Here is a 57671-nt window from a genome sequence, read left to right as displayed (position 1 = left end):
TATTGATGATATAAAAAAAAATAAAGTTGTAATTATTAATTTAAGCAAACTAGATGTAGAAACAGCTGATAGATTATTGGATTTTGTATCAGGTGGTATTTATGCGCTAAATGCAAAATTAAAAACCATAGGTGAAGATATTTATTTATGTGTACCTAACGGTATTGATGTATCGGGAGATTTTTACGAAGGAGAGTATTAATATTGATAAGTTTAACAGAATATTTTTGGGTATATAGATTCGTTAATTATTTATTTAATTTTTATGAATACTGTATACTGGCATATATATTATCATCGTGGTTTCCACAATTTAGAAATAATGTTATAGTGGAATTTTTGGAAAAATTTTGTGAACCATTCTTGAAAATTTTTAGAAAACTTATTCCTCCATTTGGAATATTAGATATTTCTCCAATTATAGCTTTTATTGCATTGGATGTATTAAGACGATTACTTTTAGGATTTATATTTGCTTAGGAGAATTATGAAAAATTTGAATTTTTTATATTCAGCATCAAAAGAAGAAATAGAAACGGCGGAAAATCTATTACAAACAATTGATTTCTCCAACAATAGAAATAGGGTTACCTTTTTTCTAACTCAATTTGAGCAAATTATTTTAGAAAAAATAATAATTTATAATTATCCGGAATTAAAAGTAGAATTTTTTGGTGGAGTTACTAATTTAGAAAGAAAAAAAGCCAAGTTGGTAGCAAACGAATATTATAATGTTGATTTTGAGATAACTTGCTTAAAAGCAACATATAATAATAAATTTAACACAATTAGGCATAAAGATGTTTTAGGTGCTATCCACAATCTTGGGATAAATTTTAATAGATTTGGAGATATTGTTGTAGAAGAGAATACACTTTATATTTTTGTGGATAGTAATATTTCAGATTTTGTTATAATGAATTTAACAAAAATCGGAAAGATTAATATAACATTAAAGAAAGTGAGTGTGCTAGATGTTAAGTTTGAGAAAAAATTTGAAAATTTTGAAATAGTCAGTTCTTCATTCAGGCTTGATAGTATTGTAGCAAAAATAACCAATAAATCACGCAGTAAAGTAAAAGAATTTTTGATGCAAGATTTTATAAAATTAAATCATGTTGTAACAAAAAATGGAGAAAAATCTTGTAATATAGGCGATATAATTTCCATTAGAAAATATGGAAGGTTTATTATAAAGGAAAAAACTCAAAATAAAAAATCTTTAAAGTATAGAATTACAATAGGTAGAGTAATTTAGGAGTAACGAAGAGTTATTCCTTTTTATATTAGATAAATATATTATTAATAACTGATGTTGAAAATTCATGAAAAGTATTATATTTTTTGTTAGTGGTAATAATAGCGATGTTACTATAACAAATAGATGCTGAAAATTATTTAAGAAAGTGTTATAATTGTAACAAGAAATTTTATCTTAAATTTTAGTATGGTGAGAAGTAAATGAGGTGATTTATTGGTTAACGAAGAAATAAAAATAGAGAATTTATCATTTAGCTATGGAGAAAAGAAAGTTTTGGATAATTTGAATTTTTCTATAAACAAAGGAGATTTTGTTGCAATAGTTGGCAAAAGCGGTGCAGGTAAATCAACACTCCTTAGGTGTTTGAATCTCTTAAATGTACCTAGTGGAAAAATAATAATAAATAATAATGATATTACAAAATTTAATAAAAATGAATTAAAAAAATTTAGACAAAAGATTGCTTTTATATTTCAAGATTATAATACATTAGATAATTTATACACAATAGATAACGTTTTAACACCATATCTTGCTAAAAAATCTTTTATTCAATTAGTATCCGGCTATACTAAGAAGGAATATGAACAAGGAATAACATATTTAACGCAGGTTGGTCTAAATGAAGAAATATTTAAAAAATCAAAATATTTATCCGGTGGACAAAAACAACGTGTAGCCATAGCAAAGGCTTTAGCGCAAGAACCGAATATTTTATTGGCTGATGAACCGGTGAGCAGTCTTGATGAAAAAAATACTAGTGTAATAATGGATAATTTTCAAAAATTAAATAAAGAAAAAAACATAACAGTATTGATAAATCTACATGATATAACCCTTGCTAAAAAATATAGCAATAAAATTTTAGGATTAAAAGATGGTAAGATTTTATTTTACAATTATACAGAAAGTGTAACGAATGATGAACTTAAAGAATTATATCATTAAAAGAAAAATAAAAAGTATTATTTTGTACTCAATATTATTGACCGGTATAGTTATTTCTATACTAAATTATGATGCTAAAAGCTTCTCTTTAGGATTTTCCAGAGTTGGAAATTTATTGTCAAGAATGTATCCATTAGATTTAAGTATACTTAGTAGTCTTTATGAACCGATTTTAGAAACTTTGAATATTGCGATATTTTCATCAATTTTAGCACTGTTTACAGCTTTGCTTATTCTCCCGTTGTTAACAAACATTTTGTTTAATATAAAAATATTACCTAAAATATTAAGTGCAGTGTTCTCAATTTTTAGAACAATACCATTTTTGATAGTAGCAGCTATATTAGTAAGTCTTTTTAGCACCGGGAATTTTAGTGGATTTTTAAGTATCTATATTATCAGTTTTTTGACCGCAGCTAAGCTCTTAAAAGAATATGCGGAGGAAGTGGATATAAAACATATAGAGGCTATGAAAAGCCTTGGAGTTTCAAGATTTGCTATTTATAAAACAGCTTTGTTATCTAATATAAAACCGGCGATATTTTCAATTTATTTTCTAATATTGGAATCCGGTATTCGTGGGGCGAGTGTTTTAGGTTTAGTCGGGGCAGGCGGAATTGGTCAAAGACTATGGACTGAACTAAATCATTTGCGTTATGACAGGGTATCGTTGATAATTATAATTTTGGTACTTTTGATTTTTATTATAGATTTAATTAGTTATTACTTCAGGACTATGGAAGATAAAAATAATTTATCAAAAAAAGAGTATTTCTTACGAAAAAAAATAGAAAAAATATTAATACCGGTAGTAATAATTGGTTCATTAATTTATGTAATAAATTTCTTAACAATAACGAAAGAGAGATTTATATTAGGTATAGGTCAATTAAAAGTATTATTTAAGGAATTATTTAATCCGGATATTTCTTATTTTTCAAAAATGTTCTCTGCATTATTGACAAGTATAGAAATAGCATTTGTTGCGACTTTGCTTGCAAGTTTAACGGCAATATTTACTTCATATTTGGCATCAACTAATTTATTTGGAAAATATAAAGCGATAATTTTTAAAGTTGTTATTAATATTTTAAGGACATTTCCGCCTATTATTATAGCGTTAATATTTTTTAGGGGCTTTGGTCCCGGAACGGTTAGTTCATTTTTTGCTTTGTATATTTACACTGTAGGGGTAGTAACAAAAATGTATAGTGAAATATTAGAGGGAATAAATAGTAATATATTATTAGCAACAAAAAGTATAGGATTGGGTAATTTTACCGGTTATATAAAGATAATTTTTAGCGGTTATTTACCGGAATTTGTAACAATTAGTTTATATAGATTTGAAATGAATATAAAAAATTCAACAATACTTGGTATGGTTGGAGCAGGCGGAATAGGCCAGTTATTGGTTAATAATATAGAATATAGGAATTGGAACAGAATATCAACATTATTAATTGGACTTTGTACAGCGATAATTATAGTAGAAAATATATCATCTATTATAAGAGAGAAAATAAAAAAATAGTATTATGTTGTGGCAGCTATGTCATAGGTAGCTATTGTAAAAATATTATTTAACATTGATATAATAAATATTAAAGGAGATTTTAATGCGTTTAAAAGTAGGAAAAATAGTAAATACTCATTCACTTAAAGGAGAAGTTAAGGTTATTTCTTCTACTGATTTTGAAAAAAGACGTTTTTCAAAAGGAAGTGAGCTTCTCATCACCCAAGGTAATCGGGTGATTAGGGAGGTTTTAGTAGAAAACTATCGAAATCATAAAAATTCACTTTTAGTCAAATTTGAGGGAATTGACACAATAGAAGAAGCGGAAAAATTAAAAAATATGCAAATAAAAATTGATTCTGAAAATATTGATGAGTTAAAAGAAAATGAATTTTATTTTTATGAAATAATAGGTTGTGAGGTATATGATGAACAAGGAGAAAAACTAGGAGAAATATCCGAGATTTTAACTCCGGGAGCTAATGATGTTTGGATAGTAAAAGCAGAAAACGGAAAAGAATTTCTTATACCTTATATTGAAGACGTAGTAAAAAATATTGATGTAATAAATAAAAAAATTGAAATCGAATTAATGGAAGGATTAATTGATTAATGAAAATAGATATATTAACTTTATTTCCGGATATGTTTGATTCATTAAATCATTCAATTTTAGGAAAAGCAAGAGAAAAAAATTTAGTAAATATAAATACAGTTGATTATCGAAAATTTTCCGGTAATAAGCATAATCAGGTAGATGATTATCCATTTGGCGGAGGGCAAGGAATGGTATTAAAACCGGAACCGATATTTAATGCTGTAGAAAGTTTAAAAAAACATTCTAAAACTAGGATAATATTACTTTGTCCACAAGGAGAAAGATTTAATGAAAAAAAAGCTGAAGAATTATCAAAAGAAGATCACTTAATATTTATTTGCGGACATTACGAAGGATATGATGAAAGAATTAGGGAATATTTAGTAACTGACGAACTATCTATTGGCGATTTTATTTTGACAGGTGGAGAATTTGCAGCTATGGCTATGATTGACAGTATAGTTAGATTAGTACCGAATGTATTAGGTAAGGAGGAGTCGCATAAAGATGACTCATTTTCAACAGGTTTATTAGAATATCCGCAATATACCAGACCAAAAGATTATAAAGGTATGTCAGTGCCGGACATATTGACATCAGGACATCATAAAAATATAGAAATATATCGTAAAAAAGAAAGTCTAAAACGAACTTATTTAAGAAGGCCGGATTTGTTAGAAACCTATGAATTAGATGCTGAAGAAGAAATACTTCTTGAACAAATAAAAAAAGAATTAAAAAATTAACGTAAAAAGAATGACAATAGTTTAGTTTTGATGTATAATATAGGATAGTATGTATTGTAAGCACAGGAGGATTAGAAGTAATGACAACTTCATTTGAGGAATTATTAAACAGTTCAGAAATGTTAAAAAAAGGAGATAAAGTAACTGGTACAGTATCTAAAATTGATGAAGATAAAGTGTATGTAGATGTTGCAGGAGCACAGTATGACTGCGTTATTTTACGAAATCAGATCACTAGAAAACCGTTTGAAAATATTGAAGAAGTATTATCAGTTGGCGATGAAATAGAAGCACAGGTAACAGGTATTCGTGTCGATCGTGAAAAAAGAAAAGAAGATGTACCGGGAGTAATTTATTTATCTCATCGAATTTTAGAAAATGCTGAGTATAGAAAACTTATAGAGTTATCATGGAAACAAATATTAGAAAAATTCGAAAACGGGGAATATGTTACTGCAACTGTTTCTGCACAAACTAAAGGTGGTTTATTGGCTGAAGTAGATGGACTACGTGCGTTTATTCCGGGTTCTTATATTGATATTAGATTTAAAAGAGATTTATCAGATTTTGTTGGAAAAGAATTTACTTTTAAAATTGAAGAAGTGGATAAATCTAAAAATAAAATTATCTTAAACAGAAAAGCTATTTTAGAAGAGGAAGCAGCTAAAAAATTAGCAGAAGCATTTGAAAACTTAAAAGTGGGCGATGTGGTAGAAGGAACAGTGAGAAGACTTGCAAGTTTCGGTGCATTTGTTAATATTGGAGAAATTGACGGGTTACTACATATTTCAGAAGTATCGCACAAACGTTTTAATGAATTATCAGAGGTAGTAAGCGTTGGTGATGTTATAAAAGTAGCGATTATTTCACTTGATAAAGAAAAAGGTAAAGTTTCTCTATCAGCAAAAGCATTATTACCGACACAATGGGAAGTTGCGCGTGGTACAATAAAAGTAGGTGATGTACTGGAAGGTATTGTTCGTAATACAACTGATTTTGGTGCATTTGTTGAAGTGATGGAAGATGTGGAAGGTTTAGTACATATTTCACAAATTTCGCATGAAAGAGTAAATAATGTGACAGATGTATTGAAAGCCGGTGATAAAGTAAGTGTTAAAGTATTAGATGTAGACTTTGAAAATGAGAGATTATCTTTAACAATTAAAGATTTAATAGAAAAACCGGTTGCACCTAAAGAAGAAAAAGAGTCGGAATTCGACACTTCATATTTAAAAGATGAGGATACTTCATTCAGCGTTGCAGATAAATTTAAAGAAATTGAACTTTAATTTTAACAAGTATGATTAAAAATAATGGCAGTAGATTAAAAATTTGTCTATTGCTATTATTTTTTGAATGGAAGATATTTTGTAATAAAAAGTTAAGGAGGAATTGTGTAATGGCAAAACCAACAGTAGCCATTATTGGAAGACCGAATGTAGGAAAGTCTACTATTTTTAATAAAATAATAGGTGATCGTCTTTCGATAGTAGAGGACGTTGCGGGTGTAACTCGTGATAGAATATACTCAAAAGCAGAATGGTTAAATTATTCGTTTTTTATGATTGATACAGGTGGTATTGAATTGGAAAACACACCTTTTCAAAAACAAATTAGAGCACAGGCGGAACTAGCGATAGATGAGGCGGATGTTATTATTTTCTTAACTAATGGACGTGATGGCGTTACTGCCGACGACGAAGAAGTAGCCAAGTTATTATATAAAACCGACAAACCCGTAATACTTGCTGTTAATAAAATTGATAATTATGACATGAATCACATGATTTATGATTTTTATTCATTAGGATTTGGAGAACCTTTCCCGATTTCAGGTTCACACGGTTTGGGTATAGGAGATTTACTTGATGAAGTTTGTAAAAATTTCAAAGTAGTTGATGAAGAAATAGAGGACAAAAAAATCAGATTTTCATTAATAGGAAGACCAAATGTGGGAAAATCAAGTTTGATTAATGCTATTTTAGGGAAAGAACGTGTTATAGCTTCTGAAATAGCAGGAACTACACGTGACGCAATTGATACCGATTTTGTTCATGATGGTGATGAATATGTAGTAATTGATACAGCAGGAATAAGAAAACGTGGTAAAGTATATGAAAATTGTGAAAAATATTCAGTATTACGTTCTTTAAAAGCTATTGAGCGTTCTGATGTTGTCTTGGTAGTTTTAAATGCAGAAGAGGGAATAATTGAACAAGATAAAAGAGTAGCAGGATATGCTCATGAATCAGGTAAAGGTGTTATTATTGTTGTTAATAAATGGGATGCAATAATTAAAGATGATAAAACTATGAACGAATTTAATGAAAAAATCCGTGATAGCTTTGCATATTTAGATTATGCTAAAATCATTTATGTTTCAGCAAAAACTAAACAACGAGTGTTTAATATTTTTCCATTAATAAAAGAGTCTTATAAAAATAGACAACGCCGCATTCAGTCTTCAACACTTAATGAAGTTGTTGTAGATGCAGTATCTATGAATCCAACTCCAATGGATAAAGGAAAACGTCTAAATATTTTTTATGCTTCTCAAGTTGCTATTAACCCACCGACATTTGTATTTTTTGTTAATTATCCGGAATTAATGCACTTTTCTTATGAGAGATTTTTAGAAAATAGAATAAGAGATTCATTCAACTTCGAAGGGACACCAATTAAATTATTAACAAGAAAACGAAATTAATTGAATTTAGAAAGAATTTTCATAAAAATTGAATACTAAATGTCAATATTAAAATTAGACAGAAAAAATTTATAAAGCTATATTGTTAATTACTTGAATGAAGACAATTAACAATATAGCTTTACTGTATATATTTAATTAATTTTTAATTTCTAAATGTCCTGATTTAAGAGAAATATTATCTCCTTCTTTTACTTTATCATATTGTTCTTTTGTAACTGAGATGTATTTTGTTTCTCCTTCTTTTGTTTTTATTTCTAACATATAAACAGGAACTTTGCTATCTTTTACATTATCAACAAGTTCTTTTTGTTGATCGCTGGCATGAACTTTGGTGTGTGGAATTGTTGAATGGTGGAATAAAGTGTACCAAAGTAGCATATTTGTTATACTATTGCCGGAGAAAAATCCGCTAGAACGATAGTTATTGTTTAGATAATCTGTATATTGTTTTTTATAATTTTGATTATTATAACTGTTGTAATTATGGTTGTAACTTCCTTTAGAGCTTTTAGAAAAATTTCTTTTTGTGGAAGTGGTAGGTTTACTTGAAGTATTAGCTTTTGGCTTACTATTTTTAGAATCGCTGGAAGTACGTGGTTTACTACTGGATTTAATAGAAGATGATTTAACGGTGCTGCCTTTTGCTTCAATAATGTTAGTTGTAAAAGTGTTAACTGAAGAAAAGATAAGAACACCGGTTAATAATACTCCACATATTTTTTTAAAGTCAATTTTCATATTGTAAAACTCCTTTTAATTATTTTCTGTACTACGTTTAGCAACAACAGTACCCTCAACATCTTCTTGTGAATTTGTTTCGTTTTTTACCGTTGTTTCAATATTAGTTTTATCATCAACAGAATTATTATCTTTTGAGCTGTTATTTATGTAGTAGAAAATCCCTAAACCTATAGCAGTGATAATGGTTAGAGTCATAAAAATTTTTAAAAATCGAGTCATAATTATTATAATCCTCCTAAAACATATCCTTTTAAGTCTAAAGCACGTTTTATTCTATCATATTCAGAAGCGGGGATTTCTATATCATCTCCATTAACCTGTGATAATGTTGCGTATTCGGCATCATAATCTTTCCAAATATCAATTACATTGTTTAAATTTATCAATCCGCAATTTCCGTCTATTAAAATTATCTCAAACCATTTCATAATCTAACCTCCTAAAATATTTTCTTTCATTATAGCATATTTCATAAAAAAGATATATTAATAAAATAATTTATGCTAAATAGTAATGATTTCTATATTCAAAAATAAACTTGAATGTTCAAAAAAAATATGGTAGAATATATTCAAATAGAATTTTGAATGTAGAGGTGTATTATTTTGAATTTAGAAGAAAGAGACAAAGTATACAATTTTTTAAATCTAATAGCTGATAAAAGGAGAATTGATATTATTTATTTAATAATGAAAAAGAGGCTTTGTGTTCAAGATATAGCTGAAATTATAAATGAAACGGTGGCTAACACTTCGTATCATCTTCAGCAGTTAAAAAAGGGGAATATTGTAAAAGTTGAAAAAGAAGGAAAAGAAGTATTTTATTCACTCAGTGATAAACATGTTTATGAAATATTAGAAAATGTTTTAGAACATATTAGTCATAAATAAAAAATTAATAAGTGAGGTGGCTGTAATGAAAAAGGAAAGGAATATTATAAAATTTTTAATGTCCTATAATGTATTGAGATTCGTTGTGGGGATATTAATATTTATAACAGCGGAGTTATTTATTAATAATAATTACAATTTATTATTACTACTTTTATCATATTTTATTTTAGGATATGATGTTTTATACAAATCAATAAAAAATATTATTAAAGGTAATTTTTTTGATGAGAATTTTCTAATGGCGATAGCAACAATTAGTGGAATTTATATAGGAGTATATTCAGAAGCGGTAGCGGTTATGTTGTTCTATCAATTAGGTGAAATATTCGCCGATTATGCAAGTGAGCAATCTCGAAATTCAATTAAGAGTTTATTAAAATTAAGACCGGATATTACTAATTTAAAAACAGAAAATGGAGTAGTTTCGGTAAAACCGGAAGATATAAAAATAGGAGATGTTATAGTAATAAAAGCTGGAGAAAAAATTGCATTAGACGGTATTGTTGTTTCCGGCAGTTCAAATGTTGATACTTCTTTTTTAACAGGAGAATCAATGCCGTGCAATGTTAAAGAAAATGATAAAGTTTTAGCAGGATATGTTAACTACCACGGTGTTATTGAAGTAAAAGTAATAAATACTTTTCAAAATTCTTCTATTATGAAAATATTAAAATTGGTAGAGGAGGCAGCGAACAAAAAAGCTCCGGCGGAAAAATTTATTACAAAATTTTCAAAAATTTATACACCGCTTGTTGTTATTGGGGCATTGTTATTAATTGTGATACCTTTGTTAATTTTAGAGGATTTTAATATTGATACTTGGTTGTATAGAGCATGTATGTTTTTGGTTATTTCCTGCCCTTGTGCTTTGGTAGTATCTATCCCAACAACTTATTTCAGCGGATTAGGGTTATCTTCAAAAGAGGGAATTTTAGTAAAAGGAAGTAATTATTTAGATTTATTGACAAAAATAGAAACAGTTGTAATGGATAAAACGGGAACAATAACCGAAGGAGTTTTTAATGTAGTTGCAATTACTGTAAAAAATACAACAAAAGAAGAGTTGTTAAAATTGGCAGTAGCAGGAGAATATTATTCTAATCACCCAATAGCAGTATCAATAAAAAACTATGCTGCATTAAAAATTAATGAAGATTTAATAAAAGATTATACAGAGTTAAGTGGTTATGGCGTATCGTTATCGTATAATAGTGATAACATACTAGTTGGTAATGATAAGTTGATGATTAAAAATAAAATTGTCTTTGAAAAAAATAATTCATTAGGCACAATAGTATATATTGCTAAAAACAATGAATTTATCGGTAGTATAGTTATAGCTGACAAAATAAAAGCAGACACCAAAAAATTCATAGATTCTTTGAAGGCTAAAAAAATAAAAACAATAATGTTAACCGGAGATAATAAAATATTAGCTGAAAACGTGTCAGAAAAGTTGAATATAGATGAAGTTTATGCTGAATTATTGCCACAGGATAAGTTGGAAATATTTGAAAAAATAAAAATTAATAATGGAAAAAAAGTTATGTTTATTGGAGATGGTATCAATGATACACCAACTTTAGCACGAGCTGATATAGGTGTCTCAATGGGTAGTTTAGGGAGCGATGCTGCCGTTGAAACTTCAGATATAGTGTTAATGGAAGATAAACCGTCAAAAATTATTACAGCGATTAATATAGCGAAAAAAACACGTCATATAGCTTACCAAAATATTATAGCAATTATATTAGTAAAAGTTATATTTTTAACGCTTGGTGCATTTGGTATTGCAACGATGTGGGAAGCAATAATTTCTGATATAGGAATGACGGTAATAGCGTTATTAAATTCATTTAGATTATTAATAAGAAAATAAACTAAAAAGTGAAAAACTTTTTCCCTATTATATAATCATATTTAGTTAGTGATTAATTTCATTTTTTCTGATATAATAAATTTAATATAAAAGTTATTGAATAAAATTAGTGAGGAAAATAATATGAAAATATCAGTAATAGGTTCTGGAAGCTGGGGGACAGCATTATCACAAGCGATAGTTGATAACGGACATGAACTTCGACTGTATTCAAGAAATGAGAAAACAAAGGATGAAATAAATACTGAACACACTAATAAACGATATCTAAAAAATATAAAGTTACCTGAAAATGTTATTGCCACTAGTAATCTTGAAGAAGCGGTAAAGTTTGGTGAAGTATTAGTAATAGCAGTCCCAACAAAAGCAATGAGAGAAACAATGAAAAAAATAAATGTTTATTTAAATATTCCAAAGTATATTATTCATGTTTCAAAAGGTTTGGAGATGGATACTAATAAACGTATGTCGGAAGTAATAGAAGATGAAATAGACAGTAATTTGTTAAAAGGTGTCGGAGTTTTAAGCGGACCGTCACATGCGGAAGAATTAGTTTTAAGAAATCCTACCGTTGTGGCTATAGCTTCTAAAAATGATGAATTAAATAAATTAGCTCAAGAAATTTTTCATAACAAATATTTTAGAATTTATGTCAATAAAGATATTATCGGTGTAGAAGTGGGCGGAGCTTTAAAAAATATTATTGCAGTTGGTTGTGGAATAATAGACGGAATGAAATTAGGAGATAATGCTAAGGCTGCTTTACTTACACGTGGTTTAATAGAAATAACACGTCTTGGGACAAAACTAGGTGCAAAACAGATGACTTTCTTAGGACTTGGAGGTATCGGAGATTTAGTTGTAACGTGTACTTCAAAACATTCAAGAAATTATAATTGTGGGTATTTAATTGGCAAGGGATATACATTAGAAGAAGCAATTGCTAAATTAGATATGGTGGCAGAAGGAGTTAGAACTACAAAAGTTTGCTATCAACTCGCAAAAAAATATAATGTTTATATGCCTATAACGGAGAATATTTATAAAGTATTGTATGAAGATTTATCAATAAATGATTGTGCTAAAAATTTAATGAAAAATGTAGCTAGTGAAGAATTAAATAGATTTGAATAATTTTTTAGGTATAAGAAGTGGGATTTAATGAAAATTTATTAACAAATAAAATAAAAAATGATGTCGAATTGAATAAAATCATGCAAAAACATATTTTTCGCCATTTTTCTTTAATAAAAACTTGATTATTACTTGGTAATATGGTAATATTTAATAAGTGAAGCGGGAAACCGCTACTCAAAAACGGAGGTAAAGGATTAATGAATAAATCAGAATTAATTTCAAAAGTAGCTGAGAAATCAGGACTACAAAAAAAACAAGCAACTGCAGCTATCGAAGCATTCGTAGAAACAGTTGAAGAAACTCTAGCTAAAGGTGAAAAAATTCAAATTATTGGATTTGGTAACTTTGAAGTAAGAGAAAGAGCTGCTCGTAAAGGTCGTAACCCACAAACTAATGAAGTAATTGAAATTGCAGCTAGTAAAGTACCTGCATTCAAAGCTGGTAAAGCACTTAAAGATGCAGTAAAATAATAGGAAATAAATAAAAAGGTCTAAGATAGTTTGTATTTTAGGCTTTTTATTTTGTCAAATTAGCAACCTTACGGTTTATGAACAGAAAATATTTTTCTATAGAATTAGCCGTTTTTGTGGTAAAATAATGTTATCATAAAAAATTTGGAGGTTGGTTTTGAAGAATAAAGAACAGTCAATGGAACTTATAAAAACTTTGTTAGAAAATTTTGGAGAAGATCCTACAAGAAAAGGACTTATTGATACACCGAAACGTTGTGTAAAAATGTACGAAGAATTGTTGTCAAAGACGAATGTAGATCCCAAAGAAGAAATTAATACATTTTTTGAATCAGATAACGATGAACCGATATTAGTGAAAGATATTCAATTTTATTCACTATGTGAACATCACATGCTTCCGTTTTATGGAGTATGTCATATAGCATATGTTCCTAAAAATAAAAAAATAACAGGACTTAGCAAATTAGCACGTCTTGTTGAAAGTGCGAGTCGCCGCTTGCAAATTCAAGAGGATATGACCCTTATGATAGTAAATGCAATGGAAGAACAACTACAACCTAAAGGCGTCTACGTTGTTATAGAAGCGGAGCATATGTGTATGGCTATGAGAGGAATAAAAAAAATAGGTTCTAAGACGGTAACCAGTAAAAAAACAGGGGTATTTTTAAAAGATAACAATTTAGTAAAAGATATTCAATATAAAATTAAACTGTAATAAGGTGAAAATATGAAACAAGCTGATTATATAATAATAAGAGCCGAAGTGGATAATGTTAAAGTTATTACCAAGAAAATAAACAACGAAGAATCTTTGGAGATTTTAAATAAAGGCGAGGTAATTATTTTGAATATTTTTGATAATATTAAAAATTTCAAAATAAAAGGTCGAGCAAGAATAGTATCAACCCTTGATCAAGTAATTTCAGAGTAGTTAAAATTTTTATAGTGTAGAAATTACAATGATAAAATGAGACTAACTTAAAAATTAGGATTTAATATTTTTCATTATGATGAAAATATTTTTGGTGAATGATTATGTTTAAATTTAATATAATTCACTATTCTTATTATTTTAAGATAGTCTTTTTATAGTAATAGTTTTATAAAAAATTAGAATAGAAAACAAAATGGGATTGTTATTGTATCTAAATATAGTTTGTAATAATTAATAAAAATAAATTTTATAAAAGAGGATAATAGATGAAAAGTGTAGTATTGTGTGAAAAGCCATCAGTGGCACGAGATATTGCCAGAAATCTCGGTGCTAAAAATAACAAAAATGGTTGCTTGGAGGGAGATAAATATGTTGTTACTTGGGCTTTAGGGCATTTGGTAACACTTCAAACACCGGATAAATATAAAGAATTTAATAATATCGGGTTAGAAAAGCTTCCTATGATTCCAAAACATATGAAAACAGAAATTATAAAAAAAACTTTTAAACAATATAAAACAATAGAAAATGCACTAAATAGAAAAGATGTAAGTGAAGTAATTATTGCAACTGATGCTGGACGTGAAGGAGAATTGGTTGCAAGGTATATATTAGAAAAAGCTAATTTTAAAAAAAATATAAAACGTCTTTGGATTTCTTCGGTTACTGATAAAGCAATAAAAGACGGTTTTAAGAATTTGAAAAATGGTAATGACTATCTCGGATTATATTATTCAGGGCTGGCACGTGCTAATGCTGATTGGTTGGTCGGAATCAACGCTTCAAGGGCATTAACTTTAAAATATAACGCTTCATTAAACTGTGGACGTGTTCAAACTCCTACTCTTCAAATGGTTTTAACAAGAGAAGAAAAAATAAAAAATTTTAAAGCAAGAGAGTTCTATACTTTCGAATGTAGTGTAGAAGGTATAAAATTTACTTGTAATGAAAGTGAGTTTAATTTAGAAAAAGCAGAACAGTTTGTGAAAGAAAACCGTAATAAAGCAATTTATTTTGATAAAGTGGAAATAAAAGAAAGAAAATCTTCGGCAAAACCTTTATATAACCTTACAGATATTCAACAAACAGCCAGTAATTTATTTGGTTTATCGCCAAAACAAACGCTAAATATAATGCAAAATCTTTATGAACGTCATAAAATTTTAACTTATCCTAGAACAGATAGCAGATACCTAACAACAGATATGAAATCTACTATTGCAGATAGATTAAAAGCAATAGGTGGAGATTATAAAGAAATAATTTCTAAAATATTAAAAGAAAAAAATTTTAATACAAAAAAAATAATAAATAATTCAAAAGTAAGTGATCACCATGCTATAATACCAACAGAAGAAAGGCCAAACTATATAGTATTAACGGATATGGAATTAAAAATTTATAACTTGGTAGTGCGAAGGTTTTTAGAAAATCTACTACCGGATTATCACTATGAAGAAATAGCATATAGTTTTAGATTAGCGGGGAAAAAATTTCAAACGAAGGGTATAAAAACTATCAACTTAGGGTATAAAGTGTTAGCAAGCGATGAAATATTAGATAAAAAAATAACTATTAATGAAAAAAACGTAAAATTGGAAAATTTAGTGTTTGTAAAAAAAGAAACAACACCGCCTAATTATTATACTGAAGGCAGTTTGATTTATGCAATGGAAAATCCTTTTGAATTTGTTGATGATGAGAATGAGAGAAAGATTTTAAAAGAAACTAATGGTATTGGTACTGTAGCAACAAGAGCGGATATATTGGAAAAATTATTCTCCAATGATTATTTAATACTTGATAATGGTAGAATAAAAACTACAAATAAGGCAAAACAATTACTAAATTTGGTTCCTAAAAAATTAAAAAGCCCGTCTTTAACGGCAATATGGGAAAAAGAACTTGATAATATTGCAAAAAATAAATTATCAAAAGATAAGTTTTTACATAATATTAAAGAATATACTAAAGAATGTATTACCGAAATAAAGGAAAGTGAAGATAAATTTAAACATGATAATATTAGCGGGAAAAAATGTGAAGAATGTGGAAACTTTATGCTTGAAGTCAATAAAAAGGGAACTAATATGTTGAAGTGTTCTAATCGAAATTGTCGAAATCGTAAGGTTATTAGTCGTTTAACAAACTTACGTTGTGATATTTGTCATAAAAAGATGACATTATATGGGAATGGAGAAAATGCCACTTATCGCTGCATATGTGGAAATTCTTTAAAACAAAAGGAAGTAGATAAGAGAATTAAATCCAATAAAAAAGATAGGGCAAGTAGGGTAGATATGAAAAAATATATGAAACAGGAAAAATTAGAAAACAACTCACTAAAAGAAAAATTAGCAGGATTAAAATTAGAATAGAACTGTTTAATTTATAGTTGATAATAAAAAAATATTATTTTTTAAGTAAAGAAAAATATTGTAAATATGTTATTTGGAGAAGTATTGAGATTAATATTTTGTATCTTAAGTATAATGATAAATTATTGAAATTAAATATTTAGTAAAATATGAGAGTATGGTATAATCATTTATAGAGTACATTAAAGGGGGATTAACTCATGAAAAAAACTATTAACTATATTACAGAATTAACCGGTATTCCATCACCGACCGGTTACACAAAAAATGTAATGAATTATTTAGCTGATGAGATAGAGCAGCTAGGTTATAGTGTTACTAAAGCAAATAAAGGTGGGGTTAATGTTACAGTCCGCGGAAAAGATGACAGTAAACATCGTGTAATAACGGCACATGTTGATACATTAGGGGCCATTGTAAGAGCTATAAAATACGATGGTCGTTTAAAACTTGATAAAATAGGCGGTTATCCTTGGAATATGATAGAGGGTGAAAATTGTCTGGTTCATATAGCGAGCAATAATAAAACCGTCAGTGGAACAATTTTAGTTCATCAAACAAGTTGTCATGTGTATCGTGAGGCAGGTACAGTAGAGAGAACTCAAGATAATATGGAAGTCAGACTTGACGAAAAAGTAAAAAATGCTGAACAAACACGTGCGTTAGGAATAGAAGTAGGTGATTTTATCAGTTTTGACCCACGAACAATAGTTACTGAAACAGGTTTTGTGAAAAGTAGATTTTTAGATGATAAAGTTAGTGCTGCAATACTTCTTGACTTATTAAGAAAATATAAAGAAGAAAAAATAGAACTTCCATATACTACGCATTTTATGTTTAGTTGTTTTGAAGAAGTTGGACATGGTGCTAACTCCAGCATTCCAAAAGAAGCGGTTGAGTATTTAGCTGTTGATATGGGAGCAATCGGTGATGACCAACAAACTGATGAATACACCGTATCTATCTGTGTGAAAGATGCAAGCGGACCATATCATTATGAATTTCGTCAGCATTTAGTGGCTCTGGCAAAAGAGAAAAATATTCCATTTAAGTTGGATATTTATCCATTTTATGGAAGTGATGCTTCATCAGCGATGAGAGCAGGTGCGGAAGTAAAACATGCTCTGTTAGGAGCAGGGATAGAATCCAGTCACTCATATGAACGTACTCATATTGATTCAATAAAGGCAACATATGATATGGTGGATGAATACTTGAGAAGTAGTTTGGTAAAATAATTCTAATTTAAGATAGAAATAAAGGATTGAATTCTGTAATTAGCGGAACTCAATCCTTTTAATTTAGTATTTTGTATTGTAATAATTAACAGTATTAAAAAAACTTAAAATGCTGTTGACTTGGAGTGAACTCTAAGGTATATAATAAAAATACAGTTAAGTTGGTAAACTTAACAATAAAATACAAATATAAACGGAATACGGTAGTATTAACAGATGCGAGGGGATGTATGTAGCAATAATAAAAATATCAATAGGAAAATATGTTTGATATAGCGGAGTTATAATTTATTAAGGGGAAATAATAATGAATATTAAAAAAGCAAGTGAATTATGTGGTGTCAGCACTGATACAATACGTTATTATGAGAGAATTGGTATTTTACCGCCAATACCTCGTAATGATAAAGGTATTCGTGAGTTTGGTGATGAAGAAATTCGTTGGATTGATTTTGTTAAACACTTTCGTAATGCGGGAATGAGTATTGAAAAATTAGCAGAGTATATTAATCTTTTCGGACAGGGTGATTATACAATACCTGCACGAATAGAGTTATTGGAAGAAGAATATAATAGATTACTTGAGAAAAGAGAAGAAATTCAACACAATTTAGATCACTTGGAATATAAAATAAAAAATTATAAAACTCATGTTGTTCCAGTGGAGAAAAAATTAAAAAAATATAACAAAGAATAGAGGTGAGTGTAATGGGAAAATTTGAACCATTGTTTAATTTAGGTACTCAAAATATTAATTATAAAGAATTCTTCATAGGAGAAAGTTATATAAATATGCTTGTATCGGATAAAGATATAGATGTTAAAATAGCGAATGTTACGTTTGAGCCGGCATGTATAAATGATTGGCATATTCATCATGATGGGTATCAGATTTTGATGATAACAGACGGCGAGGGTTGGTATCAAGAAGAAAATAAATCTGCACAAAAATTAACAAAAGGAGATGTTATCGTTATAAAAGACGGCGTAAAACATTGGCACGGTGCAACAAAAGATAGTTGGTTCAGCCATGTTGCTATAACAACAGGTACAGCTGAATGGCTAGAAAAAGTGATAGATAGTGAATATAATAAATTATAATTTAGGAGAAGTTACTATGAATAATAATTACAGAGAACAAATGCTATCTAATTTAGAAACTACTGATAAAGAGTTTGTGGAATTATTTTCCAATTTCGCCTTTAATGAAGTTATTCATGAAGCTAATATTGATTTGGATGAAAAAAGTAGATTTTTATCAATAATAGCTATTTGTTTAGGTTGTGGAGCAAAAGATTTATATAAAAACACGTTATCTATAGCTTTAAATATATTACAACCCGAAGAAATAAAAGAAATTTTATATCAGGCAACTGCATATTTAGGGTTAGCAAAAACATTAAGATTTTTTAATATCACAAATAAATTTTTTGAAGAAAATAGTGTAAAAATAAGCATAAAAATAAGAACAATTTCAACTAAATATACACGTCGTAAACTAGGAGAGGAAGCACAAATAGGAATATTTGGAGAGCAGATGAAAAATTTTGCCAATAAAGGTAGTGATGATGTTAAACATATTAATCATTGGCTTGTTGATAATTGTTTTGGAGATTATTATACAAGAAAAGGCTTAAATTATAAAGAACGTGAATTGATAACCTTTTGCTTTTTGTATGCACAAGGTAATTGTGAAAATCAATTAAAAGCACATATTCAAGCAAACTTAAGACTAGGGAATACACGTGAATTTTTAGTTTCTGTAATTTCTAACGGTATTCCATATATTGGGTATCCTCGTAGTTTAAATGCTCTCAATATCTTAAATGAGGTAACAAATTTCAAAAAGGAGAATTAAAATATGTCAAATAGTAAAGTAATTGTAATAACAGGAGCAAGCAGTGGAATAGGAAAAGCGACGGCACAATTTTTGGCTAAAGATGGACATAAAATTGTCTTAGCCGCACGTCGTAAAGAATTGTTGGAAAAGTTAGTTAGTGAGATAGAAAGTTTAGGCGGGAAAGCAGTTTATCAGGTAACAGATGTTACAAAAGTAGATGAAGTAGAAAATTTAGCTAAATTAGCAATTGATACTTTTGGAAAAATTGATGTTTGGTTAAATAATGCCGGAATTATGCCTCAGTCATTGTTGCAAAAAAAATTAATCAAGGATTGGGATAAAACAATTGATATTAATATTAAAGGTGTATTATATGGTATTGGAGCGGCATTGCCATATATGATAAAGAAAAATTCAGGACAATTTATTAATATTTCATCGGTAGCAGGACATGTTGCTCATGCGGGTGGTGCTGTGTATTCTGCTTCTAAATGGGCTGTTAGAGCAATTAGTGAAAGTTTACGTGATGAAATGGCACAAAGCGGATTAAATATTAGGGTAACAGTTATTTCTCCCGGAGCAATACACACAAATTTGTTAAATAGTGTAACGGATAAAGAAATGAAGGCAGGTTTTGAAGATTTTTATAATACTTATGCTATCCCGGTAGAACGTGTTGCATTGTCAATAAAACAAGCAATTGATTTACCTGAAGACAGTGCATGGAATGAGGTGATTATTCGTCCGACAAAACAGCGTGTGTAAAGGGAAAAATTTAGTAAACAGTTAATGGAAATGATATTCATTAGCTGTTTTTATAATATGTAATAAATATAATAAATAATGTAGCTTTCACAAATAAGTGCAGTGCAGTTAAATAAAATACGAGAATACTGTTGTTTTAAAAGACCGGATATTAATGAAGTAAGGCATATTCCAATAAGACCGCCTGTTGTATTTGTAATAATATCTGTAATATCGGCATAGCCAATTGCAAAAATATATTGAAAAATCTCATATATTGAACTTAATAATATAGCATAAAATGTGCCTAAAATAATACCGCTATGAGGATATAGAGTTTTGATAAACATACCTAAGGGGATAAAAAATATTACATTTAGTATTGGTTCAATATAATCAATATGACCGTTAACCATTGCTGTACCGGCAAACGGTACAAGATTAATATCAGTCCATGTCACACCCGGATGCAGTAAAGTACGTGGAGAAGAAATCCATGATAAATTAATTTTTTCTAGAAAACTCCAATTCATTTTAGCTAAAATAACCCATGTTAATATTATCAAATAGATACCCAACAATATCCATGTTATTAATTTACTGTTTAAAAATTTTTTCATGTATTATCTCCTTGTATAAGTTTGAAAATAATATATCATAAATATTTTAAAGTAAGTTAAAATAATTTTTCAACTTAAATAAAAAGTGTTATAAAAAATAAAATGTAATATATAATTTTAGTAATGGATGTGTTACATTTTGTTTCAAAATTTTTAATAAGATATGAATTAATAATGTTTTATAATTTACATAATATTTTATATATGTTATATGTTATTTAATAAATTGTATTATTATTTTATATTATAGTGAATAGTCTATATCTGACAAATTAGGGGATATTATATTTTTTATTTGTAAAACTGTTATATATAATTTTTTTTAACTATTTCACTTTATTTTTTATGAAAAATAATATATAATATAATCGCGTAAAGCGATTTCATAAAAAATTAAAGGAGGTTTATATTATGAATGAATTAAAAAAAAACAATAGGATTTTTACCGGCATTTATGCCGGTAATAGGGTCGGTAATAGGAGCAGGGGTATTTTTTAAAGCTGCTATTATATATAAAACCACCGGAACAATGAGTTTAGGGTTACTCGCATGGATTTTAGCAGGGGTAATTACTATCTGTGCGGGATTGACTGTAGCTGAACTTGCCGCATCTATACCCGAAGTTGGTGGAATGGTTGTTTGGATAGAAAGAGCATATGGAAAAACAGCCGCCTTTTTACTAGGGTGGGCACAGTCGGTTATTTATTTTCCTGCAATGATAGCTGCCCTTTCTGTTATTTTTTCAACACAAGTTTTAAACTTATTAAATTTAGATAAAGTGTGGCATATTCCTATCGCATTTTTGGTAGCTGCTTCTTTGATGTTTTTGAATTTTTTAGGTGGGAAAACAGGTGGTATTATTCAAACGGTAGCAACTATTTGTAAATTGATACCATTAATTGCAATTATACTTTTTGGACTTTTACAAAAGGATTCACAACCACTACAATTATTTCCGGTAGAAGCAGGAAAAGATATTTCCTTTGCCGGAGGATTAGGTGGTGCTTTACTTGCAGCTATGTTCGCTTATGAAGGATGGACGAATGTAGGTAGCATGGCAGGAGAAATGAAAAATCCTAAAAAAGATTTACCAAAAGCAATTTTTTTAGGATTAGCTGTTGTAATGGCTATATACGTACTTATTAATGTTGCATATTTATTAAGTCTTCCGTTAGATCATATTTCAGGAAATCAAACAGTAGCAAGCGAAGTGGCAGCCAAATTATTTGGCGGTTTGGGTGGTAAGATTTTAACAATAGGAATATTAATTAGTGTTTACGGAGCGATTAACGGTTTTACGATGGCTGGGATTCGTGTTCCATATGCTATGGCAAAAAGTGATCAAATTCCTTTTAAAAATATTTGGACAAAGCTGAATAAAGAAGCTATACCGGTAAATTCAGGAATATTACTTTTAATTTTAGCGGGGCTTATGATGTTAACCGGAAGTTTTGATATGCTAACAGATCTTTTAGTCTTTGTAATGTGGTTTTTTTACACTGCAACATTTCTTGCGGTAATAATTTTACGAAAAAAAGATCCCGATTTGGAACGTCCATATAAAGTACCGTTATATCCGATTATTCCTATAATTGCTATTTTAGGTGGTGGTTATACTTTAATAAGTACCCTTATTTCTCAAACTACATTAGCATTGGGAGGAATAGGACTTACAGTTATAGGTTTATTATTCTATAAAGAATTACATAAAAAATTTAAAAAATAGTTTAATTGTGTTATAATTTAATAAAAGATAGGAGTAGAAAATGATAAATGATAGACCCACAAAATTAATCGTTAATTTAGACGCTGTTTTAAATAATTATAAAAAATTTGTTGAATTAGCAGGTGATAAAAAAGTTATTGCTGTAGTAAAAGCAAATTCATACAGTTTAGGAGCTGATAAAATATCAGAACTTTTATACGATAATGGAGCAAGATATTTTGCTGTTGCCACATTAGAAGAAGCAATAGAATTAAGAAAAAAAATAAAAGATGGACTTATTTTAGTATTAGGTGTAACTAATCCTTTAAATGTAAATTATGCTATTGAAAATAATGTGTCATTATGTTGTCCTTCAGAAGATTGGTTAACACAAGCTATATCTGCTGTAAAAAATAATTCAAAATTAAAAGTACATGTAAAACTGGAAACAGGAATGAATAGAATCGGAATTTTTGATAAAGAAGAACTGAGACACGTTGACAATCTTTTAAAATCTGAGAAAATAATATTTGAAGGAGTATTTTCTCACTTTGCACAAGCAGATGGAGAAAATAATATCTATGATAACCAACAAATAGATAAGTTTAATGATTTACTATCTACTTTTACAAAAAAACCTACTTATATCCATTTAGATAACTCAGCAGGTACAATAAAATATCATAATTGTCACGCTGACTATCAACTAGTAAGGGTCGGTATATCTCTTTATGGTGAATATCCAAGTAGTAATATAGAGAAATTATATGGTATAAAATTAGAAACAGTTGCAAGTCTTGTTAGTAAAGTAACTCATGTTAAAAAAATTAAAAAAGGAAGTAAAGTAGGGTACGGTTCTACTTATGAAGCTAAAGAAGATGAATATATAGCAACTATTCCAATAGGTTATGCTGATGGTTTGCTTCGTTGTGCTCAAGGGTATAAGATAATAGTGGGCGATGAGCTTTGCGAAATTGTTGGACGAGTATGTATGGATCAATTAATGGTTAGATGTTCGGAAAATATAAAGGTAGGAGATGATGTATTATTCTTTGGAGAATGCAATAATAAAAAATTATCTATTGATGATTTTGCAGACTATCAAAATACTATAAGTTATGAAATATTATGTGCTATCCATACAAGAGTTCCACGTGTATATTTGTCAAACGGTAAAGAAATATAGTATATAACAATTGCTCCCCTAAAACATAAATTAGTTTTAGGGGAGTTAATTGTTAATATGTATTTATTCACAAAAATATTTTTAATGGTAATAAAGAAGAATTAGGATTAGTTTTCATAAAATAATATAAATATTTTATTTTTGTTACAATTAAGTTGTCTTCTAGCAAATTTTTTTATAAAATGTTATAATAGTATGAATGATGAAATAGGAGGATAAATATGCCGACCGTAGCAGATGTTTATAATCATTTAAATAAATTTGCAAATGTTAAACTGGCTGAAAAATGGGATAATGTTGGTTTAATGTTGGGAGATTATAATAATGAAGTTACTAAAGTATTAGTTTGTCTTGATGTGACGACACAAGTGGTAAAAGAAGCGATTGAAAAAAAAATAGATTTAATTGTTTCTCATCATCCGCTTATTTTTAAACCGATAAAATCATTAAACTTTTCGGATGATTTTAAATCAAATATAATAAAACTATTAATTCAGAACGATATTTCAGTAATTTCATTTCATACAAATTTGGATTCAGCAAGTTTAGGACTTAATGATTATTTAGCTAAAAAATTGGAGTTAAATAATATTAAAGTTCTTTTTGAACACAAATTAGATACCGATGCCGGACTAGGAAGATATGGTGATTTAAAAAAAGAAATTTCTTTTGAAAGATTTATTTTTTATTTAAAAGAAAAATTTGAATTATCTAGTGTTAGTGCTGTAATAGGTAATAAAAAAAATATAAAAACAGTAGCATTATTAGGCGGCAGCGGTGGTGATTTTATTTATGACTTACCGGAAGTAGATGTGTACTTAACAGGTGATGTCGGTTATCATGTAGCACTTGATGCTATTGAAATGAAAAAAAATATAATAGATATTGGTCATTTTTCAGAGCATTTGGTAAAAGAGTTATTGCAAACTTATTTATTGAAGTTAGAGGTTGAAGCTTTAAAATCAGAAGTTGAAAAATCACCATTTAAAATTTTATAGGAGGTAAATATATATATATGGCAAAAGCAACTCCAACAATGGAAGATTATATTGAGATAATATATTCGCTTGTACAAAATAAAGGATATGCACGATCTGCAGATATTGCAGAACATTTGAATGTTTATCCGTCTACAGTGACAAAAATGTTGAAGAAATTAGACGTTGAAGGATATATAGTTTATGAAAAATATCGTGGAATAGCTCTTACTAAAAAAGGACATGATATGGGAGAGTATGCTCTTACACGACACGAACTTTTGGAAGATTTTCTTCGAATAATCGGTGTTCATGAAGAAAAAGTGTATGAAGAAGTAGAGGGAATTGAACACCATTTAGGGCGTGATTCTTTGGAGAAAATAAAAGAGTTGGCGACGTACTTAAAAGAAAATAATTATAAAGCATAATGGAGAATAAGCGTGGCAGATAGACAATATTTAGATTTATGTAAAGAAATTTTAGAAAAAGGAACGCAAAAATCGGATAGAACCGGTGTAGGGACAAAAAGTATATTTGGTTATCAAATGAAGTTTGATTTGACAAAAGGATTTCCGTTACTCACAACTAAAAAAGTAAATTTTAATTTAGTATGGTCGGAACTTCTTTGGTTTATAAAAGGTGATACTAATATTAAATTTTTATTAGAGAATAAAAATAATATTTGGAATGAATGGGCATTTAAAAAATGGGTGGAAAGTGATGAATATAACGGCCCGAATATGACGGATTTTGGGCATAAATCACTAATTGATACGGATTTTAATAAGCAATACAAGGAGCAAATGTCTTTATTTAAAGAAAGAATACTTAATGATGAAGAATTTTCTGATAAATATGGAAATCTTGGGAATGTATATGGAAAACAATGGAGAAATTTTAATGGAGTAGATCAGTTGAAAAATGTTGTGGAACAAATTAAAACAAATCCTAACTCTCGCCGGTTAATTGTTTCATCTTGGAATCCTGCAGAAGTAGATACCATGGCATTACCGCCGTGTCACTCTTTATTTCAATTTTATGTGAATGATAGAAAGTTGAGTTGTCAACTTTATCAAAGAAGTGGTGATGTTTTTTTAGGAGTACCTTTTAATATTGCTTCATATTCGTTACTAACTATTTTAATTGCGAAAGAATGTGGATTGGAAGTTGGAGAATTTGTTCATACGTTGGGAGATGCTCATATTTATAATAATCATTTTGATCAAGTAAAAGAACAGATGTCAAGAACACCCTTTCCTTTACCAAGTTTAGAAATTGCTGATTTTGAAAGTATTTTTGATTTAAAAATAGAAGATGTTAAAGTTGTTGATTATGAAAGTCATCCATTTATAAAAGCACCTATTGCTGTATAGAAAGGGGAGTTATCATGATATCATTAGTAGTGGCATATGATAAAGAAAAAGGTATTGGTAATGAAAATACTATTCCTTGGCGAATTAAAAATGATATGCTGAGAGTTAAAGAGTTGACAACAGGTCAGACTATTATTATGGGAAGAAAGACACTGGAAAGCATAGGACGAGCCTTACCTAATAGAGTTAACAGGGTTTTAACAAGAAATCCGGAGGTACTTGGTGATTATAAAAATATAGAAGTTTTTAGCGATGATAAAAAAATTCTTGAGAATATAAAAACAAAAAACGTATTTATCTTTGGCGGCGGAGCAATATATAATAAATATTTTGATATTTGTGACGAGATGTTTGTGACGGAAGTAGAAACAGTAGCAAATACTGATACGAAGTTTCCGGATTTTTCTTTAGAAGAGTGGGAACTTATTGAAAAAAAAGATTTCAAAAAAGATGATGATAATGAATTTGACTATTCATTTTTACACTACAAAAGAAAAGAGGGAAAATAGATGGAAAAGGTAAAAATAGTTATTGACTCAACAAGTGATTTAACCTTTGACGAGATTGATAAATATGATGTTGAAGTTGTGCCTTTGACAATGACTATTGATGGCGTTGACTACAATTATAAAACAATTGCCAATGATGAATATATAGTAAAAATGAGAACGGCAAATGAATTTTCTACCAGCCAACCGGCACTTGGAAGTTTTTTGAAAGTATTTGAAAAATGGACAAAAGAAGGATATAAATTATTAGTTCTTACCATATCTTCGGCACTTAGCGGAACATACAATACGGCATTATCAGCAGGAGCAGAATTTAAAGATATTTATGTGGTTGATACAAAAACAACGACAAGGGGTATGGTTTATCTATTAGAAGAAGCCATAAAAGAACTTTCAGAAAATATTCCTCTGGAAAAAGTGGCTGCAAAACTTAGAGAAAAAGCGAAAAATATATTAACCTTTGTTACTATAGATAATTTAGATAATCTTGTAAAAGGAGGAAGGCTTAGCAAATCAGCAGCCCTTATTGGAGGTTTATTAAATATAAAAGTATTGACACAGTTGAAGGAAACGGAACTGATTGCGGTTGACAAAGTTCGTGGTAAAAAAAAATTAGTACACGCTTTAATAAAAAAAATAATAGATGAAAAAGGTGAACGATCTATTAAGAGAATAAGCCTACCTAATGCTTTGGCGGATGAATATGTTGAATTAATAAAAAAAGAAGTTAAAGATGAGTTAGATTATGTTGTAAAAGATGAAGATATAATGACTACAACGCCTGCTATTTCAACTCATACAGGAGAAAAAGCAGTAGGGATTATTGTAGAGTTAGTATAATCGGAGGTAGATTATGACGAATTTTGATGAAACAAGACTATTTGACAACAGTCTGTATGATAAAAAAGATATCCATTCTATTTTGAAAAATGTTGTTCTTACAATAAAATCGAAAGGTTATGATCCTATAAATCAATTAATGGGATATATTAAAACGGGAGATCCGATATATATTCCAAGGGATAATCATGCACGTGAGCAAATTAGATTGATAGAGATGGATGATCTATTAGAATATTTATTACACTTTTTTATTCAGGAGTCATAGATGCTAGATAAGAGAATAATGGGACTTGATTACGGTTCTAAAACTATTGGTGTTGCGGTAAGTGATTTATTAGGCTTTACCGCCCAAGGTGTTGAAACTATAAATATTAACGAACAAATAAAAGATTTTAAAATTAAAAGAATAAAAGAACTGGTAGCTGAGTATAATGTTGGAAAAATTGTAGTTGGTTTACCTAAAAATATGGATAACTCTGTTGGATTTCGAGGAGAAGCAACTTTATATTTTGTAGAGGTGTTAAAAAAGAAAATAAAAAATGTTGAAATTATACTTCAAGATGAGAGACTTACTACTATGGGAGCTAATAGAGTACTGTTAGAGGCGAATGTTTCCAGAAAAAAAAGAAAAAATGTTATCGATAAAATGGCAGCAGTATTGATATTGCAAACCTATTTGGATAAATTAAATTAATAAAATAACGAGGTAATTATTATGCAGGAAAAAGATTTTAAAAAAATTAATATAGACAATACGGAAGAAATTTATACATTAAGTACATTAGAAGGTGAAGAAAAAGAATATCGTAAAATTTTAGAATTTACTAATCCAACTAATGGAAATCTTTATTATATTTTTGCAGAAGAAGAAACTATTGATGAGGAAGAAATTAGCATTTTTCCTATGATTTGTGTGGAAGATGATGATAATGTAAGATTTGAACCTGTTGAAACTGATGAAGAATATGATATGATTTCTGAAGTATTCGATACTTTCTACTATGACGAAAGTGAGTAAAAAATGAGAGAAGATAAAATAAGACGCAGGAATGAATTAAGAAAAAAAAATAAGAAAAATAAAAAAGGGGGAATACTTTCTGTATTTTTCACATTATTATTAGTCGCTGCGGTTGCTTTTCTTTCATATTTTTATTACGGATTAACACCTGTAGATAAAAGCAATAATAACGATATTCAAATAGAAGTAAAAGAGAGTTATGGAAGTCAAAAAATTGCTGAAGAATTAAAAAATAAGGGATTAATAAGAGATGCTGCCATATTTAAGTTATATGCAAAGATGAAACCGAGTTTATCGTTTTATGTAGGTACGTTTAACTTAAAACCAAGTATGAGTGTATCGCAAATAATGGAAGAATTAGGAACTAAAGATAAAGCACGTGCAGGAAATACTTTTGCTGTAATAGAAGGTGATAGTATTTTAAAAATCGCTCAGAATTTGGAAAAAACTAAGAAAATAAATGCAGAAGAATTTTTAGAAAAAGTAAACGATGCAAAATTTATCGGTAAACTTAAAGAGAAATTTCCTGAACTGATAACGAACGATATTTATGGAAAAAATATAAAATATGCTTTAGAAGGTTATTTATATCCTGCTGTTTATACTTTGGATGATAATGAAACCGCAGAAACTCTAATTACCAAAATGGTAAGTGTAGCTAACGAGAAAATAGTTCCATTATATAAAGAAAATAAACGTGTTTGGAATATTGCAGGTAAAGATAAACAAATATCTATTCATGAATATATTACAATGGCGAGTATTTTGGAAAAAGAATCTACCAAAGATGGAGAGAATACTAAAATAGCAAGTGTATTTCTTAATAGGTTAGCAAAAGGTATGTTGCTTCAAACAGATCCGTCAGCCAATTATGCAGCAGATAAATTAACAGGAGCACCTACGCAAAAAGAATTAACGCTTCAATCACCATATAACACTTATGTTACTAAAGGGTTACCACCGGGACCTATCGCCTCTGTTGGTTCGGTATCGTTTAAGGCGTTAAACAATGCTGAGGATACAGAGTATATATATTTCCTTCATGCCTCAAAAGATGGAAAAGCCTATTTCTCAAAAACTTATGAAGAACATGAACAATTAGCAAAAGAACATATAGATGGTTATATTCCAACTAGTAGATAATAAGTATGAAAGCTGCATCTCTTCGATGTAGCTTTTTTGGCTGTATATTATAATAGTGGTGTATAGGATCGAGAAAATTATACTTTTGTACAATCTTCTTTTGCGTTGATTATCATAAATCAATTAGTTATTATGATTTGCTTGATAGATGAAATGAGATACAGTTTTCCTTATTTCCTCGTCATGCCCGACTAAAAGATGACCGCCGCTATTAAATACTTTTAATGTGATATTATCGAATCTCTTAACAGAATCAATAAACTTATCATATTTTGTTAGCTTGTCATCTTTAGCTTGGAGAACCAATATGGGAACTTTTATTGTTTCAACGGTATAATCATCATAGTTGATCGCCATATCAGGGTTTGTGATCTTACCATCTATTTTAACTCCTGTGCTTCTTTTATTAATTGGTAACATCGTTTTAACTACACTGCTGTCCATACCCATTGTACTTTTAAAAAATGGGCTGACTAAATACATGGCTAAATTATTACACAAAAAATCAGGCGGAGCTTGATGTAAGTTTATTTTTTCCGGTTTTTTAGTTTCAGGCATTGCAGAGCTATATAGAATGAGTCCCTTACATCTATTAGGATAATCTAGGGCAAATCGAATAGCTACAGTTCCTCCGGCAGATTCCCCTACGATAAATACCTTTTCAATATTTAATTTATCTAAAAGTTCTACATATGCTTTACATTGCTCTTTTGGGGTACCGTTTCCTAATATGTCACTATTAAGGTATCCAAATCGTGAGGGGGAAATAATTCTGTAATTATTAGAGAAATTTTTTACACTTTCATAGCCTTGATCAAAACCTCCAAATATTCCATGACAAACAAGCAGGGTTTCTCCGGCTCCAATATCAAGATATTCAATATTTCCATAAGATAAGTTCATTTGGTTAGGACGGTAGTTATCTAGCTTTTTCTTAGCTTCCTTTAGGTCACTTTTTAAGCGTAATGATGTACTAAGTACATATAAAATTCCTAAAATTACAATAAATAGCAGTGTGATTTTTAACCATTTCATTCTTTTATCCCCCAAATATTACAGAATACATTTATAAATATCTCAATTTCCTTCTTAGCATCTTCTAATTTTTCTTTTTTTTCGTCATATTTTTGAAGTAAAAAATAGATTTGTGAGTAAAATGCGTTTGCCATATCCGTTGCGTTTCCAAACTTTACTTTATTTGACGATAGTAGTAGAGAAAACACTTCTATCTGATAGGAGATAGGGTCATCAATAAAAATTTGTTCATATAGACGATTGATGTTGTGATCTTTGTAGCGGTCAATAAGAAGCATTTTTCTAAAGTTTGAGGCAATCTCATCTAATAGATAAAATTCAAATAATTCTTGTGCGATATGAATGATATCCGTCCGACTTTTATGTAAATATATTTCATTATCGACAGAGTTTTTCGGTAAAAGAAGTGTATTTCTCTTTTTATTCATCTTTTCATAAAAGGTTTTAATGCAATTATCGAAAATTTCCTGCTTATTTTTAAAATGTTTATATAAACTTGGTGCCTTAATATTGACCATCATCGCAATATCTTTGACATAAACGTCAGAATAACCTTTTTGGGCAAAAAGTTTCAAGGCTTCGGAAAGTATTTTTTCTTTTGTATTCATGTCCTTCTCCTTTTGGCTAATCAGAATTAACTAATTATATTATAAGCTAATTTAAATTAGCCGTCAAGTTAAGGATAAAATTATTATATTGCTTTAAATGTTATAATGGAGTAAAATTGTACATATAGAGAAAATTATCAGGAGAAGTTATGCAACAATATTTTGTAGATGAATTATTTGATGAATATGGGAGATATACTTTATCTAAAGATGATAGTAATCATATTGTAAGAATTATGAGAAAAAAAGAAAATGATAAGGTTTATATTGTATTTAAAGAAAAAATAAAGTATATATGTAATATTATAGATAGTAAAATTGATGGTGTGGTGGTAGAACCTTTTGAAAGAATATATACAAGTAATGAATTAACGGTAGAAATTACAGTTGCCATACCACCATTAAAAAGTGATAAAATAGAATACTTAATCCAAAAATTAACGGAGTTGGGAGTTACTAATATTGTATTGTTTAACTCCGAAAGAAATATTGCCAAAATAAAAAAAGATAAAATTGAAAATAAGATACAACGCTGGGAGAAAATTATAAAAGAAGCAGCAGAACAATCAAAAAGAAATTTAATACCAAATATTATCTATGTTGATAGTTTGCAAGAATTAATTAGCTATGGTAAAAATATGGATTATAAGGTAGTAGCATATGAGAAGGAGTCGACTAATATTGACAATATTAATTTAAAAAATTTATTATGTAGCGACCTAAATAAAAAATCTATTCTTGCCGTTTTTGGTAGCGAAGGTGGTCTTTCTGAAAATGAAATAAGTAATTTTAGAAATGCTGATTATAAAACTATAGGATTAGGGAAAAGAATTTTACGTGCTGAAACAGCTCCATTATACTTGGTTAGTTGTGTTTCATATTTTAATGAATTTTATAATTAAAGGAGATAAAAGATGAGTGTAGAACTTAATTTGACAGCGAAAAATATTTACGAAAAAGAGTTCAAAAAAAGTCGTTCTAAAGGATATAGTGAAGACGATGTTAATGATTATTTAGATTTAATCATTGAAGATTATATGAAATTGGATAAGTTATTGACGAAGATAAAAGAGTTGGAAATAGAAAATCAAAATTTGAAAATTAAAATAGAAGCCATTAAAAACACCAATAAAGAGGAGCGACCGCAACAAGTAACAAATCTTGATATATTAAAACGATTATCAAAATTGGAATTGGCAGTATTTGGCCCTGGGCATAGTAAAGAACAAGATTTATATTAAAGATATTTTTATAGGAGAGCAAGATGAATATATTATTGATAGTTTCGGGTGGAATTGCTGCTTATAAAGCAATTGATTTATCAAGTAGTTTAATAAAAAAAGAAAATAACGTAAAAGTTATTCTAACGAATAATGCCAAGAAATTTGTCACGGAGTTACCTTTTCAAACTTTGACAAAAAATAGAGTTTATAGTGATACTTTTGACGAAGTTAATGAGAAAGAAATTCAACATATAGATTTAGGGAAATGGGCTGATAAAATTATTATTGCTCCTGCAACGGCGAATATTATTTCTAAAATGGCTAATGGCATTGCGGACGATCTGGCAACGTCTTTAATTCTTGCGGTAAAAGATTCTAGTAAGGTATATATAGTACCTGCGATGAATACAAATATGTATACAAATCTTATTATTCAGGAAAATATAAAAAAATTAAGTAATCTTGGTTTTAATTTTATTGAACCTGATTTTGGACTTCTTGCGTGTGGAGATATCGGTCGTGGAAAGTTTCCGGATATCCAGAAAATACTCCAATGTGTTTTTTCAGAAGAAAAAAAAATAAATAAAAAGATTTTGGTGACTGCCGGACCTACTAAAGAGTTTATTGATCCGTTTCGTTGTATTACCAATCCTTCAAGCGGTAAAATGGGTATAGCCATTGCAGAAGCGTTTGCTAAGCGCGGTGCAGAGGTTTTACTAATTACCGGAGTGAATTATGTTCCTATAAATAAAAATATAAAAATAATAAAAATAGTTAATACTCATGATATGTTTGAAGCCGTCAAAAATAACTTTTCAGAATATGATATAGTTATAAAAGCAGCGGCAGTATCCGATTATACACCTGTGGTAACTTATGATAAAAAAGTAAAAAAACAAAACGGAAATTTAACTATGGAGTTTAAAAGAACGGAAGATATATTAAAGTATGTCGGAGAAAATAAAAAAGATAAACAGGTTGTTGTTGGTTTTGCTGCCGAAACCCATAATATATTGGAGTATGCTAAAGAAAAAATAATAAAAAAACATCTTGACTATATTGTTGCTAATGATATTTCAAAAGAAGGTATTGGTTTTGCTTCAGATAATAATGAAGTATATATAATTGATAAATTTGAAAATATAAAAAAAATAGATATGACTTCAAAAGAAAATATAGCACAAGAACTTGTTAATATACTTGAGTAGTAAATTAAAACACTGGGTAATTTATTTTTTGCTCGGTGTTTAATAATCAAGAAAGGAGGTATATATGTTTGCAGAAGTAATAGTAGATATTAATGCTTATAATGTAGATAAAACTTTTTATTATTTAATTCCGAAAGAATTACGTGGAGAAGACATTATAGGTTACAGAGTAGAAGTCCCTTTTGGTACGAGAATAGTTCAGGGATATGTAATAAATATTTTTGAACGGTATAACGGGGAAATTTCAGAGTTTAAATATATAAAACGCTTGAAAGATAATTTTCCTATTTTAACTAAAGAAATGTTACTTCTTTCAAAAGTGATGGCTAATGAACTTTTTTGTACCAGAATACAAGTTATTGAAACTATAGTGCCAACTATTTTAAAAAATAAATATATAGAATATTATGAGTTATTAGATGCTAATAAAACCCTTTTAATAGATTACGAAAAACATTTTAAAGATAATTTGATAGAAAAGAAAAAATTTGAAAAATTATTTTCCAAGCAGGAGATAGGATATTTACTGTCGGTAAAAGCTATAAAATTAATTAGTAAAATAAAAGAAAATAACAATAAAGAAATTGAATTATTTTTGGAGTTAGCAGATTATCATGATAAGAAACTTACTCAAAAACAGAAAATTTTAGTAGCATATTTAAAACAAAATAAAAAGATTAAAAAAAATAAAGTAAAGGAAATCTTGGATATTGGAGTTTCGGTAGTTAAGAAACTTTTAGATAATAATATTATAAAAATAGTTGAAATTGAAAAAGAAGAAAAAATGGATGGCAACTATACAAATCTAAATAAATTAAGTATTTATCAAAAAGAAATTTTTGATAAAATTCAGTGTAATTTAGATAAAAATAAATTTAATGAATATTTACTCCATGGTATCACCGGTTCAGGAAAAACAGAAATTTATTTGAAATTGGTTGAAGAAGTTTTAAATCTTGGGAAAGAGGCTATAATCCTTGTTCCTGAAATTATTTTAACACCACAGATTGAGAAAAAATTTAAAAAAATTTTCGGAAATAATGTTGTGGTAATTCATTCAAGATTGACAGCACGAGAAAAATTTTTAGAATGGAAGAAAATTAAAGACGGTAAGGCAAAAATTTGTCTTGGAACCCGTTCGGCGATTTTTGCACCGTTTGAAAAATTAGGACTTATTATTATTGATGAGGAACATGAGAATAGTTATAAACAGTCAGATAATCCACGTTATGAAGCAAAAGATATTGCAAAGAAACGTGCGATTTATAATAAGTGCAGTGTAGTGTATGCCAGTGCTACACCATCTATTGATTTATATTATCGTTTTGAAAAAAATAACCCCAACAATTTATTAACATTAACACAAAGATTTAATAATGTATTGCCTAAAGTAGAGGTACTTCATGTTCATGATAAAGAAGAGGTAATTTCTAAAAAATTATTGAACAAAATAAAAGAAAAAATTTCAAAGAATGAACAAATTTTACTTCTTATGAATAAGCGTGGATATACAAACTATATTCGTTGTTTTTCTTGCGGTCATATGTATACTTGTGAAAATTGTGATATAAGTTTAAACTATCATAAACATGATAATTCATTGAGATGTCATTTTTGCGGTTTTCATAAAAAAATAGCAAATATAAAAAAATGTTGCGACAATCCGGAACTTGTATCCGGGAATTATGGTATTCAACGTGTTGAAGAATATTTAAGGGAAAATATAGAAGATGTTAGAATTACAAGAATGGATTCAGATACTACGGGGAAAAAAGGTGCTTACGAAAAACTCCTTACGGATTTTAGAGAGCATAAATCGGACATACTTTTAGGTACACAAATGATTTCAAAAGGATTGGATTTTCCAAATATAACTTTAGTAGGAGTTTTATCAATAGATTCTCTTATCGCTATTCCCAGTTTTAAAGCAAATGAAAAACTATTCCAACTTCTTGTGCAAACGGCAGGAAGAGCGGGGAGAAGTGAAAAAACGGGGGAAGTAATTTTTCAAACTAATGTTTCCAGTAGTATTATTGACTTTGCTATAAAACATAGTTATAAAGATTTTTATAATTACGAATTAAAAAGGAGAAAATTAATAAATTATCCACCGTTTTGTAATATTTCGTTTATTACCATAAAAGGATACGACGAAGAAAAGGTGAGTTTTGTTGCGAAATCAATTTATAATTTTTTAAAAGAAAAATACGGTGATAAAAATATTCTTGGACCAAATAAAAGTATATTTTATAAAATAAATAACGAGTATAAATTTAACATAGCTATTAGATTTCAAGAAGTTGATTATAAAAAACTTTATCCACTTTTGAAATATATTAATAATTATTTTGAAGAAAGCTATGCTACACAAAAAATAACAATAACGATAGATAATTCAGCGTTAGATTATATGTAAATATATAGCGATTAAAAAATCGTAATTTTATTAGAAATCAGTTTTTTAGAATTGCTTCGCACAGTTTATTAGATTTAGGAAAAGTTCTTTAAAGTAAATTCCCAAATCGATAAACCGCTACGCATAACAAATTCTATTAAAATTTTTAATTTTTAGATTAAATTTATTAGCTTTATGCTTTTAAACAAAATAAGTTATCTAATTCCTCTATTGCTTCTTGGAAATTATATACTAATTTACCATGTTTTAATATCCCGCCGAGAACATAGTGATTCATAGCGTAGCTGGGGATACTGTATTTATTTGAAGATTTTAGTCTTATATCCGAATTGATTGCAATAATTTTTTTCTCTAGGGCGATTGCTAAACCGAGTTCAACCATTACACCACTATCCTCATTTGTAACGTCGGCAAGAAAAATATCACATTCTTTTACTGCTATAGTATCCCCTGTAAAAATATCTTGTGGCGTTGGTAGTGATTGTTTATTTTCGTTAAAGGGCTGTTCAATAGGGTTGTAAATTGTTAGTTTATTTTTAAAATGTTCTTTTAGTAAACGTCCTTCTTTAAGACGTTGAGCGACTTCCGCTTCATTGAATAATGCACCTGCCAAGTATAGTTTCATTATAGTTTACCTCCAATAATTATTATTTATAATTATAATACGATACTAAAAATCTTACAATAAAAAATATATAGCATTTGATAAAGATTAATTTTTAATAAAGGAAAAATTTATAATAATATTATAAGGATATAAAGTATTTTTTGGTACAAATATTAAAAATTATAGAATAATGAATAGTTTATTAATTATGTGTAGAATATATAAAATTAGTAGAAAATTTCCAAATTAATTGTTTATTTTCCATTGAAAATTTTTTCAAAAAAGACTAATGAAACCAAAATAGATATATGCTATAATTATGGATACATTATTATTAAAAATTACGTAGTTTAGAAAATATTAAATATTTTATAAGTTATTATTAGAAAGTTCAATTTTCAAATAACTTAGTTTAAAATGATCTTTTTCATAACTAAAATACGAAAGAAATGATGAAAGTATCATTATTGAAAGGAATTATATGAATTTTGCAAAACGTTTAAGCTGGTTTTTTAAATTAGAAAAGAAAAGATATATAATCGGAATATTATCTCTGGGATTTGTTAGTATTTTTAATTTAATTCCTCCTAAAGTGATTGGAAATGTAGTAGATTCAATAGGGGAAAAAACATTAACGTCTAATGAATTAATTGTAAATTTAATTTATCTAATCGCTTCCGCTTTTATTATGTACGGATTAAGATATGTATGGAGAATATGTATTTTTGGTGCCGCTAATAATCTTGCAAGAATTTTACGTTTCAGATTATTTCAGCATTTTACAAAAATGTCACCATCATTTTACCAAAAATATCGTACTGGGGATTTGATGGCTCATGCAACAAATGATGTAAATGCTGTATCTATGGCGAGCGGTGTAGGTGTTATGTCTGCCGTTGATGCGAGCATAACAGCACTTGTTACATTGTTTTCAATGTTTTTTATGTTAAACGCTAAATTAACACTAATAGCGATTATTCCACTCCCGTTTTTAGCGTATTTCACAGGGAAATTGGCAAAAAAAAGTCATAGGAGTTTTAGGGATTCACAGGAAGCATTTTCAGACTTAAATAATAAAGTACAAGAGAGTGTATCCGGTGTTAGGGTGACAAAATCTTTCGGTTATCAAAAAAGTGAGAGCATATCTTTTAATAAAATAAATGCTGTAGTATTTGATAAAAATATTACAGCAGCCAGATATAGTGCTTTGTTTAGTCCAATGGTTTTGATATTTATCGGTTTTTCTTATATGCTAACTTTGGTATTCGGAGGAATTTTTATTCATCGTGGTAATTTAACCGTTGGAGAATTGATAACATTTATAACATATTTAGATATGCTTATTTGGCCGCTTCAAGCAATCGGTTATTTATTTTATATAGCGGAACGAGGAGAAGTTTCTTATTCTCGTATAGAAAATTTACTTGCTGAACGAAGTGAGGTTGTAGAAACAGAGAATGTACGTTATAAACCGCAAGGTATGAGAATAGAATATAATATAGAGAGTTTTTCTTATTCAGATAAACAGGTGCTATCTAATATTAATTTTACTTTAAGTAAAGGGCAAACGCTTGGTATTGTTGGTGTGACGGGTTCAGGTAAGACGACTTTACTAAAATTACTTCTAAGGGAATATGATGTAAAAAAAGGTGAGATTAAGATAGATGATATTAATATAAAAAAATATAAACTGAGTGATTTACGAAGCCTAATGGGTTATGTTCCTCAAGAGCAGATGCTTTTTGCCATGAGTATTAAAGAAAATATTCGTTTTGCGGATAATAATTTTACAGATAAACAAGTAGAAAATGTTGCAAAGTTGTGTGGAGTATATGAAGATATAATAAATATGACTGATGGTTTCGATACAATTATTGGAGAAAAAGGAATTTCACTTTCCGGTGGACAAAAGCAACGCTTGGCAATGAGTAGAGCTTTAATAATGAGTCCTGAGATTTTGATATTAGATGATTCGTTATCAGCGGTTGATGCTAAAACGGAAAATATAATTTTAAATAATTTAAAAGAAGAACGAAAAGGTAAAACGACGATAATTACAGCTCATCGTTTATCAGCGGTAGTTCATGCTGATTTAATACTGGTTATGAGTGAAGGTGAAATTATTGAGCGTGGTACACATGAAGAACTATTAAGTAAAGATGGTTGGTATAAAGAAACGTACAACAACCAGCAACTAGAGGAAAAACTGAAAGGAGAGTATCTATAATGAAAACAAAATCAGTATTTTTCAGATTGCTTGGTTATATGTTAAGATATAAAGTTTTAACATTAGTAGCATTATTTTTTATATTATCTACGACATTGATAACAACCGCAATTCCGTTGATTGCTAGATATTACATAGATAACTATATAACAAAAACTTTAGCCGGATCAGGGATTTATCTTCTAATAGTTTATTATGGATTGTTTTTACTTCGTGTTATTTTATCTTTTATTGGTGAATATTTCTTTGCAAAGGTGGCTCAAAGTGTTGTAAGAGATTTAAGAAATGAAAGTTTTGAACATCTTCAAAAACTTGGGATGGCTTATTTTGATAAAACACCCGTTGGGGCTGTGGTATCAAGAGTAACGAATGATACTCAAGCTGTAGCTGATATGTTTGGAACCATTTTTTCTAATTTTTTGAATTCGATATTAATGTTTACTGTAACAATTACCACTATGTTGACATTAAGTGTTCAACTTACCGTTTTGATGATTATATTTATTCCGATAATGTTAGGATCAATATATTTTTATCAAAGAATATCCGGTAAATTAGTGGCCATTACAAGGGAAAAGTTAAGTTCTTTGAATAGCAGATTGTCTGAAAGCATAGAAGGAATGAGAATAATTCAGGTTTTTAATCAAGAAAATAGATTATTATCAGAATTTGAAGAAATTAACAGAGAACATTTATATTATACAGATAAATGGTTAGTGGTAGACACTTTGTTTCTACGTCCGGCAATGGCGCTTTTTAAAGTGTTGGCTTATGCGGTAATTTTATCTTATTTCGGTTTCACATGGCAAAATTCAATTTTTAGTGCAGGGTTAATTTACGCTTTTATACAATATACTAATCAGTTGTTTAATCCTTTAATAGAACTTATGCAAAACTTTTCTGTTCTTCAAGCGTCAATTATTGCGGCTAAACGTGTATTTGAATTAATTGATAATGAAGATTATGAACCCAAACAACAAGATAAAGATTATAAAATAAAATGTGGGAATATTGAATTTAGAAACGTAAGTTTTTCTTATGACGGTAAAAAAGATGTTCTTAAAAATATTTCATTTAAAGTTAATAAAGGAGAAACAATTGCCTTTGTCGGTTCAACAGGTTCAGGGAAGTCATCAATAATAAATTTATTTTTACGTTTTTATGAATTTAAACATGGAGAAATACTCATTGATGGACAAAATATAAAAGAATATTCAATGAGTGAATTGCGAAAAAACATTGGTTTAGTGTTGCAAGAGCCTTTTTTATATCATGGAACAATAGAAAGTAATATAAAGATGTATCAAGATAATTTAACAATTTCTGATGTACAAGAAGCGGCTAAATTTGTAGATGCCGACGAATTTATAGAAAAACTCCCTGATAAGTATCAAAACAAAGTAGCGGAACGTGGTTCAACTTTTTCAAGCGGGGAGCGTCAATTACTTGCTTTTGCAAGAACAGTTGCTCTTAAACCTAAAATTTTAATATTAGATGAAGCAACAGCTAATATTGATTCGGGAACAGAAGAAACAATTCAACGATCACTTGCAAAAATGAGAAAAGGTCGTACTACTATAGCAATAGCACATAGATTATCAACTATTCAAGATGCAAATTGTATCTATGTGCTTGATAAAGGTACAATTATTGAATCTGGTACTCATAAACAACTGTTGGAAAAACAAGGAACATATTATAAAATGTATCAGCTACAAGCAGGTATGATGAAATAAAAAGAAAGTTTATAATGAATAAGGAATGGGTTGGTAAAAAATTTGATAAAAGACAACCCATAATTTAGTATTTTATAATTATGGATGAAATATGGTGTTGGAAAGTGGTGTTAATATTTAGTAAATAAATTTTTATACTTACTAATTATAGTAACGTGTTGCGAATAGTTATAAAATTTGATATAATGTTACACAGCGTAGATGATTTAATATGATTGGAATATATAGACTTATAGATTATACTGTGTTATAATTTATTAGATATGGAAAATTTCTAAAAGGAGGAGTGCAATTAATGGTAAGATTTCTAAAAAATGTAGTTTCTGAAATGAAAAAAGTTAGTTGGCCGACGTTAAATGAACTTGTTAGAAAAACATTGATAGTTATAGTTGTAGTTGGGATATTGATGATGTTCAGCTACATAGTTGATTTAGGAATAACGGCTGGAATTAGACATTTTAGCAGATAAGAGAGGTTGTTATGAGCGATACAGTAACAAAAGAATGGTATGTTATTCATACATATTCAGGATATGAAAATAAAGTAAAAGACAATATAGAAAAACGTGTAGAATCTTTAAATATGGAAGACAAAATTTTTAGAATAGTTGTTCCGGAAGAAAAAGAAATTATTGTTACACCGACTGGAAAGAGAAAAGAAGTTAATAGAAAAACTTTTCCGGGATATGTCCTTGTAGAACTTGTAATGACAGATGATTCTTGGTTTGTTGTAAGGAATACTCCGGGAGTAACAGGTTTTGTCGGTTCACATGGTGGAGGGACTAAACCAAGCCCATTATTGCCGGAAGAAATTAACTTTATTTTACAACAAATGGGATTATCTAGCGTAGTAGATGTAGATATAGAAATTGGAGATCATGTTCGTGTTATTTCCGGGCCATTTGTAGATATGGAAGGAAAAGTAGTTCATTTGGATTTATCTAACTACAAGGTTGATGTTATGATTGAACTTATGGGAAGAGAAACTAAAGTTGAATTAGAACTTTATAATGTGGAAAAATTCTAGGAAAGGAAAAGCTATCTTTTGATAGTCGCTAAATAGAGTGGAAAAAATAGCAATTATGATGGACTCTACGGCATATCTTCCGGAAGAAATAAAAAAAGAATTGGATATCCGTACAATTTTTCTTAATATAATTATAGATGGAACTTCTTATAAAGAAATTGTGGATATGCCTGTGGAAAAATATAATGAGTATTTGAAAAATCCTAATAACGCATTTCCTACTACTTCACAACCTGCGATAGGAGAAGTAGTAGCTTGTTTGGAGAAATTAAAAAAAGAGGGATATACAGATGTCATTTCGATAGCCTTGTCAAGCGGTATTAGTGGAACATTTTCTTCTTACTCAGTGGCAGGATTAATGGTTGATGGCATTAATGTTTATCCATTTGATTCAGAGATATCGTGTTTACCTGAGGGATATTACGCCATAAAAGCAGCTAAACTAATAAAAGAAGGTAAAAAACCTAAAGAAATAATTAGTGCATTAAATGATATGAAAAAAGTTTCTAAGGCATATTTTATGGTTGATGATTTATCACATCTTCAGCGTGGTGGTCGCTTGAATGGAGCGCAAGCTTTGGTGGGGAACTTGTTACAAGTAAAACCGATTTTACATTTTGAAAATAAGGTGATAGTTCCATTCCAAAAAATTCGTACTTATAAAAAGGGAGTTTCTAGAATATTAGAACTTTTTGATGAATTTTATAGGGAGAATAAGGGAGAGAATATTCGAGTATGTATTCTCCATATTGATTCTCCAAATAACGCAATAGAAATAAGGGATTATATTAAAGATAATTATGTTGGTGTAGAAATGGAAATAGCTGAAATTAGTCCTGTTATTTCTACACATTTAGGAATTGGTTCGATTGCTTTAGGATGGACAATATTATAATAAAAGGAGTATTATCATGGTACAAACAATGATTCATACTTGTTACAGAGTCGCTGATTTGGAAAAATCAATAAAATTTTATGTAGAAGCATTTGATTTTAAAAAGAGTAGAGTAAGGGATTTTCCGGAATATAAGTTTACATTAGTATATCTAACTTTACCTAATTCCAACTATGAATTGGAATTGACATATAATTATGATCACGATTCATATGATTTAGGTAACGGATATGGACATATTGCTATATCTGTTGACAATCTGGAAAAATTGCATACAAAGCATGTTGAAGCTGGGTATGATGTTACTGATTTAAAAGGATTACCGGGATTCCCGCCGAGTTATTATTTTATAAAAGATCCGGACGGGTATAAAATTGAGGTCATACGTGCAGAATAATATATAAAAATTTGATTTTTGTATATTATTATGTTACAATTATATTTGTATTGAAATAAATTACCGAAAGGGTGGTGAATTTTGAAAGTTCTCCGCTCTTTTATATTGGATAAAAAACTATATTTATTTCAACAGTATTATTATATAGTGAAAAATTATTAAATGAAGATTGAGAGGTGTTTATTATGAGTATTGTCGAAAAGGTAAAAGCAATTTCCGACGAACAAACTAAGGATACTGAATATTCTCTTTATGATGTTGAATATGTTAAGGAAGGTAATGAGTATTTCTTACGTGTTTATTTTGATAAAGACGGTGGACTTACACTTGATGATTGTGTAGTATTGAGTGAACGGCTTGCACTTGAATTGGATAAGGAAGATTTTATTAGTGATAAATATTATTTAGAAGTATCTTCTCCCGGTATAGAAAGAGATTTACGTAGTTTAATAGAAGTGGCTAATTCTGTAGGAAAACATGTTTATATTAAAACTTACGAAAAAATTGATAATCAAAAAGAGTTTTATGGTGACATATTGGAAGTCGTTGATAATGAAATAGCGATTGAGTATAAGGATAAAGCTCGTGTAAAAAAAACAAAGATTAATTATGAAAAAATTGCTAAAATTAGATTAGCTGTAAAATTTTAATAAAAAAAGGAGAATAAAAAAATGAGCAAGGATTTGCTTAAAGCTATAAAATTAATTGAACAAGAAAAAGGAATTTCTGAAGATATATTAGTAGAGGCTATTGAATTAGCGTTATTATCAGCATATAAGAAAAATTTTAATGCAGCAAAAAATGTTAGAGTAGATTTTAACAGAACAACCGGTGACTATAAATTTATTATAAGAAAAGATGTTGTTGAAGAAGTATATGATGATAGAATTGAATTTGCATTAGAAGATGCTTTAAAAATAAATCCAGCTTACGAAGTAGGGGATATTTATGAAGAAGAAGATTTTCCTAATGATTTTGGTAGAGTGGGTGCACAAGCAGCAAAACAAGCATTACTACAAAGATTACGAGAGGCTGAAAAAGAAATTTTATATAAAGAATATAGTGAATATGAAGGAGAAATATTATCGGGAACAGTCGATAGAATTGATACACGCTATGTTTATGTGAAGCTTGGGAAAATCGAAGCTATTTTAGGAGAGAATGAAAGGGTAAAAGGTGAAATTTATGTTCCTCAATCTCCAATTAAAGTATATATCGCCAAGGTAGATAATCCAACACGTGGAAGTAAACCGCATGTTCTTGCATCACGTTCGCATCCAGAATTTATTCGTCGTCTATTTGAACAAGAGGTACCGGAAATTTACAGCGGCGTTGTAGAAATTAAAAGTATTTCGCGTGAGGCAGGAGATAGAACAAAAATCGCTGTTTATACTGAAGATAAGAACATAGATCCGGTAGGATCATGTGTAGGAAATAAAGGTGAACGTGTAAAAATAATTGTTGATGAATTAAATGGTGAGAAAATAGATATTATAACTTGGGATTCGGATCCTATTAAATTTATTACTAATGCTTTAGCTCCGGCTAATGTTGAGGAAATTATTATTGATGAAGAGGAAAAAGTTGCTAATGTTAAAGTAAATGAAGATCAATTATCGTTAGCTATTGGTAAAAAAGGGCAGAATGTCCGTTTAGCTGCAAAATTAACAGGATGGAAAATTGATATAAAAGCAGTTGAATAATTGAGGTGGTACTATGAAAAAGAGAAAAATTCCAACAAGAAGATGTATTTTAACAAATGAAATGTTCCCCAAAAAAGAGCTATTGAGAATAGTAAAAAATAAAGAAGGGGAAGTTTCCGTTGATCCAACAGGTAAAAAAGCCGGACGTGGCGCATATGTTGTATCAGATTTAGAAGTAATTCAAAAAGCACAAGAAAAAAAACAATTAGAAAAATTTTTCAGTGCAACCTCGGAAGAAATGGAACCAATATATAAGGAAGTTATTAGATTAATATATAGAAAGTCAATACCACAAAAATAATGAACAAAGTATTTAATTTATTAGGTTTAATGCAACGTGCAGGAAAACTGGTTACCGGAGAAGATTTAATAGTAAAAAATCTTAAAAATAAAAAAATAAAATTATTAATTATTGCCAAAGACTGTGGGGCAAATACTAAAAAGAAATTAGAAGATAAATCAAATTTTTATAAAATAGAAAACGTAACTTTTTCCACAGTAGAACAAATTAGTGCTGCTATTGGTCGTGATAATAGAGTAGCTGTAGGAATAACAGATGACGGATTTATAAAAAAGTTTAAACAATTATTGAAAGAAGGAGGACGACAGTAATGAAAAAAGTCAGAGTATATGAATATGCCAAAGAAATCGGAAAACAATCAAAAGAATTAATAAATATACTAAAAGAGGCTAATATCGAAGTATCTAATCATATGTCAATGTTAACACAAGAGGGGTTAGAGAAATTAGACAGTATTTTTAAAAAGAAAACAGATACTAAAAAACAGATTAAAAAAGAAAATAAGCCTCAAAAGAAAAATAACAAACAAAAAAATATTAACCAACAAGTAGAACAAGAAAGTAAAAAAAGTAAAAAGAAAAAAAATAAAAACAAAAAAGAACGTATAAAAAAATCTCAAAAACAACAACCGGCTATTATAGAAGTACCGACAGAAGAAACAATTTCTGAAGATACAATTTTAGTAAAAGACGGGATGACAGTTGGAGAATTATCAACAATACTAAATATTAATTCAACCGAATTAATTAAAAAGTTATTTATGGAACTTAAAATAATGGCAAACATTAATCAGTCATTAACATTGGAACAAATCGAATTAATTGCCATTGACTATGGTAAAGAAATTCAAGAAGAAGTAGAAATTAATAAAGAAGATTTAGATTTATACTTTGAGGCGGAAGATGAAGAAAAAGATTTAAAAGAGCGTGCGCCAATTGTTACAATTATGGGGCATGTCGATCATGGTAAAACCACATTACTGGATACTATTAGAAATACTCATGTAACAGCAGGAGAAGCCGGTGGTATTACTCAACATATTGGAGCATACCAAGTTCGAGCAAAAAATAAAAAAATTACATTTTTAGATACACCGGGACATGCAGCCTTTACAACTATGCGCGCAAGGGGAGCAAAAATTACAGATGTGACTATTTTGGTAGTAGCCGCTGATGATGGTGTTATGCCTCAAACTATTGAAGCCATAAACCATGCAAAAGCAGCTGATGTGCCTATTATCGTGGCTGTTAATAAAATGGATAAACCGCAGGCTAATCCGGATCGCGTAATGAATGAATTAGTTGAATATGGTCTAATTCCGGAAGATTGGGGTGGAGATACTATCTTTGTACCTATTTCTGCATTAAAAGGTGACGGTATTGATGAATTGTTAGAAAATATTTTATTAGTAACAGAAATGCAAGAACTAAAAGCAAATCCGAACCGTCTTGCACTAGGTACGGTAATTGAGGCAAAATTGGATAAAGGACGTGGTGCAGTAGCTACGTTATTAGTTCAAAACGGAAGTCTGAACGTTGGTGACCCGTTGGTTGTCGGTAATACTTTTGGTCGTGTTCGCGCTATGATTAATGATCGCAATAAAAATATTCAAACAGCAAAACCGTCTACACCGGTAGAAATTACAGGGCTTCAAGATGTCCCGAATGCCGGAGATAGATTTGTTGTGTTCGGTGATGAAAAAACTGCTCGTCATATTGGTGAAATTCGCCAACAACAATACATTGAAACAACACGTCAAGCAAATTCTGCTGTATCATTAGATACCTTGTTTGAACAAATGAAACAAGGTGAAATGAAAGATCTTAATATTATTATTAAAGCGGATGTGCAGGGCTCTGTGGAAGCCTTAGCCATGTCACTTGCAAAAATTGATGTAGAGGGTGTTAATGTACGTATTATTCACACAGGAGTTGGAGCTATTAACGAATCTGATATTACATTAGCAATAGCTTCTAAAGCTGTAGTAATTGGCTTTAATGTACGCCCTGATAATAATGCTAAACAAATGGCACAAACTGAACAAGTTGATATTCGTTTGCACAGTATTATTTACAAAGTAATTGAAGAAATTGAGTCTGCTATGACCGGTCTTTTAGATCCAGAGTTTGTAGAAAAAGTAATTGGGCTTGCTGAAGTAAGACAAGTATACAAAGTATCAAAAGTTGGTACTATTGCGGGAGCTTATGTGACAGAAGGAAAGGTATCACGTGATGGGAAAGTACGTGTTATTCGTGATAGCGTAGTTATTTATGAAGGAGAAATTGATACATTAAGACGTTTTAAAGATGATGTCAAAGAGGTTCAAAGTAGTTATGAATGTGGTATGACCGTAGAGAACTTTAATGATATTAAAGAAGGGGATGTCTTTGAAGTATATATAATGGAAGAAGTAAAAAAATAGGAGGTAATAGTATATGTCAGAAGTAAGGGTCAATAGACTTGCCGAGCAAATCAAAAAAGAAATTACTTATGTATTAACCACAAAAGTAAAAAATCATAACTTAGGATTTGTAACTGTAACAGAAGTTGTTTTGACAGGAGATTACTCCCAAGCGAAAGTTTACTACACCGTATTAGGCGGGGAAAAAGAGAAAGAAAAAACAAAAAATTCTCTTGCGAAAATTAAAGGTTTTGTAAAAAGTGAAGTAGCAAAAAAAATAAAAATAAGAAAATTTCCAGAACTTATTTTTGAATACGATACAACAAGTGAGTACGCACTCCACATTGAAAATTTAATTGCAAGTGTTAGTAAAAAAGAAGAAAATAAATAATAAAGATTGATAAGCTCATCAATAATTGTGGTGAGCTTGTCAATTATTAATAAAGGAGAGAAGAATGTTACAAGTAACAAATTTAAGTTTACGTTTTGCAGATAGAAAACTGTTTGAAGATGTTAATATTAAATTTACAAATGGTAATTGTTATGGTCTTATTGGGGCTAACGGAGCGGGCAAGACAACATTTTTAAAATTACTTTCGGGAGTGCTTGATTCTCAACAAGGGTATGTATCACTAGGAAAAGGAGAACGCCTTGCGGTATTGCGTCAAAATCACTTTGCTTATGAGGAAAATCAAGTTATTGATGTTGTAATGATGGGTCATGAGAAATTATGGAGTGTTTTGAATCGAAAAAATGAAATTTATATGAAAGATCCATTTACTGAAGAAGATGGTATTATTGCGGCGGAACTTGAAGGAGAATTTGCGGAGATGGACGGTTGGAATGCTGAAAGTGACGCCGCCCAATTATTAGAAGGTCTTGGAATTGGTGTTGAATATCATCATATGCTGATGGGGGAATTGGATAATGCGATTAAGGTAAAAGTATTATTGGCACAGGCGTTATTTGGTAATCCGGATGTATTGTTACTTGATGAGCCGACCAACGGTCTTGATATCAGTGCTATAAAATGGTTAGAAGAATTTTTAATTAATTTTGAAAATACGGTTATCGTAGTCAGCCATGATAGACATTTCCTAAATAATATCTGTACTCATATTTGTGATTTAGATTTTGGTAAAATTCAACTATATGTTGGTAATTATGATTTTTGGTACCATTCAAGTCAATTAGCACGTCGTATGGCAGAAGATTCTAATAAGAAAAAAGAAGAGCAAATTAAAGAACTTCAAGATTTTATCGCCCGCTTTTCTGCAAATGCTTCAAAATCAAAACAAGCAACCAGCAGAAAAAAAATGTTGGAAAAAATTACACTTGAGGATATTAAGCCAAGCAGTCGACGTTATCCATTCGTTCGCTTTACACCGGATAGAGAAATTGGTAATGATCTATTAATTGTTGATGGTGTTAGTAAAATAATTGACGGCAAAAAAGTATTAAACAATATTAGTTTTACAGTAAATCCGAATGATAAAGTTATTTTATTAGGTGATGAGATGGAGAAAACTACGTTGTTAAAAATTTTAGCCGGTGAATTAGAACCGGATAACGGGACTGTAAAATGGGGTATTACGACATCACGTAGTTATATGCCAAAGGATAATACGGAATATTTTGAGGGGTTAAAGCTTTCGTTAGTCGAGTGGTTACGACAATATGCCTCACCGGAAGAGGAATCAGAGGCTTACTTACGTTCATTTTTAGGAAGAATGTTGTTTTCGGGTGAAGAAGCATTGAAAAAAGCTCATGTGTTATCAGGTGGAGAGAAAATGCGTTGTATGTTATCTAAAATGATGTTATCAAAAGCTAATGTTATTTTACTTGATGAACCAACCAATCACCTTGATTTGGAATCAATTACAGCGGTTAATGAGGGAATTATACAGTTCAAAGGTTCTGTAATTTTTACATCACATGACTATGAGTTTATTCAAACGATTGCTAATAGAGTAATAGAGTTAACACCGAATGGAGTAATTAATAAAGAGATGGATTACGAAAACTACTTAAGATTCAAAGGTATAATAGAATAAAAATTTGTATTAAATAAAAACTACAAATAATTAATATAAATATTTTGTTTATAAAATTACTGCAATTACTTGAAACTTTAGTTAATAAATGGTAAAATATCTATATTAAAGCGAGTTGATGATGGTGAAAGATCAATAATTTAAAAATGGCATTAATAAAATTTAATACTAAAAATGAGTTGAGTTTTTACTAATCAGGGTGGAACCGCGGAGAATTTTCGTCCCTAGATATGCCTAGCATATCTAGGGTTTTTTATATTTAATATTTTAATTTTAGGAGGAAATAAAAATGGAAAAAATATTATCTTTAGCAAAAAATAGAGGTTTTGTATTTCAGGGTTCTGAAATTTATGGTGGTCTAGCCAATACATGGGACTATGGTCCGCTAGGTGTTGAGTTGAAAAATAACATAAAAAAAGCATGGTGGAAAAAATTTATACAAGAATCATCATATAATGTGGGATTAGATGCTGCTATTTTCATGAATCCACGTACTTGGGAAGCATCAGGGCATATTGGTAATTTTAGTGATCCGATGATGGATTGTAAAATTTGTAAATCAAGATTACGAGCTGATAAATTAATTGAAGAATACTACTTTAATGAAAAAAATGAAGATGTAATTGTAGATGGATTACCATTTGAAGAATTGGAAAATATTATAAAACGTGAACAAATTAAGTGTCCTGAGTGTGGTGGACATGATTTTACAAATATAAGACAATTTAATCTTATGTTTAAAACAAATCAAGGTGTTGTAGAAAATGCTACAAGTCAAATTTATTTGCGTCCGGAAACTGCACAAGGAATCTTTGTTAATTTCAAAAATGTTCAACGTAGTATGCGTAAAAAACTTCCGTTTGGTATCGGACAAATCGGTAAATCATTTCGTAATGAAATTACACCCGGTAATTTTATTTTCAGAACTCGTGAGTTTGAACAAATGGAACTTGAATTTTTCTGTCAGCCCGGTGAAGATTTAGAGTGGCACTCTTTCTGGCGTAATTATTGTGAAAAATGGTTACTAGATCTAGGGATGACAAAAGAGAATATTCGTTTACGTGATCATGAAAAAGAAGAATTATCACATTACTCAAATGCAACAACCGATATAGAGTTTAAATTCCCATTTGGTTGGGGAGAACTTTGGGGTGTTGCCGATAGAACAGATTATGATTTAAAACAACATATGGAATATTCAGGTCAAGACTTGTCATATCAGGATTTATCAACAAAAGAAAAGTATATTCCATATTGTATTGAACCATCTGTCGGAGTTGATAGGGTTTTATTAGCATTTTTATGTGATGCGTATAATGAAGAACAGGTTGGAGAAAATGATACTCGTACAGTGCTTAAATTTCATCCGGTGTTAGCACCGTTTAAAGCGGCTGTATTACCACTTTCTAAAAAATTAAGTAATAAAGCTGAGGAAATATATAAAGAATTATCAGCTGATTTTATGGTGGATTTTGATGAAACGGGTTCTATAGGTAAACGTTACAGACGACAAGATGAAGTAGGAACTCCATTTTGTATAACATATGATTTCGAATCAGAAAATGATGGAATGGTTACAATTCGTGATCGTGATACCATGGAACAAACTCGTCTTCCAATAAGTGAACTTAAAGAATATATTTCTGAAAAAATAAAATTCTAAGGATTTATTATAAAGGTTAATCAGAAATCTTGTAGGAGCGGAATAAAAAATGTATTTTTTTAACCGTCTCCTATATTTAATTTAAGATAAAATTATTATTAAACTAGAGATTAAATGTGGTATATGTTATAATATTAATTGTTTAGATTTCTAATTAATTTTAGGAGAAATAAAAGTAAATTTTCGTGAGGTATAAAATGAAATATATATCAGTAGCTGTTGATGGGCCGGCAGGATCGGGGAAAAGTACAATAACTAAGTTGGTTGCTGACAAATTAGGATTTAATTATGTTGATACTGGTGCTATGTATAGAGCATTAACATATAATTTTTTAGAAAATAATTTAACTGAATTATGCGAGGAAAAAATAGTTGAATTATTAAAACGAGTTAATTTTGAAGTTAAATTTATAAAAGGAATTCAGCATGTTTTTATAAATAACGAAGACGTAAGTGGTAAAATAAGAACGGCAAAAGTATCGAAATATACATCTTTATTTTCAAAATCTCCCGCTGTACGTAGTTTTCTAATTGATAGTCAAAGAAATTTATCAAAGGTAGGTAATATAATAATGGATGGTAGAGATATTGCATCTGTTGTCTTACCTAATGCCGATGTGAAAATATTTTTAACGGCAAGTGTAGAAGAACGAGCGAGACGAAGAGTTCTTGATTTTAAAAAACAAGGTATTACAGACGTTGATTTTAAAAATGTTATGAAAGACATTGCAGCACGTGATTATCAAGATGAAAATAGAGAAATCGCTCCTCTTGTAAAAGTTAATTCTGCAATTTTAATTGATACAACGGATTTATCTATAGATGAAGTTGTAGAGAAAATAGTTTCACTTATTAAAAATGTTTTAAATTAGAGGAAGTGTATTTATGTATAAATTTATAAAAATATTACTGTCGATTTATTATAGGATATTTTACAAGGTAACAATAATAAATGGTTCAAAAATTGAAAATGCTAAAGGAATAGTTATTTCCGGGAATCATTTGAGTAATCACGATCCGCTTTTATTTCCGGCATTTTTCACGAAAAATATTCGTTTTATTGCAAAAGAAGAATTGTTTAAAATATTTTTTGTAAAGCAGGCATTAGAGTCAACAGGTGCTATACCGATTAAAAGAGGAACATTTGATAAAACGGCAATAAATAAGAGTATAAAATTATTAAAAGAAGGAGAAGTAGTCGGAATATTTCCGGAAGGAACTCGTTCTAAATCTAAAGAGCTTAGTTTGGGTGAAACACATAACGGAGCATCATTTATAGCGACAAGGGCAAAAACAAAAATATTACCGTTTGCTATAATACCTAATAAGAATTTTAGATTATTTTCTAGGATAAAGATAGTTGTGGGTGATGAAATAGATGCCACGGCATTAAAAGAATCTGGTAAAACTCATGATGAAATAACAGAGATTTTAATGAACTCTATTTCTAATTTAATCGCTAAGGAGAGATAATATGTATGAAAAAATTATAAAATTCAAATTGGAAAAGAAATTTTTTAATAAATCGGGATATTTAGATAATAAATATATTTATGAATGGCTTAATCTTGCTAAAAAACATTTTTTTAGTAGTTTAGGGATTAATATTGATAGTCTTATAGAGTATGATTTATATTATGCCGATATTGAAGTAAAATATTCAATAAGAAAAAATATTAAATTTGAAAACCAAGATATCTTTATAAAAGTATGGATTGATAAACATAACGGTGTTAAAACGATTTTTTCCTATGAATTTCTAATCAATGAAGAAGTTATTATTCTAGCTTCATCTTCACATAGTATTTTAAAAATTAATGGTGAAAGAGCTATTAGAATAGATAGAAATCTTCCTAAATGGGATCAAATTTTAAAAGATGTTGTAAATAATGAAAAATAGCTTAGATAAGATAGCACATAGATTATTGTTCCTAGTGCTATTTTATTTTATGATTTATGTTTTTTGATAATAAAAATTTAATTTTATAAAAAATCTATATTTATATAGTTATATTTGTTTTAATTGACTACTATTGATAAAACGTATTATTTGTTATATACTTTTATAGTAATTAATGAATTAGTAAAGAAATATATTGAAAGGAAATAATATGATATATTTAGATAATTGTGCAACAACAAAACCATATGAAGAGGTTTTAAAAACATTTGTTGAAATTAACAGCACATATTTCGGCAATCCTGCCAGTATTAATAAATATGGAAAAACTGCTAATAAATTATTAACGGCTGCACGTGAACAAATAGCAAGTTTGTTGGGTGTTGATAGCGATACTTTATATTTTACATCATGTGCAACGGAGAGTAATAATATTGCTTTATTGGGAAGCGTAGAACATAAAAAAGATTTTGGTAATCGTATTATTGTTTCTAAAATTGAACATCCATCTGTATTAGAAACGTTTAGAGAATTAGAACATCGAGGTTTCGTTCTTGATTATGTTGATGTTGATAAACATGGATTTATCAATCTTGAGCATTTTAAATCTTTATTAACAAAAGAAACAATTTTAGTGAGTGTTATGCATGTTAATAATATCTTTGGTGCAGTGCAACCTATAGAACAGATAATCAAGATATTAGAAGATTATCCGAAAGTACATTTTCATGTTGATGGTGTACAAGGGGTTATAAAAGAAAAAATTAATTTGACCAAGGTTGACAGCTATTCAATCTCTGCGCATAAGTTTCATGGTTTAAAAGGTGTTGGACTACTGTATTTAAAATCACGTCGTACAGTACATAATATTACATTCGGAGGGGGACAAGAAACCGGGCTGCGAAGCGGGACGGTTAATGTAGCCGGTGCAGTATCACTAGCTAAAGCATTAAGATTATCGTTTGAGAAAATAGATATTGTTAAAGAACAACATAAAGTTTTTAAAAAGAAAATTATTGATGAACTGGGACAATTAGAATATGTAGTTTTAAATTCTCCATTAAATGATAATTATGTTAATTCAATATTAAATATAAGTTTACCGAAGATAAAAGGGGAGGCAATAGTTAATGCTCTTAATGAGCATGATATAATGGTATCAACAACAAGTGCTTGTTCATCGAAAACATTCCATTTGAATGAAGCCTTATATGCACGAGGATTATCAAAAGAAAATATTCAAGGAAGCATTAGAGTCAGTTTTTCTTATATGACAACTTTAGAAGAGATTGAAACATTTATTAGTATATTTAAAGAAGAATACAAAAAATTTAAAGAGGTAATAGAGAGTGGAATATAGTCATATTATAATCAGATATGGAGAACTTACTCTAAAATCTGGTAACAGAAATGAATTTTTAAAAAAATTAACAAAAAATATTCGATATAACTTACAAGGGTTAAAAGGATTTCATATTCAAACCAAACGAGATAGAATGTATATTCATTTTGATAATAACGATTATATAGATAAAATCATAGAAAAATTAAAACATATACCCGGAATTCACAATTTTTCACCGGTATTACGTGCTGATTTGAATATAGATAAAGCAAAAAAAATAATAGATAGTTTATTGAATACAAAATTAGATAAAAATTATACATTTAAAATCCAAACTAAAAGATCAAATAAACATTTTGATTATAATACTAATGAATTAAATAATATTTTTGGAAGTTACGTATTGGTAAACTACCCAAATTTAAAAGTAAATGTAAAACAACCGGATTTTATTATTAATGTAGAAGTACGAAGTGAAGGGATTTTTATTTTCACAGATTTTATAAAAGGTGTTGGAGGTTTTCCGGTAAATACATCATCAAAAGCATTATTATTGCTTTCTGGTGGTATTGATTCACCGGTGGCAGCTCATACTTTGCAGGTAAAAGGTGTTGAAGTAGAAATGATTCACTTTCAATCTCCACCATTCACATCCCAAGATGCTTTGAATAAAATTTTTGATTTAACAACAAAACTTAGTGAAGTAGTAGGAAGAGTAAAATTACATGTGGTAAATTTTACAGAATTACAAACAGAAATAGTAAAGAGAATACCATCTAATTATACTATGACTTCAACACGCCGTTTTATGTTGCGTATAGCGGAAGAAGTTGCGAAAAAAGAAAATTGTCTTGCTATAGCAACCGGCGAATCACTAGGTCAAGTAGCTAGTCAAACACTGGAATCAATGAACTGCATTAACGCCGTTACCAATATTCCTATATTACGTCCGCTATTAACAATGGATAAAGTTGATATAATAAAAATTGCAACTGATATAGGCACTTTGAAAATTTCTAATTTACCGTTTGAGGATTGTTGTACTATTTTTACACCAAAATCGCCGAAAACAAAACCGAAATTAGAGAAAATAGTAGAGTATGAAATGCGTGATGATTATTCAGAACTAATTAAAAAAACTTTAACAAGTGTGGAAACTTATTTATTTGATAAAAATGGAAAAGTAACAACTAAAAATATGGAAATAGAAAAAAATTTACAAAATAAATTTTCAGAGTTATTATAAGAAAGAGAGAATTTGATGGAAAAAAAAGTAATCGTAATTGGAGCAGGATTAGCCGGCAGTGAAGCAGCATGGCAATTAGCAACACGTGGCGTTAAGGTAGATTTATATGAAATGCGTCCTAAAAAAATGACTCCGGCACATAAAACGAAAAATTTTGCAGAGTTGGTGTGTTCAAACTCATTAAGAGCGAATAACATAACAAATGCGGTCGGATTGTTGAAAGAAGAAATGAGAAGACTGAATTCTATTATTATAGAATGTGCCGATACTACTCAAGTTCCGGCAGGTGGTGCTTTGGCGGTAGACAGAGATCGCTTTTCAAAGATGATAACAGAAAAAATAAAAGAGCATCCGAATATCAATATTATAGAAAAAGAAATATCAGCAATACCTAAAGGTGATGTACCGGTAATCGTCGCTACAGGTCCTTTAACTACAGATTTATTAAGTGAAGATATTAGAAAATATACAAACCAAGACGGTTTATACTTTTATGATGCGGCAGCTCCAATTATTGAAAAAGACTCAATAAATTTTGAAAAAGTATATCTAAAATCACGTTATGATAAAGGAGAGGCTGCATATCTAAATTGTCCTATGACAAAAGAAGAATTTTATACTTTTTATAATGAATTGATAAATGCCGAAGTAGCACCGCTAAAAGAATTTGAAAAAGAAATTTATTTTGAGGGATGTATGCCATTTGAGGAAATGGCAAAACGTGGCGAAAAAACACTGTTATTCGGTCCATTGAAGCCTGTAGGTTTAGAAGATCCGAAAACAGAAAAAAGACCATATGCAGTAGTGCAGTTGCGTCAAGATAATAAAGAAGGGACACTTTACAATATTGTAGGGTTTCAGACTCATTTAAAATGGGGAGAACAAAAACGTATTATTAATTTAATACCGGGGTTAGAAAATGCAAATATTGTTCGTTACGGCGTTATGCACAGAAATACTTATCTTAATTCACCACAACTGCTGGAAAGAACATATCGTCTAAAAAAAGAAAAAAATATTTATTTCGCAGGGCAGATGACAGGAGTAGAGGGGTATGTAGAAAGTGCGGCTTCAGGAATTGTAGCAGCTTTAAATGCAATATATAATACTGAGGATAAAGAAGTAATTTTTCCAACAGAAACAATGATTGGAGCGATGGCGAATTATATTGTTGATAATACAAATAAGAATTTTCAACCTATGAATGCAAATTTTGGAATAATTAAACCACTGGAAGAGAAAATAAAAGATAAAAAAGAAAAATATACAAGATATGCTAAAAGATCGTTAGAAATTTTAGAAAATTTCAAAATTAATTAATTAAATTTCAAAAAAAGTCTTACAATTTTGTAAAATAGGTGTTATAATAAGCAGGGAAGTATTTTTGTAAGGAGAAAAAAATGGCAAGTTTATTACAAAAAACAAGAAAAATAAGCACAATTTTACAAGAAGGAAGACATGACAACGTTGATTTCGAAGCAATGGCAATGCGACTTAGCCCAATATTAGACTCGGTAGTTTACATATTAGATGTTGAAGGGAATATATTAGGTTATGATTCTATTATCGACTACTCTAATGAAAGAATGGAAAGAATAATTCAAGATAGAAAGGTTCCCAAAGCATATCTGGACGCTACAATGAAAGTTTATGCAACAAAAGTAAATATTCCATTTAAAAATGAACTTTCTATTTTTCCTGAAGAAGAAGAGGAAAGATTTGAAGGTAATACCTATACGGTAATTTTACCAATTCGTGGTGGTGGTGAACGCCTAGGTACACTGGTAATCGGTAGAATGGATAGTGATTTTAAAGACGATGATTTAGTCCTTGCTGAATATGCTTCAACTGTGGTGGGGATAGAAATCATGCACGAAAAACAAGATAAAGAAAAAAATCTGGCACGTGATAAAGATATGGTTAATATGGCGTTAAATTCTCTTTCATATTCAGAAAAAGAAGCAATTGAACATATTTTTAAAGAATTAAATGGAACGGAAGGATTGCTTATTGCCAGTAAAATAGCAGATAGAGTAGGGATTACACGCTCAGTTATTGTCAATGCACTACGTAAATTAGAAAGTGCAGGTATTATCGAGTCAAAATCATTAGGAATGAAAGGAACATATATAAAAGTGTTGAAAGATTACTTCCTAGAGTTAATTTTTTCTAATGAATATTAAAATGTAAAATTGTTATAAACTCTCACATAAAAGGTGAGGGTTTTTACTTAAAAATAAAAGGATCTACAAAATATAGGACTGATAGGG

64 protein-coding genes (1 of these 64 running past the window's edge) are annotated in these 57671 nt (G+C 29.3%); 57 read left to right on the top strand and 7 right to left on the bottom strand.

All coding sequences use genetic code 11. The features are described 5' to 3' along the window. The 9 genes from HMPREF1983_RS02080 to der all read left to right on the top strand — a co-directional run. On the top strand, positions 1 to 202 hold the 3' portion of the coding sequence (locus tag HMPREF1983_RS02080; protein WP_021752631.1) for a cell division protein SepF. It extends 89 nt beyond the left edge of the window; 202 of the gene's 291 nt are visible here — the last part of the coding sequence; its start codon lies beyond the left edge, outside the window; it ends in the stop codon at positions 200 to 202. 2 nt (positions 203 to 204) lie between these two features. Next, positions 205 to 480 (top strand): YggT family protein, encoded by a 276-nt coding sequence (locus HMPREF1983_RS02075; RefSeq protein WP_040460817.1) that lies wholly within the window; start codon positions 205 to 207, stop codon positions 478 to 480. A gap of 7 nt (positions 481 to 487) precedes the next feature. After that, positions 488 to 1258: a YlmH family RNA-binding protein gene (locus tag HMPREF1983_RS02070; RefSeq protein ID WP_021752629.1), complete on the top strand. Its 771-nt coding sequence runs from the start codon at positions 488 to 490 to the stop codon at positions 1256 to 1258. Positions 1259 to 1474: 216 nt separating this feature from the next. Continuing rightward, positions 1475 to 2209 carry a phosphonate ABC transporter ATP-binding protein gene (gene phnC / locus HMPREF1983_RS02065; RefSeq protein WP_021752628.1) on the top strand — a complete coding sequence of 245 codons (735 nt, stop codon included), beginning with the start codon at positions 1475 to 1477 and terminating at the stop codon, positions 2207 to 2209. Continuing rightward, complete coding sequence (locus tag HMPREF1983_RS02060; RefSeq protein WP_021752627.1) at positions 2181 to 3743, top strand: PhnE/PtxC family ABC transporter permease; 1563 nt, start codon at positions 2181 to 2183, stop codon at positions 3741 to 3743. The genes phnC and HMPREF1983_RS02060 overlap by 29 nt, the downstream gene beginning before the upstream one ends. 85 nt (positions 3744 to 3828) lie before the next feature. After that, the gene (rimM, locus tag HMPREF1983_RS02055; protein WP_021752626.1) at positions 3829 to 4338 is read left to right on the top strand and encodes a ribosome maturation factor RimM; all 510 of its coding nucleotides are present in this window, start codon (positions 3829 to 3831) and stop codon (positions 4336 to 4338) included. Next, complete coding sequence (gene trmD, locus HMPREF1983_RS02050; protein ID WP_021752625.1) at positions 4338 to 5069, top strand: tRNA (guanosine(37)-N1)-methyltransferase TrmD; 732 nt, start codon at positions 4338 to 4340, stop codon at positions 5067 to 5069. The genes rimM and trmD overlap by 1 nt, the downstream gene beginning before the upstream one ends. Positions 5070 to 5149: 80 nt before the next feature. Further along, a complete protein-coding gene (gene rpsA / locus HMPREF1983_RS02045) occupies positions 5150 to 6358 on the top strand; it encodes a 30S ribosomal protein S1 (protein WP_021752624.1) in 1209 nt (402 codons plus the stop codon). A 110-nt stretch (positions 6359 to 6468) separates the two neighbouring features. Further along, positions 6469 to 7776, top strand: coding sequence for a ribosome biogenesis GTPase Der (gene der, locus HMPREF1983_RS02040; RefSeq protein WP_040460813.1), 1308 nt, complete (start codon positions 6469 to 6471; stop codon positions 7774 to 7776). A gap of 138 nt (positions 7777 to 7914) precedes the next feature. Here der and HMPREF1983_RS02035 read toward each other — a convergent pair whose 3' ends face one another. From HMPREF1983_RS02035 to HMPREF1983_RS02025, 3 genes are read right to left on the bottom strand one after another with little or no spacing between them, the layout of a single operon-like run. Next, on the bottom strand, positions 7915 to 8517 hold the full coding sequence (locus HMPREF1983_RS02035) for a hypothetical protein (protein WP_021752622.1): 603 nt from the start codon (positions 8515 to 8517) through the stop codon (positions 7915 to 7917). Positions 8518 to 8532: 15 nt separating this feature from the next. Next, positions 8533 to 8739: a hypothetical protein gene (locus HMPREF1983_RS02030; protein ID WP_021752621.1), complete on the bottom strand. Its 207-nt coding sequence runs from the start codon at positions 8737 to 8739 to the stop codon at positions 8533 to 8535. A gap of 5 nt (positions 8740 to 8744) precedes the next feature. Then, positions 8745 to 8948 (bottom strand): hypothetical protein, encoded by a 204-nt coding sequence (locus tag HMPREF1983_RS02025; protein WP_021752620.1) that lies wholly within the window; start codon positions 8946 to 8948, stop codon positions 8745 to 8747. A 177-nt stretch (positions 8949 to 9125) separates the two neighbouring features. Here HMPREF1983_RS02025 and HMPREF1983_RS02020 point away from each other — a divergent pair, with 177 nt between their 5' ends. From HMPREF1983_RS02020 to HMPREF1983_RS01965, 12 genes are all read left to right on the top strand, one after another. Beyond that, positions 9126 to 9410 (top strand): ArsR/SmtB family transcription factor, encoded by a 285-nt coding sequence (locus HMPREF1983_RS02020; RefSeq protein WP_021752619.1) that lies wholly within the window; start codon positions 9126 to 9128, stop codon positions 9408 to 9410. Positions 9411 to 9435: 25 nt separating this feature from the next. Beyond that, entirely contained in the window at positions 9436 to 11292 is a 1857-nt protein-coding gene (locus tag HMPREF1983_RS02015) for a heavy metal translocating P-type ATPase (RefSeq protein ID WP_245576416.1), read from the top strand. A 123-nt stretch (positions 11293 to 11415) separates the two neighbouring features. Continuing rightward, positions 11416 to 12426: an NAD(P)H-dependent glycerol-3-phosphate dehydrogenase gene (locus tag HMPREF1983_RS02010; RefSeq protein ID WP_021752617.1), complete on the top strand. Its 1011-nt coding sequence runs from the start codon at positions 11416 to 11418 to the stop codon at positions 12424 to 12426. Positions 12427 to 12626: 200 nt separating this feature from the next. After that, a complete protein-coding gene (locus HMPREF1983_RS02005) occupies positions 12627 to 12899 on the top strand; it encodes an HU family DNA-binding protein (protein ID WP_003144688.1) in 273 nt (90 codons plus the stop codon). Between the two features lie 157 nt (positions 12900 to 13056). Next, complete coding sequence (gene folE / locus HMPREF1983_RS02000) at positions 13057 to 13617, top strand: GTP cyclohydrolase I FolE (RefSeq protein WP_040460810.1); 561 nt, start codon at positions 13057 to 13059, stop codon at positions 13615 to 13617. Between the two features lie 12 nt (positions 13618 to 13629). Beyond that, positions 13630 to 13833 (top strand): trp RNA-binding attenuation protein MtrB, encoded by a 204-nt coding sequence (mtrB, locus tag HMPREF1983_RS01995; RefSeq protein WP_021752615.1) that lies wholly within the window; start codon positions 13630 to 13632, stop codon positions 13831 to 13833. Between the two features lie 269 nt (positions 13834 to 14102). Beyond that, positions 14103 to 16214: a DNA topoisomerase III gene (locus HMPREF1983_RS01990; RefSeq protein WP_021752614.1), complete on the top strand. Its 2112-nt coding sequence runs from the start codon at positions 14103 to 14105 to the stop codon at positions 16212 to 16214. A 200-nt stretch (positions 16215 to 16414) separates the two neighbouring features. After that, positions 16415 to 17452 carry a M42 family metallopeptidase gene (locus HMPREF1983_RS01985; protein WP_021752612.1) on the top strand — a complete coding sequence of 346 codons (1038 nt, stop codon included), beginning with the start codon at positions 16415 to 16417 and terminating at the stop codon, positions 17450 to 17452. 307 nt (positions 17453 to 17759) lie between these two features. Beyond that, complete coding sequence (locus tag HMPREF1983_RS01980) at positions 17760 to 18149, top strand: MerR family transcriptional regulator (RefSeq protein WP_021752611.1); 390 nt, start codon at positions 17760 to 17762, stop codon at positions 18147 to 18149. A gap of 11 nt (positions 18150 to 18160) precedes the next feature. Further along, positions 18161 to 18553 (top strand): cupin domain-containing protein, encoded by a 393-nt coding sequence (locus tag HMPREF1983_RS01975; protein ID WP_040460808.1) that lies wholly within the window; start codon positions 18161 to 18163, stop codon positions 18551 to 18553. A 16-nt stretch (positions 18554 to 18569) separates the two neighbouring features. Next, complete coding sequence (locus HMPREF1983_RS01970) at positions 18570 to 19310, top strand: carboxymuconolactone decarboxylase family protein (RefSeq protein WP_040460830.1); 741 nt, start codon at positions 18570 to 18572, stop codon at positions 19308 to 19310. A 3-nt stretch (positions 19311 to 19313) separates the two neighbouring features. Beyond that, positions 19314 to 20057 carry an SDR family oxidoreductase gene (locus tag HMPREF1983_RS01965; RefSeq protein ID WP_021752608.1) on the top strand — a complete coding sequence of 248 codons (744 nt, stop codon included), beginning with the start codon at positions 19314 to 19316 and terminating at the stop codon, positions 20055 to 20057. Positions 20058 to 20107: 50 nt separating this feature from the next. Here HMPREF1983_RS01965 and HMPREF1983_RS01960 read toward each other — a convergent pair whose 3' ends face one another. Continuing rightward, a complete protein-coding gene (locus tag HMPREF1983_RS01960; RefSeq protein WP_021752607.1) occupies positions 20108 to 20656 on the bottom strand; it encodes a VanZ family protein in 549 nt (182 codons plus the stop codon). A 454-nt stretch (positions 20657 to 21110) separates the two neighbouring features. Between HMPREF1983_RS01960 and HMPREF1983_RS01955 the strand changes: the two genes are divergently transcribed. From HMPREF1983_RS01955 to mltG, 11 genes are all read left to right on the top strand, one after another. After that, a complete protein-coding gene (locus HMPREF1983_RS01955) occupies positions 21111 to 22382 on the top strand; it encodes an APC family permease (RefSeq protein WP_021752606.1) in 1272 nt (423 codons plus the stop codon). 40 nt (positions 22383 to 22422) lie between these two features. Beyond that, positions 22423 to 23547 (top strand): alanine racemase, encoded by a 1125-nt coding sequence (gene alr, locus HMPREF1983_RS01950; RefSeq protein WP_021752605.1) that lies wholly within the window; start codon positions 22423 to 22425, stop codon positions 23545 to 23547. A 221-nt stretch (positions 23548 to 23768) separates the two neighbouring features. Further along, the gene (locus tag HMPREF1983_RS01945; RefSeq protein WP_021752604.1) at positions 23769 to 24545 is read left to right on the top strand and encodes a Nif3-like dinuclear metal center hexameric protein; all 777 of its coding nucleotides are present in this window, start codon (positions 23769 to 23771) and stop codon (positions 24543 to 24545) included. A gap of 17 nt (positions 24546 to 24562) precedes the next feature. Continuing rightward, entirely contained in the window at positions 24563 to 24952 is a 390-nt protein-coding gene (gene mntR, locus HMPREF1983_RS07865; RefSeq protein WP_021752603.1) for a transcriptional regulator MntR, read from the top strand. Between the two features lie 12 nt (positions 24953 to 24964). Next, on the top strand, positions 24965 to 25897 hold the full coding sequence (locus HMPREF1983_RS01935; RefSeq protein WP_021752602.1) for a thymidylate synthase: 933 nt from the start codon (positions 24965 to 24967) through the stop codon (positions 25895 to 25897). Positions 25898 to 25911: 14 nt separating this feature from the next. Further along, positions 25912 to 26406, top strand: a complete 495-nt coding sequence (locus HMPREF1983_RS01930) for a dihydrofolate reductase (RefSeq protein ID WP_021752601.1) — start codon at positions 25912 to 25914, stop codon at positions 26404 to 26406. Continuing rightward, positions 26407 to 27246, top strand: a complete 840-nt coding sequence (locus HMPREF1983_RS01925; protein WP_021752600.1) for a DegV family protein — start codon at positions 26407 to 26409, stop codon at positions 27244 to 27246. It abuts the gene before it with no gap. 13 nt (positions 27247 to 27259) lie between these two features. Next, positions 27260 to 27514, top strand: coding sequence for an IreB family regulatory phosphoprotein (locus HMPREF1983_RS01920; protein ID WP_021752599.1), 255 nt, complete (start codon positions 27260 to 27262; stop codon positions 27512 to 27514). Then, positions 27515 to 27943 carry a Holliday junction resolvase RuvX gene (gene ruvX / locus HMPREF1983_RS01915; protein ID WP_021752598.1) on the top strand — a complete coding sequence of 143 codons (429 nt, stop codon included), beginning with the start codon at positions 27515 to 27517 and terminating at the stop codon, positions 27941 to 27943. It abuts the gene before it with no gap. 21 nt (positions 27944 to 27964) lie between these two features. Then, positions 27965 to 28267 carry a DUF1292 domain-containing protein gene (locus HMPREF1983_RS01910; RefSeq protein ID WP_021752597.1) on the top strand — a complete coding sequence of 101 codons (303 nt, stop codon included), beginning with the start codon at positions 27965 to 27967 and terminating at the stop codon, positions 28265 to 28267. 3 nt (positions 28268 to 28270) lie between these two features. After that, positions 28271 to 29410, top strand: coding sequence for an endolytic transglycosylase MltG (gene mltG / locus HMPREF1983_RS01905; protein ID WP_021752596.1), 1140 nt, complete (start codon positions 28271 to 28273; stop codon positions 29408 to 29410). Between the two features lie 123 nt (positions 29411 to 29533). Here the strand turns inward: mltG and HMPREF1983_RS01900 are convergent, their stop codons facing one another. Beyond that, entirely contained in the window at positions 29534 to 30460 is a 927-nt protein-coding gene (locus HMPREF1983_RS01900; RefSeq protein ID WP_211225807.1) for an alpha/beta fold hydrolase, read from the bottom strand. Continuing rightward, positions 30442 to 31053 (bottom strand): TetR/AcrR family transcriptional regulator, encoded by a 612-nt coding sequence (locus HMPREF1983_RS01895; protein ID WP_021752594.1) that lies wholly within the window; start codon positions 31051 to 31053, stop codon positions 30442 to 30444. The genes HMPREF1983_RS01900 and HMPREF1983_RS01895 overlap by 19 nt, the downstream gene beginning before the upstream one ends. 149 nt (positions 31054 to 31202) lie before the next feature. Between HMPREF1983_RS01895 and HMPREF1983_RS01890 the strand changes: the two genes are divergently transcribed. From HMPREF1983_RS01890 to priA, 4 genes are all read left to right on the top strand, one after another. Further along, positions 31203 to 31955, top strand: a complete 753-nt coding sequence (locus HMPREF1983_RS01890) for an RsmE family RNA methyltransferase (protein ID WP_021752593.1) — start codon at positions 31203 to 31205, stop codon at positions 31953 to 31955. A 12-nt stretch (positions 31956 to 31967) separates the two neighbouring features. Next, positions 31968 to 32294, top strand: coding sequence for a DivIVA domain-containing protein (locus HMPREF1983_RS01885; protein ID WP_021752592.1), 327 nt, complete (start codon positions 31968 to 31970; stop codon positions 32292 to 32294). A 23-nt stretch (positions 32295 to 32317) separates the two neighbouring features. Then, positions 32318 to 33484 (top strand): bifunctional phosphopantothenoylcysteine decarboxylase/phosphopantothenate--cysteine ligase CoaBC, encoded by a 1167-nt coding sequence (gene coaBC / locus HMPREF1983_RS01880; protein ID WP_021752591.1) that lies wholly within the window; start codon positions 32318 to 32320, stop codon positions 33482 to 33484. Between the two features lie 64 nt (positions 33485 to 33548). After that, a complete protein-coding gene (priA, locus tag HMPREF1983_RS01875; protein ID WP_021752590.1) occupies positions 33549 to 35900 on the top strand; it encodes a replication restart helicase PriA in 2352 nt (783 codons plus the stop codon). 172 nt (positions 35901 to 36072) lie between these two features. On the opposite strand, the gene HMPREF1983_RS01870 is transcribed toward priA, so the two are convergent. Next, on the bottom strand, positions 36073 to 36525 hold the full coding sequence (locus HMPREF1983_RS01870) for a nucleoside 2-deoxyribosyltransferase (protein ID WP_021752589.1): 453 nt from the start codon (positions 36523 to 36525) through the stop codon (positions 36073 to 36075). 463 nt (positions 36526 to 36988) lie between these two features. Between HMPREF1983_RS01870 and HMPREF1983_RS01865 the strand changes: the two genes are divergently transcribed. The 21 genes from HMPREF1983_RS01865 to codY all read left to right on the top strand — a co-directional run bounded on the left by HMPREF1983_RS01865 (position 36989) and on the right by codY (position 57584). Then, entirely contained in the window at positions 36989 to 38734 is a 1746-nt protein-coding gene (locus HMPREF1983_RS01865) for an ABC transporter ATP-binding protein (RefSeq protein ID WP_021752588.1), read from the top strand. Continuing rightward, positions 38734 to 40470 (top strand): ABC transporter ATP-binding protein, encoded by a 1737-nt coding sequence (locus HMPREF1983_RS01860; RefSeq protein WP_021752587.1) that lies wholly within the window; start codon positions 38734 to 38736, stop codon positions 40468 to 40470. The genes HMPREF1983_RS01865 and HMPREF1983_RS01860 overlap by 1 nt, the downstream gene beginning before the upstream one ends. A gap of 295 nt (positions 40471 to 40765) precedes the next feature. After that, positions 40766 to 40939, top strand: coding sequence for a preprotein translocase subunit SecE (gene secE, locus HMPREF1983_RS01855; RefSeq protein WP_021752586.1), 174 nt, complete (start codon positions 40766 to 40768; stop codon positions 40937 to 40939). Positions 40940 to 40950: 11 nt separating this feature from the next. Next, positions 40951 to 41496, top strand: a complete 546-nt coding sequence (gene nusG, locus HMPREF1983_RS01850) for a transcription termination/antitermination protein NusG (protein ID WP_021752585.1) — start codon at positions 40951 to 40953, stop codon at positions 41494 to 41496. A gap of 37 nt (positions 41497 to 41533) precedes the next feature. After that, a complete protein-coding gene (locus HMPREF1983_RS01845) occupies positions 41534 to 42391 on the top strand; it encodes a DegV family protein (RefSeq protein ID WP_021752584.1) in 858 nt (285 codons plus the stop codon). Between the two features lie 16 nt (positions 42392 to 42407). Beyond that, entirely contained in the window at positions 42408 to 42788 is a 381-nt protein-coding gene (gene gloA, locus HMPREF1983_RS01840; protein ID WP_021752583.1) for a lactoylglutathione lyase, read from the top strand. Between the two features lie 185 nt (positions 42789 to 42973). After that, positions 42974 to 43438 (top strand): ribosome maturation factor RimP, encoded by a 465-nt coding sequence (gene rimP / locus HMPREF1983_RS01835; protein ID WP_021752582.1) that lies wholly within the window; start codon positions 42974 to 42976, stop codon positions 43436 to 43438. Positions 43439 to 43459: 21 nt separating this feature from the next. Further along, positions 43460 to 44491 carry a transcription termination factor NusA gene (gene nusA, locus HMPREF1983_RS01830; RefSeq protein ID WP_021752581.1) on the top strand — a complete coding sequence of 344 codons (1032 nt, stop codon included), beginning with the start codon at positions 43460 to 43462 and terminating at the stop codon, positions 44489 to 44491. Between the two features lie 13 nt (positions 44492 to 44504). Then, positions 44505 to 44792 carry an RNase P modulator RnpM gene (rnpM, locus tag HMPREF1983_RS01825; protein ID WP_021752580.1) on the top strand — a complete coding sequence of 96 codons (288 nt, stop codon included), beginning with the start codon at positions 44505 to 44507 and terminating at the stop codon, positions 44790 to 44792. Next, a complete protein-coding gene (locus HMPREF1983_RS01820) occupies positions 44792 to 45103 on the top strand; it encodes a L7Ae/L30e/S12e/Gadd45 family ribosomal protein (RefSeq protein ID WP_021752579.1) in 312 nt (103 codons plus the stop codon). Before rnpM ends, HMPREF1983_RS01820 begins: the two co-directional genes overlap by 1 nt. After that, a complete protein-coding gene (gene infB, locus HMPREF1983_RS01815; RefSeq protein WP_021752578.1) occupies positions 45103 to 47214 on the top strand; it encodes a translation initiation factor IF-2 in 2112 nt (703 codons plus the stop codon). Before HMPREF1983_RS01820 ends, infB begins: the two co-directional genes overlap by 1 nt. Positions 47215 to 47227: 13 nt before the next feature. Further along, positions 47228 to 47584: a 30S ribosome-binding factor RbfA gene (gene rbfA, locus HMPREF1983_RS01810; protein WP_021752577.1), complete on the top strand. Its 357-nt coding sequence runs from the start codon at positions 47228 to 47230 to the stop codon at positions 47582 to 47584. 64 nt (positions 47585 to 47648) lie between these two features. Continuing rightward, positions 47649 to 49247: an ABC-F family ATP-binding cassette domain-containing protein gene (locus tag HMPREF1983_RS01805; protein ID WP_021752576.1), complete on the top strand. Its 1599-nt coding sequence runs from the start codon at positions 47649 to 47651 to the stop codon at positions 49245 to 49247. 289 nt (positions 49248 to 49536) lie between these two features. Next, positions 49537 to 50910: a glycine--tRNA ligase gene (locus HMPREF1983_RS01800; protein WP_021752575.1), complete on the top strand. Its 1374-nt coding sequence runs from the start codon at positions 49537 to 49539 to the stop codon at positions 50908 to 50910. A gap of 197 nt (positions 50911 to 51107) precedes the next feature. Then, entirely contained in the window at positions 51108 to 51782 is a 675-nt protein-coding gene (cmk, locus tag HMPREF1983_RS01795; protein WP_021752574.1) for a (d)CMP kinase, read from the top strand. 13 nt (positions 51783 to 51795) lie between these two features. Next, entirely contained in the window at positions 51796 to 52383 is a 588-nt protein-coding gene (locus tag HMPREF1983_RS01790) for a lysophospholipid acyltransferase family protein (RefSeq protein ID WP_021752573.1), read from the top strand. 1 nt (position 52384) lies between these two features. Continuing rightward, positions 52385 to 52810, top strand: coding sequence for an acyl-CoA thioesterase family protein (locus HMPREF1983_RS01785; RefSeq protein ID WP_021752572.1), 426 nt, complete (start codon positions 52385 to 52387; stop codon positions 52808 to 52810). A 211-nt stretch (positions 52811 to 53021) separates the two neighbouring features. Next, positions 53022 to 54170, top strand: a complete 1149-nt coding sequence (locus tag HMPREF1983_RS01780; RefSeq protein ID WP_021752571.1) for a cysteine desulfurase family protein — start codon at positions 53022 to 53024, stop codon at positions 54168 to 54170. Beyond that, positions 54160 to 55401 (top strand): tRNA uracil 4-sulfurtransferase ThiI, encoded by a 1242-nt coding sequence (thiI, locus tag HMPREF1983_RS01775; protein WP_021752570.1) that lies wholly within the window; start codon positions 54160 to 54162, stop codon positions 55399 to 55401. The genes HMPREF1983_RS01780 and thiI overlap by 11 nt, the downstream gene beginning before the upstream one ends. 15 nt (positions 55402 to 55416) lie before the next feature. Then, complete coding sequence (trmFO, locus tag HMPREF1983_RS01770; RefSeq protein ID WP_021752569.1) at positions 55417 to 56721, top strand: FADH(2)-oxidizing methylenetetrahydrofolate--tRNA-(uracil(54)-C(5))-methyltransferase TrmFO; 1305 nt, start codon at positions 55417 to 55419, stop codon at positions 56719 to 56721. A gap of 80 nt (positions 56722 to 56801) precedes the next feature. Further along, positions 56802 to 57584: a GTP-sensing pleiotropic transcriptional regulator CodY gene (gene codY / locus HMPREF1983_RS01765; RefSeq protein ID WP_021752568.1), complete on the top strand. Its 783-nt coding sequence runs from the start codon at positions 56802 to 56804 to the stop codon at positions 57582 to 57584. The last annotated feature ends 87 nt before the right edge of the window (positions 57585 to 57671 follow it).

The sequence above is a fragment of the Gemella bergeri ATCC 700627 genome, from assembly GCF_000469465.1.
GTDB lineage: Bacteria > Bacillota > Bacilli > Staphylococcales > Gemellaceae > Gemella > Gemella bergeri.
The sequence above is the reverse complement of the archived record's forward strand: the minus strand, read 5'-3'. Positions and strand labels throughout refer to the sequence as shown.

Coding starts and splice junctions, on each gene's coding strand:
- HMPREF1983_RS01930 (WP_021752601.1), top strand. CDS start 25,912: ATGATATCATTAGTAGTGGCATATGATAAAGAAAAAGGTATTGGTAAT.
- HMPREF1983_RS01800 (WP_021752575.1), top strand. CDS start 49,537: ATGGAAAAAATATTATCTTTAGCAAAAAATAGAGGTTTTGTATTTCAG.
- HMPREF1983_RS01860 (WP_021752587.1), top strand. CDS start 38,734: ATGAAAACAAAATCAGTATTTTTCAGATTGCTTGGTTATATGTTAAGA.
- HMPREF1983_RS01890 (WP_021752593.1), top strand. CDS start 31,203: ATGCAACAATATTTTGTAGATGAATTATTTGATGAATATGGGAGATAT.
- priA (WP_021752590.1), top strand. CDS start 33,549: ATGTTTGCAGAAGTAATAGTAGATATTAATGCTTATAATGTAGATAAA.
- gloA (WP_021752583.1), top strand. CDS start 42,408: ATGGTACAAACAATGATTCATACTTGTTACAGAGTCGCTGATTTGGAA.
- rnpM (WP_021752580.1), top strand. CDS start 44,505: ATGAAAAAGAGAAAAATTCCAACAAGAAGATGTATTTTAACAAATGAA.
- HMPREF1983_RS01990 (WP_021752614.1), top strand. CDS start 14,103: ATGAAAAGTGTAGTATTGTGTGAAAAGCCATCAGTGGCACGAGATATT.
- HMPREF1983_RS01925 (WP_021752600.1), top strand. CDS start 26,407: ATGGAAAAGGTAAAAATAGTTATTGACTCAACAAGTGATTTAACCTTT.
- ruvX (WP_021752598.1), top strand. CDS start 27,515: ATGCTAGATAAGAGAATAATGGGACTTGATTACGGTTCTAAAACTATT.
- alr (WP_021752605.1), top strand. CDS start 22,423: ATGATAAATGATAGACCCACAAAATTAATCGTTAATTTAGACGCTGTT.
- codY (WP_021752568.1), top strand. CDS start 56,802: ATGGCAAGTTTATTACAAAAAACAAGAAAAATAAGCACAATTTTACAA.
- trmD (WP_021752625.1), top strand. CDS start 4,338: ATGAAAATAGATATATTAACTTTATTTCCGGATATGTTTGATTCATTA.
- rbfA (WP_021752577.1), top strand. CDS start 47,228: ATGTCAGAAGTAAGGGTCAATAGACTTGCCGAGCAAATCAAAAAAGAA.
- rimM (WP_021752626.1), top strand. CDS start 3,829: ATGCGTTTAAAAGTAGGAAAAATAGTAAATACTCATTCACTTAAAGGA.
- HMPREF1983_RS01970 (WP_040460830.1), top strand. CDS start 18,570: ATGAATAATAATTACAGAGAACAAATGCTATCTAATTTAGAAACTACT.
- HMPREF1983_RS01895 (WP_021752594.1), bottom strand. CDS start 31,053: ATGAATACAAAAGAAAAAATACTTTCCGAAGCCTTGAAACTTTTTGCC.
- HMPREF1983_RS01920 (WP_021752599.1), top strand. CDS start 27,260: ATGACGAATTTTGATGAAACAAGACTATTTGACAACAGTCTGTATGAT.
- HMPREF1983_RS01885 (WP_021752592.1), top strand. CDS start 31,968: ATGAGTGTAGAACTTAATTTGACAGCGAAAAATATTTACGAAAAAGAG.
- HMPREF1983_RS01955 (WP_021752606.1), top strand. CDS start 21,111: ATGCCGGTAATAGGGTCGGTAATAGGAGCAGGGGTATTTTTTAAAGCT.
- trmFO (WP_021752569.1), top strand. CDS start 55,417: ATGGAAAAAAAAGTAATCGTAATTGGAGCAGGATTAGCCGGCAGTGAA.
- HMPREF1983_RS01980 (WP_021752611.1), top strand. CDS start 17,760: ATGAATATTAAAAAAGCAAGTGAATTATGTGGTGTCAGCACTGATACA.
- HMPREF1983_RS01780 (WP_021752571.1), top strand. CDS start 53,022: ATGATATATTTAGATAATTGTGCAACAACAAAACCATATGAAGAGGTT.
- rpsA (WP_021752624.1), top strand. CDS start 5,150: ATGACAACTTCATTTGAGGAATTATTAAACAGTTCAGAAATGTTAAAA.
- HMPREF1983_RS01965 (WP_021752608.1), top strand. CDS start 19,314: ATGTCAAATAGTAAAGTAATTGTAATAACAGGAGCAAGCAGTGGAATA.
- HMPREF1983_RS01820 (WP_021752579.1), top strand. CDS start 44,792: ATGAACAAAGTATTTAATTTATTAGGTTTAATGCAACGTGCAGGAAAA.
- HMPREF1983_RS02030 (WP_021752621.1), bottom strand. CDS start 8,739: ATGACTCGATTTTTAAAAATTTTTATGACTCTAACCATTATCACTGCT.
- HMPREF1983_RS01865 (WP_021752588.1), top strand. CDS start 36,989: ATGAATTTTGCAAAACGTTTAAGCTGGTTTTTTAAATTAGAAAAGAAA.
- secE (WP_021752586.1), top strand. CDS start 40,766: ATGGTAAGATTTCTAAAAAATGTAGTTTCTGAAATGAAAAAAGTTAGT.
- HMPREF1983_RS02010 (WP_021752617.1), top strand. CDS start 11,416: ATGAAAATATCAGTAATAGGTTCTGGAAGCTGGGGGACAGCATTATCA.
- HMPREF1983_RS01790 (WP_021752573.1), top strand. CDS start 51,796: ATGTATAAATTTATAAAAATATTACTGTCGATTTATTATAGGATATTT.
- HMPREF1983_RS02060 (WP_021752627.1), top strand. CDS start 2,181: ATGATGAACTTAAAGAATTATATCATTAAAAGAAAAATAAAAAGTATT.
- HMPREF1983_RS01945 (WP_021752604.1), top strand. CDS start 23,769: ATGCCGACCGTAGCAGATGTTTATAATCATTTAAATAAATTTGCAAAT.
- der (WP_040460813.1), top strand. CDS start 6,469: ATGGCAAAACCAACAGTAGCCATTATTGGAAGACCGAATGTAGGAAAG.
- HMPREF1983_RS01805 (WP_021752576.1), top strand. CDS start 47,649: ATGTTACAAGTAACAAATTTAAGTTTACGTTTTGCAGATAGAAAACTG.
- cmk (WP_021752574.1), top strand. CDS start 51,108: ATGAAATATATATCAGTAGCTGTTGATGGGCCGGCAGGATCGGGGAAA.
- infB (WP_021752578.1), top strand. CDS start 45,103: ATGAAAAAAGTCAGAGTATATGAATATGCCAAAGAAATCGGAAAACAA.
- HMPREF1983_RS01985 (WP_021752612.1), top strand. CDS start 16,415: ATGAAAAAAACTATTAACTATATTACAGAATTAACCGGTATTCCATCA.
- coaBC (WP_021752591.1), top strand. CDS start 32,318: ATGAATATATTATTGATAGTTTCGGGTGGAATTGCTGCTTATAAAGCA.
- mntR (WP_021752603.1), top strand. CDS start 24,563: ATGGCAAAAGCAACTCCAACAATGGAAGATTATATTGAGATAATATAT.
- HMPREF1983_RS02025 (WP_021752620.1), bottom strand. CDS start 8,948: ATGAAATGGTTTGAGATAATTTTAATAGACGGAAATTGCGGATTGATA.
- HMPREF1983_RS01910 (WP_021752597.1), top strand. CDS start 27,965: ATGCAGGAAAAAGATTTTAAAAAAATTAATATAGACAATACGGAAGAA.
- rimP (WP_021752582.1), top strand. CDS start 42,974: ATGAGTATTGTCGAAAAGGTAAAAGCAATTTCCGACGAACAAACTAAG.
- mltG (WP_021752596.1), top strand. CDS start 28,271: ATGAGAGAAGATAAAATAAGACGCAGGAATGAATTAAGAAAAAAAAAT.
- nusG (WP_021752585.1), top strand. CDS start 40,951: ATGAGCGATACAGTAACAAAAGAATGGTATGTTATTCATACATATTCA.
- HMPREF1983_RS02070 (WP_021752629.1), top strand. CDS start 488: ATGAAAAATTTGAATTTTTTATATTCAGCATCAAAAGAAGAAATAGAA.
- HMPREF1983_RS01975 (WP_040460808.1), top strand. CDS start 18,161: ATGGGAAAATTTGAACCATTGTTTAATTTAGGTACTCAAAATATTAAT.
- HMPREF1983_RS01785 (WP_021752572.1), top strand. CDS start 52,385: ATGTATGAAAAAATTATAAAATTCAAATTGGAAAAGAAATTTTTTAAT.
- mtrB (WP_021752615.1), top strand. CDS start 13,630: ATGAAACAAGCTGATTATATAATAATAAGAGCCGAAGTGGATAATGTT.
- HMPREF1983_RS02005 (WP_003144688.1), top strand. CDS start 12,627: ATGAATAAATCAGAATTAATTTCAAAAGTAGCTGAGAAATCAGGACTA.
- HMPREF1983_RS02015 (WP_245576416.1), top strand. CDS start 9,436: ATGAAAAAGGAAAGGAATATTATAAAATTTTTAATGTCCTATAATGTA.
- HMPREF1983_RS01960 (WP_021752607.1), bottom strand. CDS start 20,656: ATGAAAAAATTTTTAAACAGTAAATTAATAACATGGATATTGTTGGGT.
- nusA (WP_021752581.1), top strand. CDS start 43,460: ATGAGCAAGGATTTGCTTAAAGCTATAAAATTAATTGAACAAGAAAAA.
- HMPREF1983_RS02035 (WP_021752622.1), bottom strand. CDS start 8,517: ATGAAAATTGACTTTAAAAAAATATGTGGAGTATTATTAACCGGTGTT.
- HMPREF1983_RS01870 (WP_021752589.1), bottom strand. CDS start 36,525: ATGAAACTATACTTGGCAGGTGCATTATTCAATGAAGCGGAAGTCGCT.